Genomic DNA, 56,177 nt, shown 5'->3' on the forward strand with positions numbered 1-56,177 from the left:
TCGTCGAAGCCGCGCCCGGCTATTCCCCTGTCGAAGGCAGCACGCTGGGCGAGGAATTCGCGCTGGGTGACCGGATCGGCGGCTTCATTGCTGCCGACAAGGTCGAGATGATTTACGCCGGAACGCAGTGCTTTTTCCGGTGAGGAAAGCGTGACCCTGCGCGCCGACCTGTATTTCAGCTTTCGGTCGCCCTATTCCTATCTGGCTATCGGCCGCTACAGAACGATGTCCGAGGAATATGATCTCGCCATTGCGCTGAAGCCGGTTTACCCGCTTGCGATCCGCCAGCCCGATTTTTTCGAGCGCAATCACCCCAACTGGCTCGGCTATACATTGCGCGACATGATGCGGGTTGCGCAGTTTCACGGCATCCCCTTCGCCGGGCCCCGCCCCGATCCGATCGTGCAGGATATGGCCACCCGCCGGATCGCTGCCGAGCAACCTTATATCTACCGGATAACGCGGTTGGGCCAAGCCGCCTCACGGCGAGGTGTGGGTCTCGCTTTTGCGCACGAAGCCGCGCAGTTGATCTGGGGCGGAGCGACGAACTGGCACGAGGACGATCACCTTGCCGGGGCGGCTGAACGCGCGGGGCTCGACTGGTGCGATGTCGCCGTAGAAGCCGCCGACGATGCCGACGCGCTCGATACCGAAATCGCCGCCAATCAGGCAGCGCTTGAGGCTGCGGGCCATTGGGGCGTGCCCACGCTGGTGTTCGATGGTGAGCCGTTTTTCGGGCAGGACCGCATCGAAATGGTGCAGTGGCGGATGGAGCAGAAAGGGCTTACGCGGCGGCATGACTGATCAATTCACCTCCTTCGACGGCACCAGCCTCGCGATCCATACCGAGGGCGAGGGACGCCCGGTAATTTTGCTGCACGGGCTGTTTTCCTCTGCCCATATGAACTGGATCAAATGGGGTCATGGCCAGCGGCTCGCGGCGGCGGGGTTCCGTGCGATCATGCTCGATTTTCGCGTTCACGGGGAGAGCGCGGCGCCGCATGACGCGTCGGCCTATCCGGAAGGCGTGCTGGTGCGCGACGCTGCAGCGCTGGCCGATCACCTGGGGCTCGTGCCCGGCATGTTCGATCTCGTCGGCTTTTCGCTCGGCGCACGCACCGCGATCCATGCGGTCGCCCACGGTATTCTCGAGCCGCGCAGATTGGCGATCTGCGGCATGGGCGTGTCGGGCCTTGCCGAATGGGAGCGCCGCGCCAGCTTTTTCAAGCGCGTCATCGTCGAATTCGACACGATCAAACCGGGCGACCCGGCCTATGTCGCTCGCACCTTCCTCAAATCCCAAGGGGTGGACCGGGTTGCAGCACGGCTGTTGCTTGACGCCATGGATGATTTCGATCTCGCCAATCTGGTGAACATTACCATGCCCGCCGCCGCGATCTGCGGAGCGGAGGATGACGATAACGGCTCGGCCGAGGAACTGGCTGCGATGCTGCCGGATGCGCGCTATATCGAAGTGCCCGGCAGCCATCTCAACAGCGTGACCAAGCCCGAGATGGGCGAGGCGATTGTCTCGTTCCTGTCCGAATGAGCGTGGCGGCTTGATTCGCGCCGCGCTGACGTTCACACCCTGACGCATTGCCGGTCGAGTAATGCGCGGGGAGGATGCCATGAGATTGATCGCCGTTCTGTCAGGCGCTTGCGCTGCCGTACTGGCCGCCTGTGCGCCGGTGGCAGCACCCGGCGAGGTCGGAGCGCAGGCCATGGCGCCGACGCTGTTCGTAGCGAACAAGCGCGGCAATACGCTCTCCAAGATCGATCTGACCACCGGCGAGGAAGTCCTGCGCCTGCCGAGCTGCACCAACCCGCACGAGTTGGCGACTTCGCCCGATGGGGAGCACGTGGCGCTCGCCTGCTACGGCGGGACGACGGTGGATGTGTTCCTCACCGACAATCTCGAACGGGTCTCCAGCATCGAACTCGGCGCAAATGCCCGTCCGCACGGGATCGTCTGGCACGCGAACGACAGTATCTTTGTGACCACCGAGGGCCGGGGGTCGCTCTTTCGCATCGACGGTCTGCTGCGCGACGCGGTTCTGCGCTTCGAATATGCTACCGGGCAGCAGGGCAGTCACATGCTCGCCGTCAGCCCCGACGCGACAACGGCATGGACCACGGATCTCGGCTCGCGCACAGTCACCCGGATCGATCTCACCAATCGCTACCCACTGCTGTCGGTCACGGTCGGGGAGGAGCCGGAAGGCATTTCCCTTTCCCCTGACGGCAAGACACTCTGGGTCTCGGCGCGCGGCTCCAATCAGGCGTTCGCACTCGATCCGTTGACGATGGAGGTGCGCGAAACTGTGACGACGGGCCGCTTCCCGCTGCGCATTGCGGTGCGTCCGCAGGGCGACGTGGCGGTCACTTCCGATCTGCAGGACGGCAGCCTGAGCGTGATCGACACCGCCAATGCCGAAGTGATCCGCACCATTGCCGTCTCTAGCCCCGCAGAGGCCGAGGCGCGGTTTCAGGTCACGATCCTGTGGTCGAACGATGGATCGAAGATCTACGTCGCCGAAACCGCCAGCGACACCGTTGCCGAAGTCGATTACGCCAGCGGCACGGTGCTGCGCCGCCTGACTGTGGGCGAGGGCGGGGACGGGATGGCGATCCTGCCTTGAAGGATGTGAAACCTCTTCCCGTGGTCGGTTGGCGCGAACTCGTCAGCCTGCCCGAACTGGGCCTTGCCGGCATCCCGGCGAAGATCGATACTGGCGCAAGGACCTCCTCGCTCCACGCCGAGGTGCTCGACGATTTCAGGCGCGAGGGCGAACGCTTCGTGCGCTTCGCAGTCGATTGGGATGGAACGCGCCATGTCTGTGAGGCGGTGCATGTCGATTTGCGCGGGATCACCAGCTCCAACGGCGAACAGCAGGAGCGCTTTGTCATCAAGACGCCGCTGACGATCGGTAATCACTCCTTCCGGGCGGAGATCAGCCTGGCGGACCGATCCCAGATGCAATTCCCGATGCTGATCGGGCGCACCGCGCTCAGGCGTCGTTTCGTCGTCGATAGCGGTCATTCGTGGCTGCAATCTGCGGCGATTGCGGATAGGGGCGCAGCCGCCGGTAGATCGCCGGTTTCGAAAGGATTTCCATGAAAATCGCGATGCTGGCGCGCAACGCCAATCTCTATTCGCACAAGCGCCTGAAGGAAGCCGCCGAGGCGCGCGGCCATACGCTCGATATTCTTAACACCCTGCGCTGCACGGTGCACATCGCCAGCCACCGTCCGCAGGTGTTCTATAACGGCGAGCCGGTGCCCGCCTATGACGCGGTGATCCCGCGCATCGGCGCATCGATCACCAATTATGGCCTTGCGATCCTGCGCCAGTTCGAAATGCGCGGGTGCTGGCCGCTGAATGAAAGCGTCGCCATCGGCCGCAGCCGCGACAAGCTGCGTAGTTTGCAGATCCTCGCGAAGCACGGGCTGGGCCTGCCGCTGACCGCCTATGCCAATGATCCCAAGGCTGCCGAGGAGATCATCAAGGCGGTCAAAGGACCGCCGGTCGTCATCAAGCTGATCGAAGGCACGCAGGGCATCGGCGTTGTGCTGGCCGAAACGATGAGCAGCGCCAAGTCCGTGATCGAGGCGTTTCGCGGGGCGAACGTGAACATTCTGGTGCAGGAATTCATCAAGGAAGCCGGCGGCACCGATATCCGCGCGCTGGTGGTCGGCGGAAAGGTGGTTGCCGCGATGAAACGGACCGGCGCGCCGGATGATTTCCGCTCCAACCTCCACCGTGGCGGCAGCGCGCAGGTCATCAAGATCACGCCCGAGGAACGCTCCACCGCCGTGCGCGCAGCCAAGCACATGGGGCTGAACGTGTGCGGGGTGGACATGCTCCGCAGCAATCACGGCCCGGTGATCATGGAGGTCAACTCCTCGCCCGGGCTGGAAGGCATCGAAAGCGCCACGGGCAAGGATATTGCCAGCATGATCGTGGATTTCATTGCCGCCAATGCGAAGGACGGGCAGACCAAGACCAAGGGAACCGGGTAAGGCAGCTATCAGCGCTTCTAAAGCCGGTCGTGTTATCCAGGCGGACTATTGCGGCCAGATGAGGCAACAAGATGACGATCCCCGCTGAATTGATAACGCTGTGCGATGCAAACAGATTCATGTGGCGCCGAAAAAATTCGGCGCGGGTCCGCGAAGCATTCAAGGACCTTGGGCTACGCGTAGATTCGCAATTTTGCGAATTCTTGCAGCACTATGCGATGCAGTTCGTCTCCCGCAGGATCGACTATGAGATGATCGACATCATCGAGGAAGACGGCGCGCTGTCCACTTTCGTCGGATATGTCCACGAGGAGCTCGAAATCGACAGGCGCTACCTGCCGATCTCCACCTATGAAGCGAGTTCGCTGTTTGCCGTCGACACGCTCAACGATGGGATCGTGTATGTGACATGGGACGAGGCGACCGATGCTTGGAACTATGACGTGCTCCATGCCGACTTTTACGGATACATGATCGAGGTATTATCCTAGTTCGAGCCACCATCCGGGAACATGAGCAGAGCCGGTCCATCATCTAAACGGCGGTTCATTAAACGCCCGCAGCTTACGCGAGTGCAGCCGGTCGCCTTCGTCGCGCAACCGCGCCACGGCGACGATGCCGATCTGCAAGTGCGCCGCGATGGCTTCCTCATAGAATTTGTTGGCCTGTCCCGGCAGCTTGATCTCGCCATGCAGCGGCTTGTCCGAGACGCATAGCAGCGTGCCGTAGGGCACCCGGAACCGGTAGCCCTGAGTGGCGATAGTGGCGCTTTCCATTTCGATGGCGATCGCGCGGCTCTGCGAGAACCGCATGGCCCAGGAAGAATAGCGCAGTTCCCAGTTGCGATCGTCGGTGGTGACGACAGTGCCGGTGCGCATCCGTTGCTTCAGGTTTGCGCCCTGTACGCCGGAAACTTCTTCGGCTGCCCCGGCGAGCGCCTGCTGCACTTCGGCAATCGGCGGGATCGGCACTTCGGGCGGCAACACCGCGTCGAGCACATGATCGTCGCGCAGATAGGCGTGAGCGAGCACGAAATCGCCGATCTTCTGAGTCGAACGCAAGCCGCCGCAGTGGCCGATCATCATCCATGCGTGGGGGCGCAGCACGGCAAGGTGATCGCAGATCGTCTTGGCGTTGGAAGGGCCGACGCCAATATTCACCAGCGTGATCCCGCGCCCGTCCTCCCGGATCAGGTGATAGGCGGGCATTTGGTGGCGGCGCCATGCGGTGTCGTTGAGCTGATCCTGCGCGTGCGGGGTGTTTGCGCGGATGTCGAGCCCGGCTGCCCCGGTCAGGGCGACATAGCCGTTATCGCCGATCTGCTTGGCGCCCCAGTTCACGAATTCATCGACATAGCGGTGATAGTTGGTGAACAGGATGAAGTCCTGAAAGTCGGCCACTTCGGTGCCTGTATAGTGCTTCAGCCGGGCCAGCGAGTAATCGGTGCGCAGCCCGTCGAACAGCGACAGCGGCATATCCTGATCTTCGTCGAATTCGATTCCATCGGACAATTCGTCACCAATCAGCGCAAGATCGGTCGAAGGAAAGTGTGCTGCGATTTCCTGCGGGGAGATTCCGACCATCGCCGCGCCAGCCTCGCCATCGAGGACGTAAGGAAACGGGATTTCCTGCCGCGAGCGTCCGACGCTGATTTCGATCTCATACGCGTCCCCGATCAGTTCGAGCTGTTCGGTGAGATAGGAGGCGAACAGATCGGGGCGGGTGATCGTGGTAGTGTAGGTGCCGGGCATCTCCAGCCGTCCGAACGCGCGGCTGCGATCGCGCGGAGCGCCGATCCCGGCATAGGTCAGAGTGAGTTGCGGATAGGCGTAGCTGCCGTCCTCGCGCTTTCTGAGCGGAGGCACCGTGCCGTTCTTCCCGAAGGCGATCACATCGTCACGCAGGGCGCTGACGGCGGCATCATAATGCTGCTGCAACTGGGCGAGGACGTTCGGGATGTCGATCATGGCGGCTGATGTGCTCCGTTGTTGTTATCTTTCAGCGACAGGACGTACGCGCGCGGCGCATGTTCCGGGCCTGCTTACAGAAAGGGCGCGGAGGTCATGCCGACCACCGCGCCCTTCCGTATTCTGTCGGCCTTGCGGGGCCGGGAAGGTCAGGCGTCGTCGCCGTCTTCGCTGCGCTCTTCGAGCAGTTCGGCGGGGATTTCACCGGGTTCGAGGTTGGTGTCGATGCGGGTGGCATCGGCCTGTTCCTCGATCTCGCGCTGTTCGTCTTCGAACATTTGCGCCAGAACGTCGACGCCTTCCCTCTGCAGCTTGGCTTCGTCGTCCGAACGCGCGACATTGGCCTTCACCGCGACGCGCACTTCGGGGTGCAGGGCGATGGTGACATCATGAATGCCGATGTTCTTGATCGGCGCGCCCAGGATGACCATGCGCTTGTCGATCTCGTGGCCCTGATCGGCAAGCCCGGCGACCATGTCGCGCACGCTGACCGAACCATAGAGCTGCCCGGCGTTCGAGGCGGCGCGGATCAGCACCACTTCTGCGCCGGCAATCTTTTCGCCCTGCTTCTGGGCTTCGGCGCGGCGTTCGGCATTGTCTGCCTCCAGCCGGTCACGATTGGCTTCGAACACCTTGCGGTTGGCATCGTTGGCACGCAGCGCCTTCTTCTGCGGAAGCAGGAAGTTGCGTGCGTAGCCGTCCTTCACGGTGACGACGTCACCGATCGAGCCGAGCTTTTCGATCCGTTCGAGGAGAATGATATCCATGTCGTCTCTCCTCCTACTTCACGATGTACGGAAGCAGGCCGATGTGGCGTGCACGCTTGATCGCCTTGGCGAGTTCGCGCTGCTTCTTGGCGGAAACGGCGGTGATGCGCGAAGGCACGATCTTGCCGCGTTCGGACATGAAGCCCTGCAGCAGGCGCACGTCCTTGTAATCGATCTTCGGGGCGTCCTTGGCCGCGAACGGGCAGGACTTGCGGCGGCGGAAAAACGGGCGGGCCATCAGTCGCGCTCCTCACGTTCGACGCGGCGCTTCCGCTCGCGTTCGTTCTTGCGCATCATCACCGAGGGGCCTTCCTCGTGCTCGTCGACGCGGATGGTCACGTAGCGGATGATGTCTTCGTTGATACGGGTCTGGCGCTCGAGCTCGGCAACAACGCTGCCGGGGGCTTCGATGTTGAGCATCACGAAATGCGCCTTGCGATTACGCTCGATCTTGTAGGCGAGCGATTTGAGGCCCCAGGTTTCGGTCTTGGTGACCTTGCCGCTGCCTGCCTCGACGATTTCGGTGGCTTGCGCCGCCAGCGCGTCGACCTGAGCCTGGCTCAGATCCTGACGCGCGAGAAAGATGTGCTCGTAGAGCGCCATCTCGCGTCCTTTCATGTTACTGCCGATCGCTGGCGTTATCCGCTCGTGTGAACGGCGCCCCTCCGGCTTTCTTCGATACCTCGCAAGGGCGGTTCCCTCGCGAAGAGGCCGGCCCTTACAGCTTTGTGAGGCGATTGCAAGACTTCGGTGAGGTCGTTGCCCGCCCAGGTTCAGCGGATACCCGCCTCGTAAGCCTTCTTCACTGCGCCAGCGAGGCTTTTCTTGACGATGAACGACTTCACAGCATTCTGGGTAACCTGTCCGGCCACGGCGCCGGCTGCCGCGCTGACGCCGCGCGAAAAATAGACCTTGTAAACGCCTTCGGCAACGAGCCCGGTGGCAAAGTTCACAACGGCCCGGCCCCGCATCGCTCCAAAGCTGGGGTCGCGCATCAATATGTCAGGATCGGCATACGCATGGGTCGCCACCGATGCTGCTGCGCGTCCCCGCATGGAGAACATCGAGAAGAACTTTTCCTTGAGGTCGACCGTACCGTCTTCGTTGAAATCCTTGTCTTCGTGAAACGATGCGAGGACCGCGACCTCGTCACCGATAAACCCGACAGCGCCGATCGGCTTTTTAGTCCACGAATTCTTGACGATTTTCCATTCCACTGTTGCTGTCCCCCGATAGCATTTTCACTTCTACTGTTACTACGGACGCGCCGAGTCCGCAAGAATTCAGGACTGGAAGAGCTTAGCGGGCGAAGGAATTCGAGGGTGCGCGGGAGCCTGCGGTTTGGTCTTGCTCGTGTCCGGCGAAGAGGGCAGGGGGACGCGAATATTGTGGCCCTTCTCTGCAAAGGAAATCTCCGCCATGCCGTCAGGACTGGTCGCACTGCTCGATGATATTTCGGTAATCGCCAAAGCCGCTTCGGCTTCGATCGACGATATCGGCTTGGCTGCCAGTAAGGCGGGCAGCAAGACCGCGGGTGTGGTGATCGACGATGCGGCGGTCACCCCGAGCTATGTCACCGGCCTTTCCCCGGCGCGCGAATTGCCAATCATCTGGAAGATCACCAAGGGCTCTCTAATCAACAAGCTGCTGATCCTGCTACCTGCTGCGCTGCTGTTGTCTGAATTCCTGCCGTGGGCGATCATCTGGCTGTTGATGCTGGGCGGAGCGTTCCTGTGCTACGAAGGCGCTGAAAAGGTATTGGAAAAGCTCGGCCTCGGAAAGCACGGCAAGACACTTGAGGACGAGATCGTCGATCCGGTCGCGTTCGAGAATAAGCGCGTAGCCGGCGCGATCCGCACTGATCTGATCCTGTCGGCGGAAATCATGGCGATTACATTAGCCGAGCTCGACCTTGCCGTGTGGTGGGAGCGCGGGTTGGCGCTGGCGCTGGTGGCCGTGGTGGTAACAGTGGCGGTTTATGGCACAGTGGCGGTGATCGTGAAGATCGATGACATCGGCCTGTACCTCACCAAACAGGCGAACGGTGCGAAACAGGCTTTCGGCCATTTCCTGCTGCGATTTGTACCGAAGTTGCTCGTTTTCCTCTCGATCGTCGGCACCATTGCAATGCTGTGGGTCGGGGGCGGGATCATCGTCCACGGCACCCATGAAGTCGGCTTCCATCCGATCTACGATATCGTCCACGGTGCGGAATATGCAGTGGCAGGTGCGACCGGCGGCGCGGGCGGGGTGCTGGGCTGGGTGACCTATGCGGCATTGTCGGCTGTGGTCGGTTTGGTGCTGGGCGCGGTGATCGCATTCGTCCTGCACAAGGTGCTGGGCGTCGGCGCCGAGGAAGCGCACTAGCTCGGGCCATGATGACACCCGTTCTCTACACCTGCGCCGGTTCGCGGGGACTGCGCGCGACCTGGGCGGCGGAAGAAGCCGGGACCGAAATCGACCTCAGGATTCTGCCGTTCCCGCCGCGCTATCTTGCGCCCGAATATCTGGAGCTGAACCCGCTCGGCACGGTCCCGCTGCTGATCGACGGCGACACGCAGCTGACAGAAAGCTGCGCCATTGCGCATTACCTCGCGACGCGCGGCGGCACCACCGATCTCGCCATTGCGCCGGGCGAGCGCGATTACGGCGAATACCTTGATTACACCTATCACGCCGATGCGACGATCACCTTTCCGCAGACAGTCTACATGCGCTTTGCCATCTTCGAAAAAGACAAGGGCTGGGCGGATGCGGGCCACGCCTATGCCAAATGGTTTCACAAGCGGTTGGTGAAAGTCGAACAGCGCCTCGATGTTCGTGAGTTCCTGTGCGCCGACCGCTTCACCGTGGCCGATATCTGCGTCGGCTATGCGCTGATTCTGGCGCAGAGTGTCGGGCTGGACGATGGCGTGCCGCAAAGACTCAAGGAATATCGCGCCCGCCTGACCGCGCGGCCCGCTTACCAACGGGCGGTTGCACGCGAAGAAGCGGGGCGAACCGCGCTGAACCGCGAGGGTTGAGCCTCGCAAGGCCGTTCGCTTGACGGGGGTCTACCAGCGAGCCGGATCAGGTGGCGCTGCGGTCCAGATCATGCCCGCAGCTGGTACACACGCGGTTCGGCCAAGGGACGACGAAAATCCCCCGAAAAAAGGCGTTCTTCCCGCAAGCCGGGCAGTTGAAGCGCAGCATCGGCGCATTGGCGATCACCAGCAGCACGATGGCGGCGGCAAAGGCGAGGCTGGAATGACCGTGGAACCGGTCGACTACCACCACCAGCAACACCGCCAGTGCCAGTACACCCATCATCCGCCACGCATGACGTAAGGCGCGGGCGTAAAGTGTCAGGGCAGGCGGGCGAACAGCGATTGCGCGAACTCCGTCAGTGTGTCGTCGCGCGCGCCCATCACCACGATCCTGTCGTCCGGACGGGCAAGGGCGGCGATCCGTGTGCCGCAATCCTCACGCGCTGGAATATGCTCGGCCTTGCCGCCCGCCGCGTTGATCAGCTGCACGATCCGCTCGGCGCCCTCGCTGCGGTCAACCGTGCCGCCGAAATAAACCGGATCGCACATGATGGTGATGTCGTCCGGCCCCAGTTCGCGGGCGAAAGTCTGCGCCAGTTCCGCACCCATCTGGCGCAAGGGGCCGTATCCGTGGGGCTGGAAGAAGGCGATCACCCGCCCATGACTGGCCTTCAGCGTCCTGAGGGTAGCGGCGCATTTTTCAGGGTTGTGTCCGAAATCGTCGATTACCGTGACGCCTTCGGCGCTGGTGCCGATCACGTCGAAGCGGCGCGCCAGGCCCCCGAAACTGCGCAGCGCGTAGACGGCGTGACGCACCGCGATGCCGGCCGCCCTGGCAGCAGCAATGGCAGCCAAAGCGTTCGACAGGTTGTGCAGCCCCGGCATCGGCAGGATCAGCGGGAACACCTCGCGCTCACGATTGTCGATCACCGCGGCGCGGATGCCGAATTCGTTCTGATCGATCGAATCCGGTTCGACCGTGATATCCGCGCGCGCATTTTTCAGTCCGAAGGTCACGCAATGGGCTGCCCTGGGAACCAGATAGCCGGCTTCGGGACTGTCGAGATTGATAACCGCCGTCCCCGCCCGGGCGACGAAATCGCCGAACAGAACGCGCAATTCCTCTATGCTCTTGTGATCGAGGCTGACGTTAAGCAGCACGCCGATGGTAGGCCGGTAGAGCGCAATCGACCCGTCGCTTTCATCGACTTCGCTGACGAAAAGTTCCGGACGGCCGATGCGGGCGCTGGCGAAGGGATTTTCGGCGCTGACGAAGTTCTTCATCACGGCGCCGTTCATCACGGTCGGGTCGTAATCGCCTTCATGCAGGATCCACGCGATCATGCCGGTGACGGTCGACTTGCCCGAAGTGCCGCCCACTGCAATCGAAAAACCGGCTTCGTTGAACAGCGCGGAGAGCAGTTCGGCACGACTCAGCCTTTCGCAGCCGAGTTCTTTCGCTCGCGCGACTTCGGGCACAGTGTCCTCGATCGCGGCCGAGGCGACCAGCACCTGGTCGGGCGAGGTCACGCCGCTGCCATCCTGCGGGAACAGCGTAAAGCCGCGGCTTTCCAGCCACGCGAACTTGGCGGGCGTGCGTCCGGAATCGCGGCTGCGGTCCGATCCCGCAACCGGATGGCCCAAGCCGTGCGCGATCTGTGCAAGCGGGAGCATGCCCGACCCGCCGATGCCGCAAAAGAATAGCGGGCGCCCCGTGAGCGTCCCGACTTCGACCCCGTTATCCATATCCCGCAGGGTTATTGACTTGCGCCGAGCCTGACAAGCAACATAGGCAGGGGGCATGACGAATATCGCAATCTGCGCACCGGCCACCCCGATCACCCGCGAGCAGAGCCTCGCGCTGGAGGAACTGGTCGCGGCGGAGTATCCCGCGCATCGGGTAACGTTTCACGATCAATGCTTCGAACGGCAGGGGCACTTCGCCGGGGATGACCTGCGGCGACTGACCGCGCTGCTCGAATGTGCCAATGATCCGGCATTCGATGTCGTGTGGTTCGCCAAGGGCGGATATGGCTCCAACCGGATTGCAGAAGCGGCGGTTGCGCAGATGAATGCGAGCGCGCGGGCCAAGACCTATGTCGGGTTTTCCGACTGCGGATATCTGCTCGCCGCGCTTTACCGGGCGGGAATCGGGCAGAGCGTGCACGGCTCGATGCCGGTCAGCGCCCGTTCCGAAGGCGGGCGCGAGGCGATCCGGCGGGTGCTGAACTGGTTTCAGGGGGATACCAGCGGAGTCGAACCCAGTCTCGATGGGAGCACGCCGGCAGCGGCGTTCAACCTCATCACGCTGGCGATGATCGCGGGCACGCCGATGATGCCCGACCTTAGCGGCCATGTAGTGATGGTGGAGGAAGTTTCCGAACATCTTTATGCGATCGACCGGATGTTCTTCCACCTCGCCGGAACGCTGCCGCGCATCGCCGGGCTGCGACTCGGCACGATTACGGACATTCCGGAAAACTATGTCGAATTCGGCCAGTCGGAGGAAGATATCGCCCGCTACTGGTGCGTGCGGGCGGGCATCCCTTACCTCGGCCGCGCGCTGATCGGGCATACATCTGCCAACAGGGTTGTGCCCTTCGGACTTGCCAGCCCGCCCGCGCAGACGTAACCGCGCCCGCCAAAATAGAGCGAAAATGGGGTCTATGATGCGCGCGTTTCTTTTTCCGGGGCAGGGTAGCCAGAAAGTCGGCATGGGAGCCGAACTGGCAGACGCGAGCGAGGCTGCGCGTGATGTGTTCGGCGAGGTCGACGAAGCGCTGTTGCAGAAGCTTTCCACCATGATGCGCGAAGGGCCGGAAGATCAGCTTACCCTGACCACCAATGCGCAGCCTGCGATCATGGCCAATGCGATTGCCACGCTGCGGGTGCTGGAGCGCGATTTCGGCATAAAACTCGAAGCACACGGGCACTGTGTCGCGGGGCATTCGCTGGGCGAGTATGCGGCGCTCTGTGCGGTCGGGGCGTTCAGCCTCACCGATACCGCGCGCCTGTTGAAGCTGCGCGGCCGGGCGATGCAATCCGCGGTGCCGGTGGGCGAAGGCACAATGGCGGTGCTGCTGGGCGCGGATATCGAACAGGCCAAGGCGCTGGCCGATGCCGCTGCGCAGGGCGAAATCTGTGAAATCGCCAACGACAATGATCCGACACAGGTCGTCATCTCCGGTCACACCGCCGCGATCGAACGCGCCGTTGTGCTGGTCAAGGAGTTCGGGATCAAGCGCGGCATGATCCTCAATGTTTCCGCACCATTCCACTGCTCGCTGATGCAGCCCGCTGCCGACCGCATGGCCGAGGCACTGACCATTACCTCGCCCGCCGCGTTCACTCTGCCGGTCTACGCCAATGTCTCTGCCGCCGCCGTCACCGATCCCGAACATGAGCGCGCATTGCTGGTGGAACAGGTCACAGGCCGCGTGCGCTGGCGCGAAAGCGTGCTTGCCATGCGCGCCGATGGGGTCGAAAGCTTTGTCGAACTGGGCGGCAAGGTGCTCGGCCCGATGGTCAGCCGCATCGACAAGGATGCGCAGGTGACCAACCTCGTGACGATGGCCGACCTCGAGGCTTTTGCGAAGGAGATGGCGTGATGTTCTCACTCAAAGGCATGAATGCGCTGGTGACCGGTGCGAGCGGGGGCATTGGTTCGAGCATTGCCCACGCGCTCGCCAGTCAGGGCGCGCGATTGGCGCTGTCAGGATCGAACGCTGCCAAGCTGCGCGCCTTCCGCGATGAACTCAACGAAACCTACGCCCATCACGATCACGATGGCCATGTCGAGATCACCTGTGACCTCGGCAACACCACGCAGGTTGAGGAACTGATCCCGGCCATGCTCGATACACTCGGCACCATTGACATCCTCGTCAACAATGCGGGGATCACGCGCGATAACCTCGGGATGCGGATGAAGGATGATGAATGGGATCAGGTGATCCGCATCAATCTCGAAGCCAGCTTTCGCCTGATGCGTGCGGCGGCCAAGCCGATGATGAAGGCGCGGTTCGGGCGGATCGTCAACATCACCAGCGTCGTGGGCGCGACCGGCAATCCCGGCCAGATGAACTATTGCGCGGCCAAGGCGGGCCTGACCGGCATGACCAAGGCATTTGCGCAGGAAGTTGCCAGTCGCGGCATCACAGCCAACTGCGTCGCCCCCGGCTTCATCCGCACCGCGATGACCAGCGCGCTCGACGAGAAGCAGCAGGGCGCGATCAACGGCCGGATCCCGATGGGCCGGATGGGCGAGGGCAGCGAGATCGGCGCTGCAGTGGCCTTTCTCGCCAGTCGAGAGGCAGCATATGTCACTGGCGAAACGCTGCACGTGAACGGCGGAATGGCGATGCTGGGCTGATTGGGGGGCAATGTTCGCCCCTTATCCCCAGCCGAGTAACCGCTCGCCAAGCCACCAACTTGCCCGTTTCGCCGCCTGCGCTAAGGTTTTATGCACTTTCCGGCGCTTGGGGGCGATTCCTCGCGGCTCCTGCGCCACAAACAGGAACGATAGGGACAAGCGATGAAGGCCACGATCGAACGCGCGACGCTGCTGCGCTGCCTCTCCCATGTTCAATCAGTGGTTGAACGGCGCAACACCATTCCCATCCTCTCGAACGTCCTGATCGATGCCAGCGACGGCGGCTCCGTCCGCGTGATGGCGACCGATCTCGATCTGCAGGTGGTCGAAACGATGTCGGCCTCCTCGGTCGATCAGCCCGGCGCTATCACGGTTTCGGCGCACCTGCTGTTCGATATCGCGCGCAAGCTACCCGAAGGCAGCCAGGTCAGCCTGACCACCAATGACAACCGTTTGGAGGTCAAGGCCGGCCGGTCGAACTTCAAGCTGCCCACGCTGCCGCGGGATGATTTCCCGGTGATCGTCGAAGGCGATCTGCCGACCAGTTTCGAAATGCCCGCGCGCCTGCTGGCCGAACTGATCGATCGCACCCGGTTTGCCATTTCGACCGAGGAAACGCGCTACTACCTCAACGGCATTTTCTTCCACGTCACCGACGAGGATGAACCCCTGCTGAAGGCCGCTGCGACCGACGGCCACCGCCTCGCACGCTTCACCGTGCCGCGCCCCGATGGCGCTGCCGGTATGCCCGACGTGATTGTCCCGCGCAAAGCTGTGGGCGAGCTGCGCAAGCTGCTGGACGAGGCGCTGGACGGCAATGTTCTGATCGACCTTTCGGCCAGTAAGATCCGCTTCACCTTCGGCGGCGAGGGCGGGGTGGTGCTGACCAGCAAACTGATCGACGGCACCTTCCCCGATTACAGCCGCGTGATCCCGACCGGCAATGACAAGCTGCTGAAGGTCGATCCCAAGCTGTTCTTCTCCGGCGTTGACCGCGTTGCCACCATCGCCACCGAAAAGACCCGCGCGGTGAAGATCGGGCTGGATAATGACCGCGTGACTCTGTCGGTCACCTCGCCCGACAATGGCACCGCGGCCGAGGAAATCGCGGCGGATTACAAGTCCGAAGGGATGGAGATCGGTTTCAACGCCAATTACCTCAAGGACATCCTCGGCCAGATCGACGCCGAAACGGTCGAACTCCACCTTGCGGACGCGGGCGCACCGACCCTGATCCGCGAAAACGAGGCAAGCCGCGCCCTGTACGTGCTGATGCCGATGCGGGTGTGATGAGCATCACCCAGGTCCATGTCCGCAAGAATGCGCTGACCGACGCGGTGCTGGCCGAGGTGCCGCTGGTCCCGCTGGCCGAAGGTGCGGTGCGGCTTGTGATCGAGAGTTTCTCCGTCACCGCCAACAACATCACTTACGCTGTGGTGGGCGACGGGTTCAAATATTGGGACTTCTTCCCTGCGCCGGATGGCTCCGGCATCGTGCCGATGTGGGGCCACGCGCAGGTGATCGAAAGCAATCACGCCGATATCGCCGTGGGCGAGCGGGTGTATGGCTACCTGCCGATGGCGAGCCATCTGGATGTTCGGCCCGGCAGGATCACCGCTTCGGGCTTCATGGACACCACCGATTACCGCCAGCCGATGAGCCCGGTTTACAACAGTTATACCCGGCTCGCCGCTGATCCGGAGCATGATCCGGCGCGTGAGGCCGAACGCATGATCTTCGGCCCGCTGTTCCGCACCGGCTTCCTGATCGAATACTTCCTGCGCGCCAACGACTGGTTCGGGGCCGAGCAACTGGTCGTCACCAGCGCCTCGTCCAAGACCGCGATGGGGCTGGCCAGCGTGGCGCGGCAGCATTCGCCGGGCATCCGCCGGATTGGCCTGACATCGAAGGGTAATGTCGCCTTTGTTGAAGCAAGCGGGCTGTATGACGAAGTCATCGCCTATGATGATCTGGAGCGTCTGCCCGTCCTGCGCAGTGTCAGCGTCGATTTCGCGGGCAATGCCGAACTGCTCGGCCAGCTGCACCGCCACTTCGATGCCGCGCTGGCGCATTCCGCGCTGGTCGGCGTGACCCATATCGAAGCACGCTCGACCTTCGGTGGGGGCGAAGCCATGCCGGGGCCGAAACCGGCACTGTTCTTCGCGCCGGATCACGCGGTCGCCTTTTTCAAGGCGCACGGTGCGGAAGAAGGCGGCAAGCTGGTTGCAGCAGCGTGGAGCGAATTTCTCAAGGCCGCAGAAGGCACGGTCGCGATCGAGCGGCATAAGGGGCTCGAGGCTGCACGCACTGTGTTCCTGGAAATGGTGTCGGGCAAAGTCGATCCGGCCAAGGGTATCGTGATCGAACCCTGACCCTAGGGTCTTTGGCCGCGTCCCGCCGTGTCGAGCACTCGGCGCACAGCATCAAGATCGATCGCCTCGACCGTCACGGCGGCATCGTCCCATGTGCTGTAGCCGGTCGTCGTGCGTGCCATGAAAAGCGAATTGAGGATCGCCTCTTCGGTTGCCTCGATCGTTGCGGCGAAAAGCGGGGAAAGACGTGAGCCTGGCACCTGTGTAATCGTGTGCTCGCCTGATTGCCGCTCAGGAGTGCGGCGCACGCCCTGGGCGGTTGAGAACGCGATGACATAGTCGCCCGATCCGTTGGTCATGGCAGCGCCTGTCCGTGCCAGCCCTGCCATAGCGCGCCGGGCAAGCCGTTCGAGCGCATCAGGTCCGAGGGGCGCATCAGTAGCGACCACGATCATGATCGAGCCGTCCGCAGCACGGCTTTCAAGCGCTCCCTTGAGGTAATACTTGCCCAGCGCCTCGCCGACATCGACCCCGTCGACCTTGAGCATCCCGCCGAAATTGGACTGCGCCAGCACGCCCACCATATGCCCGCCAAGGCTGTCAGGCAGCTTGCGCGAACTTGTGCCTATGCCGCCTTTCCACCCGAACGCGATGGTTCCCGCGCCTGCTCCGACCGCGCCTTCTGCAACCGGGCCGGACGCGGCGCCATCAAGCGCGGCGAAGACTTCCGCCTCGCCGACCGAACGGGCACGGATGTCTGAAAGGCCCCCATCGTTGGTTTCGCCCACGACAGGGTTGATCGAGGCAACCTGCTCCATTCCCGGTTGAGCGAGGCTCCAGCTGATCAGCGCATCCGCGACCCGCGGGACATTAAGCGTGCCGGTCAGCAGGATCGGGGTCTCGATTTCGCCGAGCTCCTGCACCTGTGTCGATCCCGCGAGCTTGCCATAGCCGTTGCCGACCACAATCGCTGCCGGGACCTTGTCGCGGTAGAGATTGCCCGGATGAGGGCGGATCGCGGTTACACCGGTGTTGAACCGCTCTCCATCGGCAATTGTGCTGTGGCCGACAAGCACGCCGGCGACATCTGTGATCGCGTTGAGCGGGCCGGGCTCCAGCACACCCGGTGCAACGCCAATGTCGCGCGCGCGCATCCTTTCGCCGTCTTGCGCCGAAACCGGAACCATCACGGCCAGTCCGATTGCAAGCGCAAGCGCCGAACGTCTCACTCCGCCGCTTCCGCCATTTCCACCCGCTGCGGCCCGCGGATCAATCCGCCGGGGGTTTCGCCGGTCCATGTCCCGTCGCGGAAGGTCACGGTGCCGTTCTTGATCGTGACGACATAGCCTTCGGCCTTCTGCAACAGCCGCTTGCCGCCAGCAGGCAGATCGAAGGCGAGCCACGGCTTGCCCAGCTTCAGCCGGTCCATGTCGATCACGTTGAGATCGGCGAGATAGCCCGGTGCGATCACCCCGCGATCCTCCAGCCCATAAAGCAGCGCGGTGTCGCGGCACTGGCGCTTGATCGCTTGCTCCAGGCTAATGCGTTCGCCGCGCTTACGCGACTTGACCCAGTGTTCGAGCATGAAGGTGGGTGAGGCCGCATCGCAGATCGTCCCGCAATGCGCGCCGCCATCGGACAGCGAATTGACCGTATCATCGGCATGCTGGAGCGGGTGGAGGAAGTCGAGGTTCCCTTCCGAATAGTTAAGGATCGGCAGGTAGATGAAGCCCTTTCCGTCATCGCGGCACAGCAGGTCGTAGGCATATTCCTGCGCGTCCTTCCCCGCCGCGTGGGCGCGAGCATTGACGCTGGCCTCCGGGCCCGGCTCGTAATCGAAATCAGGGTCCATTTCATATTGCAGCGCCCAGCCTTGGGTGATCACCATGACCACGCCAATGATGTCCATCGGCGTTTCGCTGTAGTCGTTGGGTTCTGACAGCAACTGCGCCTTGAACGCCGGATCGAGCAGTTTCGCCTTCTGCTGTTCCCACGGCAATTCCTTTATTGCCTGCCAGCTGGGGCGGAAGGCGAAGGGGTTCACCGTACCTTGCCACGCCATGATGATCCCGTTCCCGCGCAGCGCGATCTGGGCGACGATGTGCGCGCCGTTATCGTTCTCTGCGCGCATCTCGGCGATCTGTTCATCGAGCGAGATTTCCTTGGCGATCGATTGCAGCGCGGCGAAGGTCACGGGAATGCCCGCCTCGCGGCTGAGTTTGCCCATCCATTCGAACTCATTCCATTCGCGCTTCAGGTCGCTCGCCATTTCGAACACGGCATGGCCCCCTGCTGCCTTGGCGCGGCCCATTGCCTGGCCGATGGCGACCAGTTCTTCCGGCGTGGCGGTGGTGCCGGGCACCAGTTCGCCATCGACCGACTTGTGCAGCACCGTGCGCGAGGTCGAAAAGCCCAATGCGCCTGCACGCACGCCTTCCTCGACAATGGCGGACATGGCGGCGATATCTTCTGCTGTCGGCACCGCGCCGGGCTGTTCGCGGTCACCCAGCACAAAGGCGCGCACTGCGCCGTGCGGGACATGGGTGCCGACATCGACCGTGCGGGGCAGCTTTTCCAGTGCGTCGAGATATTCGGGGAAGGTCTCCCAATCCCACGTCATCCCTTCTGCCAATGCCGTGCCGGGAATGTCCTCCACCCCTTCCATCAGGCTGATCAGCCATTCGTGGCGGTCGGGCTTGGCAGGTGCGAAGCCCACGCCGCAATTGCCCATCACCACGGTGGTGACGCCGTGCCAGCTTGATGGGGCCATTTCCTGATCCCAGGTCGCCTGACCATCATAATGGGTGTGGATGTCGACGAAACCGGGAGCGACCACCTTGCCGGTCGCGTCGATCTCCTCGGCAGCGGTGCCGCTGATGTGGCCCACGGCGGCGATCAAACCGTCTTTCACGGCAACATCGCCGGCAAAGGCTGGTGCCCCGGTGCCATCGACAATTGTTCCGCCCCGGATGATCAGGTCGTATTGCGCCATTTTGTCTCTCCCTTACGGCATGGGAGAATGTCGCAAAGCGTGTCGCCCTACAAGGGGGTGCGGACCAAGTTGATGAAGTGCATCTGAAGCCAAGGGGCCGAACAATGGGTCGTTATCGCGTTTTTCACGCCGGATTTGTAGGATTTGTAGGATTCGCCGCGCTGGCGGCCCCGCTCGGCGCGCAGGAACAGCGGGCATGGGCGCTTGTGCCGACAAGCGATTTGTCCTCCATGCTCGACTGCTTCGAGGCGGCGGGGCAGACGCTGATCTCCGCGCATCGCGGCGGGCCGACGCCGGGCTTGCCGGAAAACGCAATCCCGACGATGGACGCGCTGCTGGCTGCGCATCCGGCGATCATGGAAGTCGATGTCGCGCAGAGCGCCGACGGCGTGCATTTTCTGCTCCACGACGACCGGCTCGACCGCACCACCACCGGCTCCGGCGAAGCTGCCGCGCAGGACTGGGCGGCGCTCAAGCAGCTTCGCCTGAGGGACAATTGGGGCTGGATCACGCCCTACGCGATCCCGACGCTGGCCGAAGCGCTGGTGTGGGCCAAGGGGCGTACCGTGCTGCAGCTCGATTTCAAACGCTCGGCCGATTACGCCGAGGTGGTCGCGGCGGTGCGCGAAGCGGGGATGGCGAACAGCGTGATCCTGATCGCCTATTCGACCGGCCAAGCGCGCGCCTTGCACGAACTCGCGCCCGAGATGCTGCTGTCAGTGTCGGTCGAGGCTCCGGGCGATGTTGCCGAACTCAAGGCGGCCGGTATTCCGGAAAACCGCATGGTCGCCTTCACCGGAACACGCCTGCCGCGCCCTGAACTCTACGCCGAACTCGACAAAGCCGATATCGAGGTGATTTTCGGCACATTGGGCCGCCCGCCCCGCTCACTCGATGCGGTGATCGACCGCTATGGCATGGACGAACGCTACGCGGAACTCGGGCGTGAAGGCGTCGATATCCTCGCTACAGATCGCCCACGGGAAGCCGCCGCCGCGCTTGCCGAGGCAGGGCGTTCGCCGCAGGCTGGGCAATGCGGGGTCGGGCGGGGCGGGTGACGGTTTGCTGATGCGCTTTGGTCGATACAGCCGAGCGGCGGGAGGTCAGCTTTCGGGGAGTTTCGGGAAAAAGCTGCTGTTCGGCTTCCGACCCCCAAGCGGTCATTCGCTCCCTTTTTGGAACATTCCGGAGAAGTCTCCAACCGGCAATCCTTCAGGAAAGGCCTCTCTGGGTAAACCCTTGAGCGATTTCCCCAACCATGAAAGTCGTTTTCGCATTCCGCTCGTTATCGGATCATCGGTCAGTTCCACGGTGATGCGCTTGAGACGCACGCCGTCGCCAAAACTGGCCGCCAGATCATCGGGATCGACCTTCGCAACGCTGGTCGGATCGGCGGGATCGCCAAAAGTCACCAGCATCGGATAGGCCGACCGTTCAGGTATCCACAAGTCTGCTGGCCACGTGCGCGGAAGAGTCCGCTCGCCCGTGATCTCGAGGACATCGTCCAGCGCGTCTTCGAATGCCTTGTTCTCCTGCGGAGCGAGAAGGACATAAACCATGCTTGCCCAATCCGGATCATTGTCCGACCGCAGCAGCGCAAACAGCGTCTTGTCGCCCGGCAGATCAACAGCCACCGCTTCTCCGCGCACGCGGCGTTCGACCGCCTGATTGGCGGGGACGGCCCCGGAGCGCACAAGAGTTTGCTGCACCGCGATGACACTCGACCCGGTCTTCACCCCCTCGGGCGTCTCGACCTCGACCGTGAGGCGGTAGCGATAATCGGGCGCTTTGTCCTCAGCGAAGGAGCAGCCGGGAAGCATGAGGGCGGCGAGTGCCAGCCATGCTGCCTGAAGTATGCGCGTCATCTCGTTTCTCCGTCCCATCACCTAATACGGCAGTAATCGCATGATTTGATGAAGAAATAATCAGTAGCGGGACCCCGGATTAAGTCCGCGGCGGCGGGATGGCGGGAATCCACCCATTTCCCGCCATTCAGGCCCAAATCGCCGCTCACCAAAAGCGGCCATTCGGCAGGCATTTCCAGTGAAAAGCCTTCCCCCCTGCTTGGCTGGAACAAAGGGTGAGGTTTTGGCAGGCTTGGTTCGAAGAGGTTGGGCCTACGCCGCCGCGCGTTTGGCTTCCTTCGCCGTCTCAGGCGCATCCAGAAATTCGCGGATTGCGGCCACGCTTTCGTCGGCGTGGGTCAGCAGGAACAGATGCCCCCCGCCTGCAAAAGTCATCAGCCGCGATTTCGGGATCATCGCCTTCAGGATCTTGCCATTGATGACCGGGACGATCTGATCGTCCTCGCCCATCATGATCAGCGTTTCCTTGGACATGAAGGGCAGGGCTGGCAGGCTGGACCAGCCCATCATGCACAGCAGCTGATACATGTAACCGCGCGGGGAGGGGGGCTTCAGGCGCCCGATATGGCTGTCCTTCTGGTGTCCTGCCCCGTCCTTGTCGATGCCGCCGTACAGCGTGGCGAAGTGTTCGTTCATGAATTCGGGGTCGATGTAGCGGCGCGGGTCGGCCATCTTGGTGAAGGCCGCCGGGTTGCCCGGCACCATGATCATGCCCGGCGTGGTCGCGATCAGGGTCAGCCGCCGGGTGCGCTTGGGATGCTGCAGGGCAAAGTGCTGCGCCATCGCGCCGCCCCACGAAACGCCCATCACGTCGACTTCATCCAGCCCGAAGCGTCCGAGCAACTGCGCGGCCGTCCAGCTCATGCTTGCCGGGTTGTAGGGTACCACCGGATCGGGCGATTCGCCCGTACCCGGCATGTCGAACATGATGAAGCCGCGTTCCGGCATGGAGGCCGCGAGCGGGGCGACCGCTTCGATGTTGGCGCCGATGCCGTTGAAGAACAGAACCGGCAGATGATCCGACGGCATATCGAGCCGCCAGGCCGCAACCCGTAGCGTCCGGCCGCCTACCTGTTCCATTGTGACGACTGCGCCGTCCATTGCATTGGCCACGAAAAACCCGTCCTTTCTGTGCGCCTTTCGAGGCGCGGATCGAGCGCGTGTCGTCGATCCCATGACGATCGCGCCCATGATAATCTTCGCGCAGGCACCGCCCCCGGCAATACCTACGCTGCACTGCAATATCAGACTTCTTCGATAACGTAGAGTCCCGGAGCAGGGTCGGTCGGCTGATAGGTGCCATTCCCGAGTTCGGCCGGTGCGGGCTTCTTCTTGCCCGAACGCGCCTGCACCCATTCCATCCAGAGCGGCCACCAGCTGCCTTTGACTTCCTCGACGCCTTTCAGCCAGTCGTCGCCGGTGGCAGGCAGTTTGCCCTTCTTCTTCTGGACGAAGTATTTCGCCTTGGGATTGGTCGGCGGGTTGAGGATCGCCTGCATGTGGCCCGATTGGCTGAGCACGTAGGTCACATCCTTCGAACCGAACAGCTGGGTCGAACGATAGGTCGCCTTCCACGGGGTGATGTGATCGGTCACCCCGCCCAGAATGAACAGGTCGGCCGTGACTTTCGACAGGTCGATCTTGTGATCGACCATTTCCACCTCGCCCTGCTTGGTGAAGGCGAGCGTTTCGTACACGGTGAGGAAATCGCCCATCAGGCTGGCCGAAAGGTTGGTGGCGTCGGCGTTCCAGAACAACACGTCGAAGGCCGGCGGATCGGCGCCGAGCAGATAATTGTTGATGACGTAGTTCCAGACGAGATCGTTCGGACGCAGCCAGGCGAAACCACGCGCCAGATCGTCCGCCTTGATCACGCCCGCCTTGCTGGCGCGCTGGCGGGCGATCTTCATGCCGTTCTCGGACACGAGCGATCCCGCCTCGATATCGGTCGCCTTGGGGTGCAGGACGCAGACCATCAGCGTGAGCGTACCGAGCAGGTCGGAACCATCGGCGGCAAGCTTGCTGGCGAGCATCGCGGCGGTCTGACCGCCCGAACATCCGGCCGAAACATTAACTTTTTTGGCGCCTGTGATCGCCGCGACCGCCTCCATCGCTTCGCGGCAGGAATGGACGTAGTCGGCCATGCCCCACTTGCCCTGTTCCTTGGTCGGGTTGCGCCACGATATGACGAAAGCCTGGATGCCGTTGTCGAGCTGCCATTTGACCACCGACTTATCCGGGCTGAGATCGTTGATGTACATCTTGTTGATCTGCGGCGGGATGGTGAGCTGGGGAATTTCGTAAACCTCGTCCGTCGTCGCGGCGTAGTGGATCAGTTCCATCATCTCGGTTCGCAGCACCACCGAACCCTTTGATGTCGCGACATTCTCGCCCAGCTTGAACGGGCGCTTGTCGACCTGGCTGACCATCCCCTTGTTATGGACGAGATCGTTATAGGCGTTCTGCAGGCCCTTGATGAGGCTGAGCCCGCCGGAATCGATTACCCGCTTCTGCGCAGTGGGATTGCCGACCAGCGTGTTGGTCGGGGAGAGCCCGTCCAGAATGATGTTCGCTATGAAATTCGCGCGGTTGCGTTCAAGTTCATCGAGCTCCAGTTCGTCCAGCCAGCTGCGCATACCCTTTTGCACAGCTAGGTAATATTGTGCCCCGGCGCGGAAGAACGGGTTGTATTGCCATGCCGGATCCATGAACCGCTTGTCCTTGGGATCGGGGGCCAGTTCGCTCTTGCCGGTCATGATCTTGACCATGTCCTGCGCCATCGCGGTAGAGTGGCGGATGAACCGGGTGGGATCCGACGCGGTCTCGCGCAGCAACAGCGCAACCGCGCTGACGAAATCCTCTCGCGCTACGCCGATCAGCGGCCCCAGCGCAGTGGTCGACTGTGCGGCCTCGTTCTCGAGCCGTACTTTGCTGTCTGCCATCGGATCCCCTTTTAACTTGCCGTTATTTTGTCCGGCACAAGATGCAGCGCGCGCGGCGAAGTTGCAAGCATTGGTGCGACGTCGCCGACGGCCGGCTTTGGGCCAGTTTTAAATACGCTGTTTACCTTTCCGATTCACGCTTTTCCAAGGGGTGCCGGGGCATTGACCGATCATGTCAGGCTCGCCCGCGAAATTACCTCCGAAACACGCATTCGCCGCATCGGACCTCGCGGCGATCGACGCGGCCGAGTGCCGCGATGCGCCGGATGCGCCGGGCGAAGAAGGTCAGCGTGCTCCGGGCGAACGGCGCGCGGCTGAGCGCCTGCAACCTGCACGGCTTGCAGACCTTGCGCAGGACGCCAGCGGGATAATCGAAGAACAGCGGTTCTACCTGCCGCGGCGCGCGCGCGGCATGGTGGTGTCGCTGCTGGTGGGCCTTGGGCTTGCTGCGGCGGTATCGCCTGCGTTACCGGAATGGCCTTCGCTGATTGCGGCGCTGATTTCGATCGGCCTGTTTGCAGCGTGTCCGTGGTTTGCCGCTATCGAGCGCCGCAACGAAGCCGCGCCTTCGATGCGATTGCTGCTGCTGACGGTGGCCAATATCCTGCCGATGGCCTGCGCCGGCTTCGTGCTCGGGACTGAGATTTCCAGCGGGCTTCCGTGGCAGTGGGCGGTTGCCACGCTGGTCTGCATCAATGCAGCGGCCTCTGTGCTGTTCGAAGGGCGGATTGCGTCGCTGTTCTGCGCCAAGATCGCCAGCTGGGCAGGGCTGGTGGCGATCGCAACGCCAAGCCCGCTGACGTTCGCCGCATTGACCGGCGCTGGCGTTACTCTGTCGTTGATTGCGCGGGTCGAATGGCGCGCGGCAGAGCGGCGCCGCGAACTGCGCAATGCGCGCGAGCGGGTGGCCGCGCGCGCCGAGGACATCCTCAGGAGCTTTGAGGAAAGCGGTCAGGGCTGGTTCTGGGAGACTGACCGGCGCGGGTTGATAACCTATATATCGCCCAAGGTGGCGTGTTTGCTGGGGCGCGGGGAGGAGAACCTGCGCGGGGCTCCGCTGCGCGACATCATAGGCACAGGCCCCGAAAACGCCGAGGCCGAGCGTTCGCTTACCTTCCACGTTTCGGCGCGCTCGGCTTTTCAGGATCTTGAACTGCGGGCAGCTGTGCCCGGGGAGGAACGCTGGTGGGCGCTGACCGGGCGGCCAGTTTACGATTCCTACAAGAATTTCTGCGGCTTTCGGGGTCATGGGACCGACCTGACCGAACAGCGTCGCAGCGAACAGCAGGTCTCGCGTCTCGCGCTTTACGATTCGCTGACCGGCCTCGCCAACCGGGTGCAGATGAGCCAGGCGCTCGAGCAGATACTTGCCGCCCCGGCCAAGCGCGAGCGTGCCTGCAATGTTCTGATGCTCGATCTCGACCGCTTCAAGCAGGTCAACGATACGCTAGGCCATCCTGCGGGCGATACCTTGCTCAAGCAGGTCGCGCAGCGGCTCGAACGCGTGATCGGGGCCGACGGACGCTGCGGTCGGCTGGGCGGGGACGAGTTCCAGATCATCCTGCCCGGTAACCGGAGCCGCGAACAGCTGGCGATATCGGCGAACGCCGTGATCGAGGCTCTATCGAAGCCTTACATCATCCTCGGGCAAAGCGTGGTTATCGGTGCCTCGGTCGGGATCGCGCGCGCGCCGGTTGACGGGATCACCAGCGAACTACTGATCCGCAATGTCGATCTAGCGCTGTATGCTGCGAAGGATGCCGGGCGCGGTGTGTTCCGGTTCTACGATCCGGGTCTGCATGCCGCGGTCGAGGAGCGTGCCGAGCTGGAGCAGGATTTGCGTGACGCGATCACGCGCGGCGAATTGCAGCTTTGCTATCAGCCGATTGTTTACGCCGCCAGCGAGACGATTGTCGGTTTCGAGGCGCTGATGCGCTGGAACCATCCGCGCCGCGGCCTGCTTTCGCCGTCGCGCTTCATCCCGATCGCCGAAGATTCGGGCCTGATCGAGCGGCTCGGCCAATGGGCGTTGCAGACGGCCTGCGCCGATCTGGCGCGGTGGCCGGAAAAAATCAGGGTTTCGGTCAATGTCTCGGCGATGCAATTCGCCAATCCCGAATTGCCCATCATCGTCGCCAGCGCGCTGGCACATAACGGCATTTCCCCTTCGCGGCTCGAACTCGAGATAACCGAAAGCGTGTTCGTCAGCGATGCGCCGGGCGTTGAGGCGACCTTCCGGGCGCTCAAGAAATTGGGCGTTCGGCTGGCCCTGGACGATTTCGGAACCGGCTATTCGTCGCTCGGCTATTTGCGCAAGGCGCCATTCGATCGGATCAAGATCGACCGCAGTTTCGTGCGCGGCGCGACCGAACAGGGCAGCCGCAATGGGGCGATCATCGCCGCCATTACCAGTCTTGCAGAAGTGCTGCATATGGACACCACTGCCGAAGGGGTCGAAACCCACGACGAACTGGAACTGGTTCGCCTGCTCGGCTGCAGTCACGTGCAGGGCCATATCTATTTCGAACCGATGAGCGTTTCCGATGTCGCCACGCTGGTTCTGGGCGATCTTGCCGCCGTCGCCAGCGGGCCGATTTCTTCGCGAGCTCCGCGCCATGTGCTGCTGCGGCGGGTGATCGTGGTGCATGGGGGCGGCCGCCAGAATGTGACCTTGCGCAATATTTCCGAAGGCGGCGCCATGATCGAGGGGCTGTGGAACATGCAGGTGGGAAGCGAGGTTCGGATCGAATTCAGCCCTGCGCAAACGGTCGACGGACAGATTCGCTGGTCACGCGAGAACCGCATGGGGATCGAATTCCACCTCCCCTTGCGCGCCCGCGGGGATGGTTCGTTCGCTCTGCCCAGAAGCAGCCAGTTGCAGTTGGCCGATCAGAGTTAGCGACGGATGAGCCAATTGCTGAACCGCCCCAGCTTAGTCAAAAAATAACCATCCAGCTTTACTCTCGGCACAGCAATCGGAGAAATCCGCGTGAATGCGGGTGCTGCGAATTTGGAGGTTGTACCGAAGGTGTCCCTCAAGGGTCTCTTGTCAGTGCGTGGTTCTGCCGCATCGCGCTCACGGCGCGGAACAGTCGCGTCGGCGCTGTCGGACGGCGAACGGCTGGCGATGCTCGACGAACTGGAGCAATCCGGCCTGGGCTGGTTCTGGGCGAGCGATGCAGCAGGCAGGCTGACCTATATCTCGGCGGCGATTGCCGAACGGCTGGATGTGCCGCTCGATGATCTGCTGGGCCAGCCTTTCACCACGATTTTTGCCGCCGCCGAGCGGGAGGAGCGGTCCAAGTCGCTGCCGCTGATGCTGGGCGCGCACAAGGCCTTTTCGGGCATGGCGGTGCGCGCCGTGCGGCGGCCCGATGGCCCGGTGCTCCGGCTGTCCGGGCAGCCGATCTTCAGGGACGGTGAGCGGTTTCTCGGGTTTCGCGGAACCGGCTCGGACATCACCGATGAATTCTTCCGCGAGGAGGAAACGGCCCGCCTCGTGCGGTTCGATTCGCTCACTGGCCTGTCCAACCGTCACCGCATGGCGCACCACATCGAAACCACATTGACCGCGTTCAAGGCGGCGCGGCGCAATTGCGCGGTGATGATGCTGGATCTCGACCGGTTCAAACATGTCAATGACACCCTGGGCCATGCGGCGGGCGATGAACTGCTCAAGCAGGTGGCCGCACGTCTGACGCGCGCAATCGATCGCGAATGCGAGATCGGGCGGCTGGGCGGCGATGAATTCCAGGTGATGCTGCCCGACATCGACGATCGCGGCGTGCTGGGCGAACTGGCAGCAAAGATCATCGCGATGTTGCGCCAACCCTACAGCCTTGATGAAGGGCGCTGCGTGATCGGCGCGTCGGTGGGGATCGCTATCGCTCCGCATGACGGAGTGACCTGCGACGAGATCGTGCGGGCCGCCGACCTTGCGCTTTATGCCGCCAAGAACGGCGGGCGCGGGCAATACCGATTTTTCTCAGGCGAGCTCGAGAACGAAACGATCTTTCGTCGCCGGCTCGAACAGCATCTCGGCGATGCGCTGCGCGAGGAGCAATTGTTCCTGCGCTTCGAGCCGATCGTCGATGCCGCATCGCAGGCGGTGCAGGCGCTCGAGGCGCATGTTTGCTGGAATCACGCCGAGCGTGGGGTCATCGACAATGAGGAATTCGCCCAGATCGTCGAAGGATCGAGCCTGCTGGGCGATGTGGGGACCTGGGCTATCAGCGAGGCCTGCCGCCACGCGGCGCAGTGGCCCGATACTGTGCGGATCGCGGTCAATGTGCCGGTCCCGCTGTTCCTCTCGGAAACTTTCGTCGACGATGTGAGCAAGGCGCTGGATTCTACCGGATTGGCAGCCGGACGGCTCGAACTCGAGATCAGCGAGGCGGTGTTCTTCGGCGACACCACGGTCGTCGACCGCACACTGGCGGCGTTGTTCAAGCTCGGCGTACGCATGACCCTGGACGAATTCGGCTCCGGTTATTCCTCGCTTGCCTATCTCCGGCGTGCCCCGTTTGACGCCATCAAGATCGATCGAAAACTGGTGTCGGAGTCCGAACGTCATGACAGCCGCGAACTCGGACTGGTGCGCGCTATCGTGGCACTCGCCGGAGCGCTGGGCATGGACACCATCGCCAATGGCATCGAAAGCCCCTCGCTGCTGACCATGCTGAACGAATGCGGCGTTCGGTTCTTGCAGGGGCCGATCTTCAGTGAGCCGGTCGATCACGATGCAGTCGCCCATGAAATCGCTGGAAAAACCTGGAAAATCACGCCCGGTTCGAGCCGCACGCACCGGGCCAAGCGCCGCACGGTGTTCCGCAAGATCCAGGTGTTTCATGATGACTACGCCTACGAAGTCACACTCCGCAATCTATCGAGAACCGGCGCGTTCATTCAGGGACTTGCAGACGTGCCCAAGGCAACGCAGTTCGTGGTCGATCTGGGCGGCGGGCAGCTGGCGGTGGCGACCGTCATCCGCTCGAACGGCGATACACAAGGCCTCGAATTCGAACAGTCGCTGATCGATGATGGTTCGGGTGGGCTATGCACCCGCAACCGCGTATCCCCCTACGCCTTGGCCTCAGCGGGAGCGCCGCTCGCTGCGTTGGCTCCGGGCAGCTATCAGGGAATGATTGGCGGACTGATCGGCCAGGGCGGCGCGCCCAAGTTCGGCTATGCCCCCGGCTCCCGGCTCGAAGCGAGTTGATGCAGCGCTTTCCGGGGCGTGCGATGTTGCGTTTTTCTCGAATGACATCGCTGCGGGCCGGCGCTAAGTCGCGGGGGCAATGACAGACCTTTCCAAGATCCGTAATTTTTCGATCATCGCCCATATCGATCATGGCAAATCCACGCTTGCCGACCGGCTGATCCAGTTCACCGGCGGCCTCACCGCGCGCGAGATGTCTGCTCAAGTCCTTGATAACATGGACATCGAGAAAGAGCGCGGGATCACCATCAAGGCCCAGACCGTCCGCCTCAACTACACCGCGAAGGACGGTGAGACCTATCAGCTCAACCTGATGGACACCCCCGGCCATGTCGACTTCGCCTATGAAGTCAGCCGCAGCCTCGCCGCGTGCGAGGGCGCGTTGCTGGTGGTGGACGCGGCGCAGGGTGTGGAGGCGCAGACCCTCGCCAACGTCTACCAGTCGATCGAACACGACCACGAGATCGTCCCCGTCATCAACAAGATCGATCTGCCCGCCGCCGAACCCGAAAAGGTCCGCAACGAGATCGAGGAGATCATCGGCCTCGACGCATCGAACGCCGTCATGACCTCCGCCAAATCCGGCATCGGGATCGAGGACGTGCTCGAAGCCGTCGTCACCCGCATCCCGGCCCCGCAGGGCAAGATCGACGCCCCGCTCACCGCCAGCCTCGTGGATTCGTGGTACGACCCGTATCTCGGCGTCGTCATCCTCGTGCGCGTGATCGACGGCAAGCTGACCAAGGGCCTGAACATCCGCTTCATGCAGGGCGGCACCCAGCACCTCGTCGACCGCGTCGGCTGCTTCACCCCCAAGCGCACTGACCTTGCAGAACTCGGCCCCGGCGAAATCGGCTTCATCACCGCCCAGATCAAGGAGGTGGAGCAGGCCCGCGTCGGCGACACCATCACCACCGTCAAAGGCGGATCGGACACCGCGCTGCCGGGCTACAAGGAAGTCCAGCCGGTCGTCTTCTGCGGCCTGTTCCCGGTCGACGCCGCAGACTTCGAAAAGCTGCGCGAATCCATCGGCAAGCTGCGCCTCAACGATGCCAGCTTCAGCTTCGAGATGGAGAGCAGCGCGGCATTGGGCTTCGGCTTCCGCTGCGGGTTCCTCGGGCTGCTCCACCTTGAAATCATTCAGGAACGCCTGACCCGCGAATACGACCTCGACCTCATCACCACCGCGCCGTCGGTGGTCTACCGCATCCATCTTGGCCACACCAAGAACGAGGATGCCAAGGTCATCGACATTCACAACCCCTCCGATTGGCCGGACGTGAACCGCATCGAGGTGATCGAGGAGCCGTGGATCAAGGCGGTGATCTACACCCCCGACGAATATCTCGGCAGCATCCTCAAACTGTGTCAGGACCGCCGCGGCGTGCAGACCGAACTCACATACGTGGGCGGCCGCGCGCAGGTGACGTATGAATTGCCGCTCAACGAAGTGGTGTTCGATTTCTACGACCGGCTGAAGTCGATCAGCCGCGGCTACGCCAGCTTCGACTATGAACAGATCGGCAACCGCGAAGGCGACCTGGTGAAGATGAACATCCTCGTCAACGCCGAGCCGGTCGACGCGCTCAGCCTGATCGTCCACCGCCACGTCGCCGAGGAACGCGGCCGCGGCATGTGCGAGCGCCTGAAAGACCTGATCCCGCGCCACCTGTTCAAGATCCCGGTGCAGGCCGCGATCGGCGGCAAGGTCATCGCCCGCGAAACCATCGCCGCGATGCGCAAGGACGTGACCGCCAAGTGCTATGGCGGCGACATCAGCCGCAAGAAGAAGCTGCTGGACAAGCAGAAGAAGGGCAAGGCCCGGATGCGCGAATACGGCAACGTGAGCATCCCGCAGGAGGCGTTTATTGCTGCGCTGCGGATGGGGGAGGAGTGAAGGGGGCTGGGCTAAATTATCGGCACTTCCCTCTTTCAATCGAGGTAGGGGCTCTTCCCTGACGCGAGCGAGAATGCTTTGAACTTTGCGCAAGCTCCCATCATTTCACCCTTGCCCTTAAAACTTTGCTCCATTTGACATTCGAGCTAAGTTCATATGGCGATTCGCACAGATGCAGGGGGTTCCGGTTTGCTGAACATCGGTTCGGATACTTACGCGAAGCTAGAGAGTGCCGACCTTGAGCGATTTTTGAGCTCGCTTACGCATTTTCTCCGTGAAAATGTTCCCGATATGGAACATGAGCCGGAGCGTAACCTTCGGCAGCAAATTCTCTTTCTGCGCGAAGACGCTCGTCAACACGACATCGTGGGAAGGCGGCCGTTGGCTCTTTATGTGATCACAGCAGCCTTGCTTGGGACCGATTTCGTGGATCGATATTCAGGCGTCAGGCAAATCCTATTTACTCAAGAGGACGAAGAAATAAAGGCCGCCCTCTTGGCCGGATTTACAGCAACATTGTTCGACGCCTTAAAGGGTGGGGATGCGTGAGCTGGGGTAGTGCGCTAGCTTCCGCGGTTAACGCGGCAACCTCGGCTGCACGGGCAGCTGCCGGTAAAATTGCAAGCACTGCGAGAGCGGCTTACGACTACCTCACAGATGAAGCGCACCAGGAAAAGGCGAAACGGGCCTGGGACGCAACCCAGGACACGGCTCAGGCTGGGGGTCAGAAGGCCGCGGCGGCGGTCGGGGAAATCTACGATAGAGCAAGTGTATTTTTCGGTGGAGGCTCAAAACCCGGCGAGCCAATCCAAGTTTGTCCAATGCAGGACTTGCAGGCGCCAGGTAACTCCCAGTGGGGTGGGCACCCAAGCCAAACTCCTGTTTTACCGGTCGAGGACTTCCATATCGTAGCCGTAGAATGGTTGGACGGGACCGATACCAAAGTCATCGGTGATTGCGACCAGTATGTGAATCTGCCGCAGGATGCCAAGTGGCTGGGCGACAGCGATATATCGAATATTGATCGGCTGGGGATTAGCCCGCGTTTCAGGGTACGGTTTGATCGCCCCGTCTCTGGCAGCTTCAAATGGCGTGTCGTCCCCGTGGGTGGAGATGCTTCCGAATACAGCGGCGCTGAGAAGAAGCGGAACGCAAAGTTTGTACCGGGCAAGCTTGATTGGACATCGGCAAGTACGTGCGGCGATGGGACGGTAATTATGGTCAACGCTGCCCAGCTCGTCGCCGGAGGCGGCTACAAATTTAAGGTGGAGGCAAAGGACCATCATGGCGCCGTAGTTAGTACTGGGGTAATTACAACAAAGAGGCTGTTCTGGTATAGCGAGTTGCCAATGCTAAATCTCTCGTCGGTGTTGAGCAGCACAGGAACAGTCGAAGCCGAATTCGCCAAGCACCACCTCGTAATGAAGCAACTTGCAGACCTTGCTATCCCACACCAGCAAAACATCGGCAGCGAGGCAGAAGTTACGACGCTCAAATCCAACATCTCGGCGGCGGTTGCGGGAAATCCGACCGCAGTCAGTAAAGCGCCTTATCTACTGCGGGTCGCCTACACCGATCACCTCGCAGTCAAAAATCCAAGCCGTCCGCAGCGCGTCGATGGCGTGAAGGTCGGCCCGGGTGCGGCTGCTGTAAAGATCCCGGTCTCGTCGACTGGTTTGCGCGATGGCGATGGCGAGGCGCCGCGGTGGCTCTGGTCAAATTTGGTGAACGGCGAAGGCTGGTTCGTCTCGGCAAAGTACATGCCGTCGGGCAGGGGCGCGGCAGTCATCCTGCCGGCAAACAAGGTCTCGATGGCAGGTGATCTGGTCAGAAGTCGATCGATAGAGGTGGATGTTTCCGATCTTCCCGCAGGAGTGGGCACCCTCATTGTTAACGTCAATGTTGTTGATCGGATGCGTGGCGGATTAGCGTTTGGCGGGACACCGAACATCTGCATCTGCACGCGGGCGTGGTGGAACACTGTGGGCCATCATGATCAGGCGTGCACTGTCGTGCATGAGATGGGTCACCAAGTCCACATGGTTGTCGACGGGAGCGGAAACCAACCAGATCGAGTTACAACCCAGTATGACAAACGAGGCCATGTCGGAAGTCACTGTCACAACGGATGCGCATCCGGACAGGAAGACTATAGCACGTCCGACAATGTTAAAGCATCTACGTGTGTGATGTTCGGAACTGTTAACGGCAAGGTTGCGTTTTGCGGTAATTGCGCCCCGGCGATGAAGAAGGTCGACTTGAGTGCTGGCTTCTAATCCTAATGACAAGGATTCGTATGATCGATTATATTCCTCCTGAATTCGAGTATGTTCCATTCGGTAGCATCGAAGCCTCGTCCTGTGCACCCTATGTCGATGACCTCTCCTGGCGGGGAATTATGATCAGAATGCCTGAAGAGATTAGACTTGAACCTGATGACGCGCCGATCTTGCCAATCTGTGGATTTTACCAACTTTCTTCCTTACCCTTGGTGCAGGGAGCGGCAATGGTGGTTCATCTGCGTGGCGTGAACAGTACCATGGTGGAAGAGCAATCTGGCCGCGTCGTGATTACCGACGGTCAGAATGAGCCCGATATTCCTGATCCTGCGGCAAACGAACCGATTGACCCTGAACTCTGGCGCTACAAGGTGTCAACCGCATTTTTTCATTTAAATGGTCAATCTTACTTCCGAGAGGCACTTTCACCTGGTAGTTATGAACTATATGTGAGTTATGGTGATACCAAGTCCAATATTGTTGGGTTCACTGTTAATCATCGGTAAAATCTACGCCATGGAAAATTGTTGAAGGCAGTCGCTTATTTTTATTATTTGCGGCCTGTAAGCCGACTAAGGAACGACTAGTAAACGCAGGGGGAGAGGACCAAGGGTTTACATCTCGCTCCTTACGAGAAGCCCACATTTTCCCATCCCCCGCAATATACCCGATCCATCTTAGCCTCGACGCGACGCGAAGCCTAAACACTCACCCTCACCGAAACCCCTCATCCTTCAGCGTCCACGCTGTCTTCGGCGGCTCGAGTTCGAGCGGCGCTTGTTTCGGCGACGGTTGCAGCGCGGGCACATCCTCCCGCGGTCCCTCGTGCAGCGGGCGGCGCAGGTCTTCGTCGGCGCGCATCGCGTCGAGGTCGCGATTGCGTAGCCGCTCGAAGGCATCCCAAGCATCGCGGGTTTCGAGGGAAAGGCGCTCCCAATCGCGCTGTCGGTCTGCGTCGGAACGGCGGCGGATGTCCGCGACCTTGCGGTCGATGCTGGCGCTCACCTCGGCGGCGGAGACATTGTGCTGCTGCACCTCCCATTCGGCCTGCCATTGCTTCCTGAGCCGATCGACCTGCATGGCGCCGACCGCGTTCAGCCCCTTCGGACGACCGTCCGCGAACCGCTCGGGCGAGCGGTTGCGCTGCATGAACATCAGCAGCCGGTCATTAAGGAGGTTTGGATCACAAAACCGCCGAGCAGGAAAATGTGGGCCGAGCAGGGCAGGCGGTGCGCCTTCACTTGGCGTTCAGCGCGGCTCTCGTTATAGAACGCGCCATGGCCACCATGTTCCACACCCGTATCGCGCGCGCAGCCCTGCTCGGCGCGACCCTTGCCACCGTGTCGGCCTGCGCCGGCAGCACCGAGGGCGCGGATGTCGCTTACGTCGCGCGCGATGTCGAATCGCTCTATGGCGAGGCGCAGCGGCGGCTCGATAACGGCAACACGCTGGTCGCCGCCGCGCTGTTCGACGAGGTGGAGCGCCAGCACCCCTATTCGCCCTGGGCCCGCCGCGCGCAGTTGATGAGCGCGTTCAGCTACTACGTCGCGCGCGATTACAACAAGGCGATCCAGAATGCGCAGCGGTTCCTGTCGATCCATCCCGGCAACAAGGATGCGCCTTACGCGTATTATCTGATCGCGCTCAGCTATTACGAGCAGATCAGCGATGTGAACCGCGACCAGAAGATCACCGAGCAGGCGCAGACCGCGCTGCGCGAGGTCAACCGGCGCTTCCCCCAGACCGAATATGCCGCCGATGCGCGGCTGAAGCTCGATCTGGTGGCGGATCACCTTGCGGGCAAGGAGATGGAGATCGGCCGCCATTACCAGCGCATGGGCCTGTGGCTCGCGGCGGATATGCGGTTTCGCAACGTGGTCGAGAAGTTCGACACCACCAGCCACACCGCCGAAGCTTTGTATCGCCTGACCGAAAGCAGCCTCGCGCTCGGCATTCCGGAAGAGGCGGTGAAATATGCCGCAGTGCTGGGCGCGAATTACCCCGGCAACGAGTGGTACGAAAAGGCGTTCAAGCTGGTGAACAGGCACGCAGGCGGCATCACGGCGTCCTAGCCTTCGCGCGTTCGAGCAGAGAACGCCGCGTCCGATTCAGGAACGCCAGGCTCGCACGTTCGGCACCATCGGGTCTTCCCGCGCCGAGCCATAGTAGCGTAAGCAAGGCTGGATAGAGGATCGCGCCCAGGCCGACGGTGATGCCTACGTTCAGGAACGGCTCGTCCAGCATCGGCGAGACGGCGGCGCGGTTCATGATCGCCACAACTGCCGCACTCATCGCGCCCGCAGCGACCACCGGACGCCATACAACGGACATTTGGGTGGCTACCGAAATCCCGGTGATGATGGCGACCAGACGGACGTTGAGGCCGATGTTGATCAGGCTGGAAAGAGCCCGCCCGGCAACCATCCCCATCAGCGCACCGAAATCCGTGGCCATGCCCGCGATCAGGCCCGCAAAGACGATCGGGATGCGGATCATGAATACCCGCATATCGCGCTTGAACACCTCTTTCGTTCGGTCGAGCGCCATCGCCAGCGGTTGCGAGCTTTCACTCACCTGCAGCGCGCTCAGGATGACAAGCACCTGAATGACCGGGACAGCCGGCAGCCACGCGCTGCCCATGGCCAGTTCAACCAGCGGGCGTGCCACCACCGCAAAGCCGAAACCGATCGGCATCGCCAGCAGGCATACGAGACCTTGCGCGTTCAGGTAGGCGGTTCGCAGGCGATGCAAGTCGTCCTGCATTCTTGAAAATGCGGGGAAGAACAGGGTTCGGATCGGCCCCAGCCCTTCCTTGACCGGCAGATAGGCAATGCGATTGCCGACAGTATATTGCCCCACCGCGCTGGTGGGAACGAACAGCCCGAGCAAGACCGGATCGAGCCGCCAGTTCGCTGTCTGGATGCCATTGCTCAAGGTCAGCCAAACCGAAAACGACAGCAGGTCGCGGTATCCGCTGAATGAGAACCGCGGGCGATAGGGCCGTATCGTGTAGGACACGATCACCCGCGCCAGCTGCGCGGCAAGGCTGCCCAACACCAGCGCCCAGAACGAACGGAAGACATAGGCAATCGTGATCGCAACGGCAAAGCCGACGAACTTTGATGCCACGTTCAGCGCGAATTCCTGCCAGAATATCAGCTTGCGCGTGAAGGTCACCAGCATCGGATTTTCCAGCCCGCCGATGACCGTTGCCCCGGCCAGCACGAAGAACAGGTCGATCAGCCGGGCATCACCGTAGATCCTTGCGAACACGAACCCCAGCGCAGCCATCACCGCTGCCAGCAGCACCGCTCTTATCAGGTTCAAGGTCCAGGCCGTGTGATAGTGATGGGCTTGCGGTTTGCGGTGCTGGATCAGCGCATGCGCCAGCGACAGTTCGGTGATGGCGGCAACCATCGCGAAGATGGATTCCGCCAACGCCACCAGACCGAAATCTTCCGGCACCAGCAGTCGCGCAAGCACGAGGGTGCTTATCAGCCCCAGACCGTTGACCAGCAGGCGCGACGATCCGATCCAGGCTGCGCCTTTCGATAGCGAGCCTCGTGCGCTTCCGGTCATGACAGCGTCCCGATCATGGGCGGGAAGTGCACCAAACAAGGCGGCTGCCCCCGCTGCTGTCCGAGATTAGGGACTTGGCGCGCCGCAGCCCTGATGTGCGGCGCATGAAACCGGACTTCATTATCGGCGGCGCGCCGAAATGCGCCACGACCGCCCTGTTCGATTATCTGGCGCAGCATCCGCAGGTTTTCGCCAGCAATCCCAAGGAACCGCATTACTTCGCGTCGGCCGCGCTGGGCCATCCTGTCATGCAGGGGGATTACTCGCTGGAAGAATATCAGAACCTGTTTGCTGGCCGGGCGCCGGGGGAGCTCGCCGGGGAAGGTTCCACGCACTACCTTCACCACGCGGCGGCGGTTGCACCGCTGATGGCTGCACAGGTTCCGAACGTGAAACTGATCTTCTGTCTGCGTGAGCCGGTTGCGCGGGCCTATTCCCATTTCCTGTTCCGCTACAGCGTGGCTGGGCCATACACGCTTGGCGGAATGGGGCAGGTGCGCAACTTCACGGATTTCGTGCAAGATACGGAGGTGTTCCGGATGGGCGATTACGCGGCCCAGCTCGAAATTTTCTACCGGCATTTCGATCCGTCGCAGATCCACATCGTCTTTTTCGACGACATGGCTCGCGATTTGAAGGGCTGCCTGCAGGGAACTTGCCGCTTTCTCGGGATCGATCCGGAACACGCATTCGATCTGACGAAGCGGTCCAACGAAACGGTCTATCCCCGAATGCCGGATGTGATGCCGGTGGTGGATCGGTTCGCTACTCGGGCCTATCGGCGGCTGACGGTCCCCCAGCGGCGCAAGCTGCTTGGCTTGCGAAGATCGCTGATGTTTGGGCGCGGCGCACCGAAGCCCAGAATGACGCAAGCGGAAGGGAATTTCGTGCAATCCTTGTATCGCGATTCCGTTAAGCAGCTGGAGGCTCTTACCAACCGTGATCTGGCCTCTTGGCGAAGAGCACGGCAAAAGCCTTAACCTGCGTTTTCCTGACTGGCGGATGGTAGGGCGAGGGGGTACGGAAGTCTTTGGCTCTGCAAGGCGAGGATGACCGTGAATTCGGGGATTGCCCGATGCTTCCCACGTGACGCGCCCCCATGGCTGCGCTATCCACAGTGGTACTCATGCTGACCCGGCTTTCGATCCGCAATATCGTCCTTATCGAAGCGCTCGATCTCACTTTCGCGCGCGGGCTGGGCGTGCTTACGGGGGAGACGGGGGCGGGCAAGTCGATCCTGCTCGATGCGCTCGGGCTGATCCTTGGCGACCGCGCGGAGACGTCGCTGGTACGCGCGGGCGAGGACAAGGCCAGCGTTACCGCCAGCTTCGAATTCGCCGCGCTGCCGCCTGCGATTGCTGCCGCGCTGGAGGATGCCGACATCGCGATCGAACCGGGCGAGCCGCTGCTGATCCGGCGGCAGGTCAAGGCTGATGGCGGATCGAAAGCCTTCATCAATGATCAACCCGCCAGCGTTGCCCTGCTGCGCGAACTCGCGCCCGCGCTGGTCGAATTGCATGGCCAGCATGATGATCGCGGGCTGGTGAACCCCCGCGGGCACCGGCTGCTGCTCGATCGCTATGCCGCGACCGATACCGCCGGGCTGGAGCGTGCCTATGCCGCATGGGCGCGGGCAGAGGCGCAACTGGCCGAAGCGCGGGGCGAGGTGGAACAGGCGAAGGCGGATCAGGACTTGCTGATTGCGCACCTTGCTGAACTTGCTGCGCTGGAGCCGGTCGCGGGCGAAGAAGCGCGCCTCGCCGCGACCCGCGCCGATATGCAGAAGGGCGAGAAGCTGGCGGGCGATCTGGAAACCCTGCGCCATGTCTGGGAAGGATCGGATTCGCCGCTCGCCGCGCTGCGCGTGGCGGCGCGCAAGCTTGACCGGATCGCGCCCGAACATCCCTTGCTGGCCGAGGCGCTGGCGGCGCTGGATCGCGCCGTGATCGAAGCGGGCGAGGCCGAGGACAAGCTGCAAAAGGCCGCCGAGGCGCTGCTGCACGATCCTGCGGCGCTCGACGCTGCCGAAACCCGCCTGTTCGAACTGCGCGCCGCCGCCCGCAAGCATCGCTGCGATGTCGACGATCTGCCCGAACTGATGCGCACCATGCGGTCGCGGCTTGAGGCGATTGAGGGCGGGGAGGCGCAACTGGATGCGCTGGAAGTCGCCACCAAGGAAACCCGCAGCGCCTATGTCGCGGCGGCGGAGATAGCGCACGCGGCGCGGGTGGCGGGCGCGGGCAAGCTCGATACGGCGGTGGCGGCGGAACTTGCGCCGCTGAAACTGGATGCCGCGCGGTTCCTGACGCAGGTTTCGGCGCTGCCCGAAAACCGGTGGAATGCATCGGGCATGGACGCGGTCGAGTTTCTGATCTCCACCAACCCTGGTGCGGATTTTGCGCCGCTGGGCAAGATCGCATCGGGCGGGGAACTCTCGCGCTTCATCCTCGCGCTGAAGGTGGCGCTGGCGGAGAAGGGCGGGGCGGCCACCATTATCTTCGACGAGATCGACCGCGGCGTGGGAGGGGCGGTGGCGAGCGCCATCGGCGAACGTCTGGCGCGGCTGGCGGCGCAGGAAGGGCAATTGCTGGCGGTCACGCACTCGCCGCAGGTCGCAGCGCGGGGCGGGCAGCATTACCTGATCGCCAAGGCCTCCAGCGGGATCGTGACCCGGACCAGCGTGGTGCTGCTCGATCCTGCCGGACGGCAGGAGGAGATCGCCCGGATGCTGTCGGGGGCGGAGGTCACGCCGGAGGCGCGCGCGCAGGCGGATCGGCTGCTGGAGGGGGTTTGATGTTTGTCGGCGGCATTGGCGACTTTCTCCTGCTGATTGTCATACTGGCCGGACTGGGCGTGGTCTTTATTTTTGGCACGGTGATCGCGCTGTTTTTCTTCAAAATTGTTGGCATGGGAAGCGGGCGAGCCGTGGTGTGGGGATATGGCCTGCCGCTTTGTGGCTCACTGGCACTCGTCGGCATAGGATGGCTGGTGAAGGGAGATGAGCCTGCGCGGGAATTGCCGGTCGAGATACCCCTAAGAATGGAGTCGGATTTGCGGGAGCCTGCGCGATGACCGCCCCAGCTACCCTCTCAGACGCCGATGCCGCCAATGAACTGATGCGGCTGGCGCGTGCCATTGCGAAGCACGACCGCCTGTATCACGCTGAGGATTCGCCCGAGATTTCCGATGCCGAATATGACGCGCTGGTGCGCCGCAATGCGGAACTGGAAGACGCCTTCCCGCACCTGATCCGCGAAGATTCGCCTTCGCGCAAGGTGGGTCATGCGGTCGCGTCTTCGCCGCTCGGCAAGGTCGCGCACGAGGTTCGGATGATGAGCCTCGACAATGCCTTTTCGCCCGAGGAAGTGGCCGAATGGCTCGCCCGGATGCGGCGGTTCCTCAACCTGCCCGAAGGCGCGCCGCTGGCCATCACCGCCGAAGACAAGATCGACGGATTGTCCTGCTCGCTGCGCTATGAACACGGCGTGCTGGTGCGCGCCGCCACGCGCGGCGACGGGCAGGTTGGCGAGGACGTGACGGCCAATGTCGCGCACATCCGCGACATCCCGCAAAAGCTTCCGGAAGGCGTCCCCGAGGTCTTCGAGGTGCGCGGGGAGGTCTATATGGAAAAACAAGCCTTTACCGCGCTCAATGCTGCGCAGCATGAAGCGGGCGGAAAGCTGTTCGCCAACCCGCGCAATGCCGCCGCCGGGAGCTTGCGACAGAAGGACGCAAGCGTCACGGCGAAGCGTCCCTTACGGTTCTGGGCGCATGGCTGGGGCGCGGTATCGGAGCTTCCCGGCAGCACGCAGGCCGAGGTTGTCGCAACCCTTAAACGCTGGGGCTTTCCCGTCTCGCCGCTGTTCACCCGGATCGAAGGCGATGCCGCCGATCTGGTCGCGCACTTCGACACCATCGGCACAGCGCGGCCCGATCTGCCCTATGATATCGACGGGGTGGTCTACAAACTCGACCGGCTCGATTGGCAGGAGCGGCTCGGCTTTGTCGCCAAGGCCCCGCGCTGGGCACTGGCGCACAAGTTCCCGGCGGAGCGCGCCGAAACCGTGGTGCAGGGCATCGACATTCAGGTCGGGCGCACCGGCAAACTGACCCCTGTGGGACGGCTCGCCCCGGTGCTGGTCGGCGGGGTGACGGTCACCAACGTGACGCTCCACAACCGCGACGAGATCGAGCGGCTGGCCTTGCGCGTAGGCGACCGGGTGGTGATCCAGCGGGCGGGCGACGTGATTCCGCAGGTGGTCGAAAACCTGACGCGCGATGATGATCGTCCGCCGTTCCCTTTCCCCGATTACTGCCCCGAATGCGGCAGCGAGGCGGTGGCCGAGGAAGGCGAGGTCGATGTGCGTTGCACCGGCGGGCTGATCTGCCCGGCGCAGCGTACCCAGCGGCTCGAACATTTCGTCTCCCGCAAGGCGCTCGATATCGAGGGGTTGGGCGAGAAGACTATTGCCCAGTTCTTTGCGCTGGGCTGGCTCGAAAGCCCCGCCGATATCTTCCGCCTGCGCGCCCGCCGCAGCGATATCCTCGCCCTAGAAGGGTGGCAGGACAAGTCTGTGGACAACCTGTTGGCAGCGGTGGAAAGCAAGCGCACCCCCGATGCCGGACGGCTGCTGTTCGGCCTCGGCATCCGGCATGTCGGCGAAGTGACCGCACGCGATCTGATGAAGGCGCTGGGCGATCTGCCGTCCTTGCGCGCCGCAGCCGAGGCGTTCCACGCCTATCGCACTGCCAATCCACCCACGCCGGACGAGAAAGTATCACCGTTCAAGGCGCGGATGGATCAGGCCGCCAAGGACATGTTCGGCGTGTCCGATCAATTCGGGGCAACGGTGGCGCACTCGCTCGCCGATTTCTTCCACGAACCGCACAATGTCGCGGTGTGGGAAGACCTGCTCGGACAGGTGACTCCGCCGCGTTACGAGGTGAAAACGCTCGCCAGCCGGGTCGCAGGCAAAACCGTGGTGTTCACCGGCAAGCTTGAAACCATGAGCCGCGACGAGGCCAAGGCGCAGGCCGAGCGGTTGGGCGCCAAGGCGGCGGGCAGCGTCAGCGCGAAAACCGATCTGCTGGTTGCCGGGCCGGGGGCGGGATCGAAGATGAAGAAGGCCGCCGAACTCGGGATCGAGGTGATGGACGAAGCCGGATGGGCGGCGATCGTTTCAGACGCGCTGGGAAGTTCGGGCGGCAGCTGATGGACCTGCTTCATGAACTCCATCCCCAAGCCCTGCGCATTGCCTGCTTGTTGCGCGCGCGGGGCGAGAAGGTCGCGGTTGCTGACGGCGCCACAAGCGGGCTGATCGCAGCGAGCCTGCTGACCGTGCCCGGCGCGCTCGATTTCTTTGTAGGCGGCGGTGTGGTCTATTCGCTGCGCGCCCGCGACGTGCTGTTTGCTCTCCCGCGCGAGGCTTACAAGGGCATGCGCGGGGCGAGCGCGGATTACGCGTTGCTGCAGGCCGAGGCGATCCGGGCCAATTTCGGCGCGGAGTGGGGACTGGCCGAAAGCGGCTCGGTCGGCGGGTCGTCGCATCCGAGCGGCGCGCCCGCCGGGCGTAGCGTTGCCGCAGTGGTCGGCCCGCCCGGCGAACAGATCCGATTGCTCGAAACCGGCAGCGAGGCCCGCATCAACAACATGGCCGCGTTCACCCGCAACGCGCTGCAAGCTTTCGAGGATGCGCTGCTCGCCGCGTCTTAGAGAAAGCGTCCTAGTCGTTCGGCATCAGATAGATCTCGCGCACGGCTGACGTTGCGGGCTGTTCCAGCGCGAACAGCACGGCGTTGGCGACATCCTCGGGCTGGATCTTGCTTGGCTTGGGCGTGTCGAAAAACGCGGTATCGACCATGCCCGGCGCGATCACGGTGGCGCGTCCGCCCCATTCGCGCATTTCTTCGGCAAGGTTTTCGCCAAGGCCGTGGACGAACCACTTGGTCGCCGAATAGACCGACCCCTTCATGTGATCGCGCCCGGCCTTGGATCCGGTAACAACGAAATGCCCCTTGGTCTTGCGTAGATGCGGCATCGCGGCGTGCGCGGTGTAGAGCACGGCGAGGATATTGAGGTGGATCATCGCGTGCCATTCCTCTGGGTCGCCCTGTTCGATCCCCGCCCTGGACACGCCCTTGCCGGCATTGGCGAACACCGCATCGAGGCCGCCGAAATGGTCTGCGGCCTTGTTGATCGCGGCGGCGGCCTGCTCGCGGTCGGTCACATCGCAGGGGAGCGCCAGTGTGGCGTTGCCGATGTCACGCGCCAAGGCTTCCAGCTTGTCGGCCGAGCGGGCGAGCAGCGCCACGTTCCAGCCCTTTGTGGCGGCTGCACGGGCGGTGGCAGCGCCAATCCCGGAGGATGCGCCGGTGATAAGAAGAGTGCGGGCCATGAATGTCTCCTGCGTTGATGTGTGCCCCCACCTGAAGCGAGCGGGACGCGCCAGTGTTCCGGCGAATATTCTCGACTGCTTCTGCCGGGCTCCGTTTGCCCGAGGCGGGTCCGTGTCAAAGCCTCGCCTGAGCGTGACATGGGTGACACGTACAGCTTCGTTTTGGAGCCCGGACGCGCTAACGTCCGGTCAGCAGACGGCTTGAAAAATCGGCTATCGGACATGGGAGCGTTGAACGTTGTTTGAAAACAAGCCCCAATCCGCAGGAAAGCAGCCGAGTCTTTGCTCGTGCTCGCTGCCCTCCGACCCGAAAGACGCCACGGACTACAGAAAAATGTACGAGCGGGTATCCAAAATGGCTTCTATAGGAGTCTGGGAATTTGACCTTTTGCGGCACGAATTGAGTTGGTCCGACGCTGTCTACGATTTGTTCGAAGTTCCCCGCGGCAAGGCTATCACCCGCTGTGCTGCCGTCCAATTTTACAGTGGCGAATCCCGTATCGAGATGGAGGCGTTGCGGGCGCAGGCAATCGAAAGCGGTGGTAGCTTTAGCATCGATATCAAGGTCACGACCGCGTTGGGGAACTTGCGCTGGATCAATTTAACGGCAGACGTTGAGCAGGAAAACGGGATCTCGGTCCGGATTTTTGGCACCAAGCAAGACATTACGGAACGAAAAAGGGCGCAGGAGCAGGTCAAGCATCTGCAGTCTGAGCGGACCCACACGGCCAGCCGTGCCGCAATGGGCAGCATAGCTGCGACACTGGCTCATGAACTTAGTCAGCCGCTCGCTTGTATCGTCAGTTATGCGACGGGGACGGCTGAGTATCTGAAATCGGTGCAGATTCCCGCCCCGGCGGCGATCGGATTGCGAGAAATCGAGGTGAACGCTCTGCGCGCCGGCGATGTCATGCGCCGGATGCGGAGAATGATTGAGAAAGGTCGCGGCAATTCTGAGCCGTTCGATCTGACGACTGTCCTGAAAGACGCGGTCATCGTGGCTTGCCCGCCTTCTGCCAAGGTTTCGTTCAAGCTGCAGTTCGGACATTCGGGAACCGTGGCAGCGGACCGCGTCCAGGTGATGCAGGTCGCGGTCAATATCATCCGCAATGCGAGTGAAGCCATGGAAGGCTCCCGCGATCAGGAGATTTTCATTGCAACTCATGAGGAGGGCGATTTTATCATTGTGACGATCGCGGACACCGGACCGGGGCTGCCAGCGGATCTCAACCTGTTCGAACCGGTGGACTCGTCCAAGGCCGGTGGCATGGGGATCGGGCTTTCGATCTGCAGGACAATCGTCGAAGGCAACGGCGGGAAGATTTGGGCTTTGAGCGCAGCTTCCGGTGCACAATTTTGCTTCAAGCTGCCAAAGCTCGACGGCTCACCGGGCTAATGGAAGTTTTGCAGGCACCTTCGGAAATGGTTCGCCCTCAGCTTCATCCTGAAGCCAGCAGCCGCGCTGGCGATGGCTCCCCCGCGTGCCGAGCGGCTGTTGCTGGAAGCGCGGCGGGCGGGTTTGAGACTTGTGCGCACATCTCCCTCTCCCGCAGACGGGAGTGGAGCGTGTCAGCGCAGCCGTGCCCAATTCTGGCGCCGCCGCAGCCACAGGATTGCCCAGTCGCCACGTTGAAGCCGCGCTGCCAAGCGGAAGCCCGCGCGCAGCATCGCGCGTCTGACCGCCGCCTCCTGGTCGCCCGCCAGCAATCCGGCCAGCAGCATGCTGCCGCCGGGTGTCACCGCCTTGGCAAAGGCTGGGGCGAATTGGACCAGCGGACCAGCGAGGATGTTGGCGATCAGGAGGTCGTAAGGCCCGCGCACCTGTATGAGTGGGTCGTCCATCCCTTCGGCCACCACCATCACCGCCTCGCCCGGCTTCGGCCCCATCGAGACCCCGTTCATTGCGGCGTTTTCCTCGACCACCGGCACGCAGACCGGGTCTATATCGGTGAGCGTACAGTGCGCCCGCGGCCACAGCGCCAGCGCCGCGAACCCGAGCAGCCCGGTGCCGGTGCCGATATCGGCGATGTTGCGGGCGATCACGCCGCGCGCCTTCATGGCGTCCAGCATTTCAAGGCACCCCGCCGTGGTGCGGTGCTGGCCGGTGCCGAAAGCTTGGGAGGCGGGGATGATGAAATCGATTGCTTCGCGATCGGCGGGGTGCTCGGGCGTGTGGATATGGAAGCGTCCGGCGCGGATCGGTTCGACATTGTGCTGGCTCAGCGTCACCCAGTTCTGCGGGGGCAGTTCCTCGACCGTGATTTCCGGCGCCCCAGCTTCTGAAACGCCTTCGAACAATCCTGCGAGCGCGGCCTTTTCTGTTTTGCCCGGCTTGCGCGGGAACCAGCCCTCCAGCACCCAGTCGTCGGGCTTGTCCTCGGCGACTTCGCGGCCTGCGATGACGAGCTCGTAGTCCCAATCGTCGATCCGGTCATGCGCCAGCAGCGCCGCCTGCACGATGGGCTTGGCGGCGGGGGCGGTGAGCTTCCAGGTGGTGTCGGCGGAGGCCATCTTAACGGACAAAGCTCGCGCCATTGGCGTCGATCACCGCGCCGGTCATGCTCGGCGGCGCGTCCAGCGCGCAGAAGGCGATAATCGCGGCGATCTCCTCGGGAGTCGCCACCCGGCCTAGCGGAATGTCGGCCAAAAGCCCCGGCCCGCCGCGGCTGGCGAGGTAATCACCGGCCATGCTGGTGTCGGTGAAGCCAGGGGTGATCGCGAAGCTGAGGATGCCGTCTTTCGCATAGGCGCGCGCAATCGTCTTGTGCATCGCGATCATCCCGCTCTTGGCGGCGGCATAGTGCCAATGCGCCGGCGAATCCCCGCGATAGGCGGCGCGGCTGGCGACATGCACCAGCCGTCCGGCGGATCCGCGCTCCTGCCAGTGCAGCACCGCGAAGCGCGACAATTGCGCGGCCGATGTGAGGTTGACCCGCATCGTATCCTCCCACGCATCGAGCCATTCGATATCGGAACGGTCGAGCCGGTTTGCCTCGAACCGTCCGGCATTGTTCACCACTGCGTCGATCTGACCATCCGCCAGATCGAGCGCCTGTTCCCACAGCGATTGGGCGGCCAGCGGGTCGGCGAAATCGGCAGCGATGATGGGCGGCCCGCTGTCGCCTGCTGCCTGCGGGCGAGAGGACCCACCTGAAGAATGGCCGATCACCTTCGCCCGGCGCTCTGCCAGCGCTGCCAGTGCTTCCCTGCCGATTCCCCGGCTCGATCCCGTGACAAGAATGTGTCCCATGCAAGCGCCTATCCGAAACTTTGCAAGCTGTGTCCACCGCTCGCCGCTTGCCTCATGCAGCCAGAACGCTAAGTGGGAGGCTCAATTTGCAGGACTGTTCGGGATCACCATGAACCAAAGACCGCTTTCTCCCCATTTGCAGGTGTGGCGCTGGGGGCCGCACATGCTGGTATCGATCCTCCACCGCGCCACCGGTGACGGGCTGGCGCTGGTCGGCCTTGGCGTGCTGGTGTGGTGGCTGGGGGCGCTGGCCAGCGGGCCGGACGCCTATGCCACGTTCCAGGCCGTCATGGGCTCGATCCCGGGCATGGTGGTGCTGGTGGGCCTGTCGTGGGCGTTCTTCACCCACATGATGAGCGGGCTTCGCCACTTCGTGCTGGATATCGGCGCAGGCTACGAACTCGATACCAATCGCATGTGGTCGATTGCCTCGCCGGTGATCGCCATCCTTCTCACCGCGGCCTTCTGGGCCCTGATCGTGCTACTCTGAAGGGGGCGGAACAATGGGCAACGGAACTTCTATCGGGCGCGTACGCGGGCTTGGCTCGGCGCATCACGGCCCGCATCACTGGCTGGTGCAGCGCTTCACCGCGATCGGCAATCTGGTGCTGATGAGCTGGCTGCTGGTCAGCTTCATCGTCATCGGCGATTTCGGCCATGCCAGCGTGGTCAAGTGGCTCACTCAGCCGCTTACCGCCACAGCGATGATCCTGCTGGTGGTCAGCCTGTTCTGGCACGCACGGCTAGGGCTGCAGGTGCTGACAGAGGACTACATTCATGACGCCGGCAGCAAGTTCGCTGCAATCTCGGCGCTCAATCTTGCAACCATCGGCGGCGGCGCTTTTGCGATCTTCAGCGTGGCCGCGCTCGCATTCGGAGGACAGGCCTGATGGCTACGTCAGCAGCACGCGGAACCGCCAATGATGTCGGAGGCGCGCATCTGAAGGGCGCCTACACGATCACCGATCATACTTATGACGTGGTGGTGGTGGGAGCGGGCGGTTCCGGCCTGCGCGCAACCATGGGCGCTGCCGAATCCGGTCTGCGCACCGCGAATATTTCCAAGGTTTTCCCCACGCGCTCGCACACGGTTGCAGCGCAAGGCGGCATCGCGGCCAGCCTCGGCAACAACAGCCCGGATCACTGGACCTGGCATATGTACGACACCGTCAAGGGGTCCGACTGGCTGGGCGATCAGGACGCAATCGAATATCTCGCACGTGAAGCCCCGGCGGCGGTTTATGAGTTGGAGCACGCGGGCGTGCCCTTCAGCCGCAACGCCGATGGCACCATTTACCAGCGCCCGTTTGGCGGGCATATGCAGAACATGGGCGCCGGCCCGCCGGTGCAGCGCACCTGCGCTGCCGCGGACCGGACCGGCCACGCCATGCTTCATGCGCTGTATCAGCAGAGCCTGAAGTATGATGCGGACTTCTTCATCGAATATTTCGCGCTCGATCTGATCATGTCGGAACGCGACGGCGAGAAGGTCTGCGTCGGCGTGATGGCGATGTGTCTGGATGACGGCACGATCCACCGTTTCCGCGCGCAATCGGTCGTGCTGGCGACCGGCGGTTATGGCCGCTGCTATTACACCGCCACATCGGCCCACACCTGTACCGGCGACGGCGGCGGGATGGTGCTGCGTGCCGGCCTGCCGATGCAGGACATGGAGTTCGTGCAGTTCCACCCGACCGGCATCTACGGCGCGGGCGTTCTCATCACCGAAGGCGCGCGCGGGGAGGGCGGATACCTCACCAACTCCGAAGGCGAACGCTTCATGGAGCGGTACGCGCCGTCCGCCAAGGATCTGGCGAGCCGCGACGTCGTGAGCCGCTCGATGGCGCTGGAAATGCGCGAAGGGCGCGGGGTGGGGCCGGATGGCGACCACATCTTCCTGCACCTCGACCACATCGACCCGACCGTGCTGGCGCAGCGCCTGCCGGGCATCACCGAAAGCGGCAAGATCTTCGCAGGCGTCGATCTGACCCGTCAGCCGCTGCCCGTCACCCCGACGGTGCATTACAACATGGGCGGCATTCCGTGTAACTACCACGGACAGGTCGTGACGCTGGGGCCGGATGGCAACCCCGATCACGTGATCCCCGGCCTCTATGCCGTGGGCGAGGCGGCCTGCGTTTCGGTGCATGGGGCAAACCGCCTCGGCTCGAACTCGCTGATCGATCTCGTGGTGTTTGGCCGTGCGACCGGGCATCACCTGCGCGACAGTATCAAGCCCAATGCGAGCCAGCCCGAACTGCCCGCCGACAGTGCGGATTTTGCGCTGACCCGGCTCGATCACTTCCGCTACGCCGAGGGCGGATCGCCCACCGCGCAAATCCGCGCCGAAATGCAGAAGGCGATGCAGAAGCATTGCGCCGTGTTCCGCGATCAGAAGCTGATGGACGAAGGCGTGGCCAAGCTGGCCGAGCAGAACACCCGGATGCAGGACATCCACGTCACTGACAAGTCGCTAATCTGGAACAGCGACCTGATCGAGACGCTCGAACTCGACAACCTGATGGCGCAGGCCAATGTCACCATGGCGAGCGCTGCCAACCGCAAGGAAAGCCGCGGCGCCCACGCGCACGAGGATTTCCCCGATCGCAACGATGCCGAATGGATGAAGCACACCATCGCGTGGTTCGATGGCTGGGGCGGCCGCGGATCGAACAGCCGCATCGCTTACCGCCCTGTGCACGAGTACACGCTGTCGGACGATATTGCGTATATCGAGCCTAAAGCGCGGGTTTATTGAGGGATGTGAATCCTGGAAATCCTCATATTCATTGGATTTCTCTGGATCTGCTGGCTGGTATGGGAATGGCTTTCGACCCGAGCGTGGGGGAGAGTCATTCAAATAGCTTTTGTCAGCGTCATCTATATTCTTTGGCTGTCAGGTTATCCGTTAGCAGTCTTGAGTGCGGTGAGGGCGGGACTTGAGGCGTATGGTCGCGGCAGTTATGCGGGTGTTACGATCACCAGCATCGCCGTTCCGCTTATGGCTCCGATTGGGCTCCTGTTGCTCATTCCTTGGAACGGCTTTTGCCACTGGGCTTGGATCAAGGGTGGGTGCGTTTACCACAAACCGAGCGCATTGGGACGGTCCGTCGCTACTTTGAAGATGCTTCAGGTCGGCGTTTCTGGTATCTGCGTTTCGTGGGCGGTCCCAGACGCCGTTAGAGTATAGCGTCCACATCCATGCGGTTGTGCAGCACCCTGACAACTTCGACTGCCTCGTCACCCACCCTGTAGAAAATAAGATGCTCGCCGCTAGCTGCCTTTCGGAAGTTTCCGACCTTGCTACGGTATTCGGGGAAGCTTGAGGGGAACTCTCCTATTCCCTCGAACCTTCGCTGAATCGCTTGCAGGTAGGCATCGGCCTGTGCGGCGCTCCAGCGCTCCGATGTATCAGACCAGATGCGCGCTAGATCGCGCCTCGCCGCAGGGCGAATGATCAAACGCATCAAGCGGTTCTTGTGCCAGCGTGCATCTCACGCAGGAATTCATCGAAGTCGAATTGATCTGCAGGCCCGCTATCCAGCCCCTCCTGCAAGGCAGCATCAAGCGTCGCGATCCTCTTCTCCCGCTCCTCCGCGCGTCTCAGCGCATCGCGCACCACTTCGCTGATGGTCGCGTATTCGCCCGATTCGACCTTGCGGCGGGCGTAGGCTTCGAAGTGGTCGCCAAGCGATATAGAGGTGTTTTTTCCCATCACGGCGGATTACCAGATGTTGGTAACGCAGGCAACGGGGCGGAACCCGTAATCGTGCTTGACCGACCCGCGGCGCAAAGGCACCTTGCTCGCCGATGAACAGGGGCAGGATCATCGCAGGGGCGCTGGCGGCATTGCTTGCGCCCTTGGCTTTGGCCCCAGCGCTTTCTCAATCTTCCGCCCCCAATCCCAACCAGCCGCCGCCGCACACCGCGCCATTTCCGGATCTGGGTAGCGGCAAGAACCGGGCCGAGCGACGGGTCAGTTTCGAACTCGGCCCCGAATTGCAGCGCGGGGTCTCCGCCGCGCAAATCCGCGAACAGCAGCGCAGGCTCGATGCCGCGCTGGGCGCGCTCGCTCGGCAAACGCCCGGCACGCCGGATGCCTATGTCGTCACTGTCGCGCTCGATAGTGACCCCGTCTTCGCCCGCGAGGCGCGCGGGGCGGCGCGGGTGCTTTCGGCGCGCTACGGGGCGCAAGGCCGCACCTTGATCCTCGCCGGGCCGGACGGGGTGCGCGACGATGCACCGCACGGCTCGATCAGCGCGCTGGTTCTGGCGCTGTCGCATGTCGGCAGCGTGATGGACGGGAGCGAGGATGTGCTGGTGCTGTACACCACCAGCCACGGGATGGATCTGGGGCTGGCCTACCACTTCGGCGATAGCGGCTACGGCATCCTTTCGCCCGAAAGGCTGCAATCCGCGCTGGTCGAAGCGGGGATCCGGAGGCGGGTGCTGATCCTTTCGGCCTGCTATTCGGGCGTGTTCGTACCGGTGCTCGCCAGCCCGGATACTGCGATCCTCACCGCCGCGGCCAGCACCCGCACATCGTTCGGCTGTGCGGCGGAGAACGACTGGACGTTTTACGGAGACGCGCTGATCAACCGTGCGCTGCGCCAGCCGGTCGGGCTGGAGGATGCCGCGCGGGCAGCGGGACGTTCGGTCGCCGAATGGGAGACCAAGGCGCGCGTCCTCGCTTCGCTGCCGCAGGTCAGCATCGGGGCCGGGGCCAAGGCATGGCTGCCCCAGATCGAGGCACAGATGCCGCGCATCGCCAGCGCGCCGGTGGGCAGGCCCGCCTTCGATCCGTCGCAGTTCAATCCGTCGGTGCGCGCCGGGCGGAAATGATCCTGACCGGTTCGGCCAGTATCTCGCCCTTCATCCAGCCTTTGCCCTTGGCAGGGTCGATCGGGCTGGCGTGGATCGCGGCGACCACATCCATGCCTTCGGTCACGTAACCGAACACCGCATAGCCATTGCGCCACACCGGATCGCTTGCCGATGGATCGGCGTCCAGTCCGGTCTGGTCCTCGATCATGATCGAGAAATCGCCATTGGCGCTGCCCGGTTCGCCCATCGCCATCGACAGCGCGCCGTGAGTGTGGGTGAGGCCGGTCCGGCTCGTCGGCTCATGCGGGATGCCCGGCAGGATACGCTCGGGATCGAACTGGGTGCCGCCTTGCAGCAACCCGTTGGGCTTGGGCTCGCGGTCGAGCCGCATGGCGCGGTAGAATACCGTGCCGTCGAAGCGTTTCTCGTCGACATAGCGCAGAAAGTTTTTCGCGGTCACCGGCGCGCGTTCGGTTTCGAGCGCGATCATAATGTCGCCCATTTCGGTCGTCAGTACGACATCGACGCTTTCTGCTTGCGGGAAGGGACGGGTGCCGGGGCGAGCGGTGGATTTGGTGGCGGGCACGGCAGCAGCCACGATTGGGGCATCTGGGTCGGGTGCTGTCCCCTTGATTTCGAACTTCATCAGCAGCGTGCGCTGGCATCCGGCGCGCTCGCCGCCGTCGCAATTGCGGAAATTGTCGTCGGAAACGATGTAGAGGTAGGTGCGCCCGGCATCCTCACGCACCGCCAGCCCTTCGAAATTGTCGAGCATCAGCGGCGGGGCGAGCACGGCGAGGGGCGTGGCGGTATTGTCGGTGCCCAGTTCGACGATGGTGGCGCGATTGCCCTCGTTCGCGTTGTAACTGCGAAACAGCACGAAGCAGGTGCCGTCCGCCTTGCACGCCGCGTCGGTCGGCACGCCGCCTGCTTCAGCAATGCCTTCGGGCGCGGCGAGGAGGAAGGCTTGCGTGCCAGCAGGCGTGATCCGCAGGCAATTGGGCCGCGTGGGATCGACCCACTCCCCGCAGGCCAGCAAGTTATCGCCATAGGCCGCCAGCGCCTCGATCCCGCCATTGGCTTCGGCCCCGGCAATCAACGCCGCCGCGTCATCCTCGCTGCCGCTGGATGCGGCATCGGGGGAGGGATAGCGCGCGATCCGGTGCTCGCGCTCGAACGCGATCAGCCATTCCCCCGTCGGCAGGCGCGTGATCGCCTCGGCATCGCTGCGGTCCTTGCCGCCCAGCTTGCGCCCGCGCTCGTCGAGCAGCGGGCCGATCCTGACAGACGAGACATCGACCAGCCGGCCCTGAACATCGCCAGGCGTCAGCACCAGCCAGCGCCCATCGTCAGCCACCGCGTAGAGCCGCCCGTCATGCCATTCGAGCCCGGAAATCCCGCCGATCCCGGCCTTGTCGGGCGCGATTTCCACGCCGCCGCGAAAGACCAGCTCGCCCACTTCGCGGTCAGGCTCACCGGTCGCCAGTTCCACCGGGGTGGTGAGCGGCAAGAATTCATCGGTCTGGGCCAGCGCCGGCGCGGCAAGCAGCAGGACGAGGGCGGAAAGAAGGGCGCGGATTGTCATCCGTCCGAACATATCGGCGCTTTGTCGAGGCGCAAGCGAGGAAGCGCGCCATTCATCGGGCAGCAATGTTTACAACCGTAGTCGTATTGACTACAGGTGTAATCAACCTTGAGGGAGGCCCCATGAACACCCCTGAAGAACCGATTGGCGAACGCATTACCGAAGCCGAACTGGCGGTGATGGACGTGTTGTGGGAACGCCCGCGCCAGACCGCCGCCGAAGTGTGCGAAGCGGTCTGCACGCGGCGCGGGTGGAGCCTTGCCACGGTCAAGACCCTGCTGGCGCGGCTCGTCCAGAAGGGCGCGATTTCCGCTGCGCCCGATGGTCGGCGCTTTCTCTACACGCCGCTGATCGCGCGCTCTGCCTATGTCGGCGGGGAATCGCGCCGCCTGGTCGACCGGCTGTTCGGCGGACGCGCGGCCTCGCTGGTCGCCCATTTGGCCGAGAGCGAGGCGCTGAGCGATGATGATCTCGCCGAGATCGAGGCGCTGCTGAAGGAGTTGCGGCCATGAGCGCGGTGATGGCGGAAACGCTGGCGTGGACCGGCGCGCTGATCGCGGTGGTGCTCGTGCTGCGCCGTCCGGTGGCGCAGCTGTGCGGGCCGCAATATGCCTATGCGCTGTGGGCGCTGCCGCTGCTGCGTTTGCTGCTGCCGCCGCTCACACTGCCCGCCTGGATGGCTCCTGCATGGATGGCGCCGGCACAGACTGACGCCGCGCCGATTGCGGCAAGCGAGCCGCTGGTCTGGCAGGGCGGGGCCATGCCCGCACCGGCTGCACCTGTGGACACCGGCTTCGATTTCTTTGCCTTTCTCGCCGCTCTGCCGCTGGCAGAGGCGCTGCTGCTGGTCTGGCTCGGCGGGGCGGGGGTGTTCGTGTGGCGCCGCTTCGCCGCCTATTTTGCTTTGCGCGATGAATTGTTGGCTGAAGGGCGCGAGGTCGGGCGTGTGCCTGCACGTTTCGGCGCGATCCGTCTGGTTGAAACTCCCGGCACGCTCGCCCCGCTTGCCTTCGGGGTGGGCGATCCCGTCATCGCCATGCCCCCCGGCTTCATGGCGCTGCCCGACCGGCGTGCGCGCGATCTCGCGCTGGCGCATGAATTGGCGCATCATCGCGGGCTCGATCTCGTGGTCAATGTGCTGGTCCAGCCGCTGTTCGCATTGCACTGGTGGAACCCGCTCGGCCATTATGGTTGGCTGGCGCTGCGCCGCGATCAGGAAGCGGCCTGTGACGCCCGCGTGATCGCCCGCGCTTCCGCCGAAGAACGCGCCGCCTACGCCCGTCTGATCGCCGGTTTCGCGGCCGTCCCCAACCTTGCCCCCAATGCCGCAATTGCCGCGCCGATGGCGTGTCCGGTGCTGGGCGAGAAATCCATTATCCACCGTCTGAGGAGCTTGTCGATGTCCGACCTTTCCCCCCGCCGCCGGATTGCAGGCCGTGCGTTGCTGGCTGCCAGCATGCTGGCCCTGCCGCTGACTGCGACCATCAGCTATGCCGCTTCCGAAACGGAGCAAACCGCGCCCGAGTCGCCGCCCGCACCCCCGGCTCCCCCAGCGCCGCCGCAAGCACCCGATGCGCCGCTCGCGCCGCCCGCACCTGGCGCTCCTGACGTGCCGCAGCCCCCCGCGCCGCCGCAGCCCGGTGAGGCGATAATCGCGGTCGATCCTGATGGTCAGGACCATTCCATTTGGGCCGACAGCTCGACCCATGTCACCGAAACAGTGACGCGCGACAAGGATGGCAATGAACGCCGCACACGCGTTGTCACCCGCAAAGCGCCCGACGGCGCCAAGCCGACCGACGTAAACGGCGTTTATCAGCGCATGACCCGCGAACAACGCCGCGAGATCTCCGCCGAACTCAGCCGCGCTCTCGACGAGGCCGACCGGGCAATGGCCGATATCCCCGCTATCGTCAGCAAGGCGCTGGCCGAGGCCGAGGTGGCGCGCGCCGCTGCGCCCAAGGTCATGATGCTGAACAATTGCGATGCGAGTTTTGACGAGCCGAGCCAGACATTTACCGGCAAGGACGGCCGCAAGACCATCATGATTTGCCAGTCGCGCATGTTCGCCCTGGCGCGGCAAGGGCTGGAGGAAGCCCGCGCCGAGATCATGACCGATAGGGACATTCCCGAAGACGCCCGCAAGACCGTCATCAAGGAACTCGACCGCCAGATCGAACGCTGGAAGGAAAAGGAAGGCTGACGCGGGCTTACTGCTCCGTTTCGGTCACCGGCTTGGGCCGCGCGGGGTATGCGCACCCGCGGCCCATGCCTAACCCTTTCAGGAACGCCCGCCGCACCATTCCCGCGGTATAGGCGGCGCGAAGCAGCCGATCATTGCTGGCTGCGCCGGTCACCTCGCGCACGATCCCGCGAAACGGCATGAACGATCCCACCACGCCGCGCGCAATGCGGCCTTCGCTGAAACGGTCATTGCCGTCATCTTCGGCGATATCGTAATCCGCACCGAGAACGCGATCGAGCGCAGCAATATCGGCCACGATTGCGTTGCAATCGGTCATCCGTGCGGATTCGTAAGGGTCGCGCACGGCAATCTGCAGCGGTTCGGGAATGTCGCGTGCATCGATGTTGAGATCGCGCAGCGGGGTCTTGGCAACTTCGGTGGCATCGGGTTCGGGCATGACCTGTGCTGCTAGCGGTGCCGCCAGCAACGCTGTTGCGCCCACGCCCAGCACAAGCCCGAGCTTACTCGAAAAAGACATTGCACGCGGTATCATCATTGCTCTCCAGTCCCAGCCTGAGTGCGGCCATCCGCTGGCGGCTGGTGCCATGGGTGAAATTTTCGGGATTGATGCGCTGCCCCGCGCCGCGCATCAGCGTATCGTCACCGATCGCGCTGGCGGCGGCGAGGCCTTCTTCCAGATCG

At 62.9% G+C, this 56,177-nt stretch carries 56 protein-coding genes (2 of these 56 running past the window's edge); 34 read left to right on the forward strand and 22 right to left on the reverse strand.

The genetic code is table 11. The features are described 5' to 3' along the window. The 7 genes from J3454_RS00875 to J3454_RS00905 form a co-directional block, all read left to right on the forward strand. A protein-coding gene (locus tag J3454_RS00875) for an aspartate-semialdehyde dehydrogenase (protein ID WP_349511873.1) crosses the window boundary here: on the forward strand, nt 1-143 show its 3' end. 424 nt of this gene lie to the left of the window's left edge; the window shows 143 of its 567 coding nt (coding positions 425-567); its start codon lies off the left edge, out of view; the stop codon is at nt 141-143. Nucleotides 144-150: 7 nt separating this feature from the next. Further along, a complete protein-coding gene (locus J3454_RS00880; RefSeq protein WP_349511874.1) occupies nt 151-804 on the forward strand; it encodes a 2-hydroxychromene-2-carboxylate isomerase in 654 nt (217 codons plus the stop codon). Then, a complete protein-coding gene (locus J3454_RS00885) occupies nt 797-1,549 on the forward strand; it encodes an alpha/beta fold hydrolase (RefSeq protein ID WP_349511875.1) in 753 nt (250 codons plus the stop codon). The genes J3454_RS00880 and J3454_RS00885 overlap by 8 nt, the downstream gene beginning before the upstream one ends. Nucleotides 1,550-1,628: 79 nt before the next feature. Further along, the gene (locus tag J3454_RS00890) at nt 1,629-2,639 is read left to right on the forward strand and encodes a YVTN family beta-propeller repeat protein (protein ID WP_349511876.1); all 1,011 of its coding nucleotides are present in this window, start codon (nt 1,629-1,631) and stop codon (nt 2,637-2,639) included. 5 nt (nt 2,640-2,644) lie between these two features. Next, nucleotides 2,645-3,118 (forward strand): ATP-dependent zinc protease family protein, encoded by a 474-nt coding sequence (locus J3454_RS00895; protein WP_502878553.1) that lies wholly within the window; start codon nt 2,645-2,647, stop codon nt 3,116-3,118. Next, nucleotides 3,115-4,020 carry a 30S ribosomal protein S6--L-glutamate ligase gene (gene rimK / locus J3454_RS00900; RefSeq protein ID WP_349511878.1) on the forward strand — a complete coding sequence of 302 codons (906 nt, stop codon included), beginning with the start codon at nt 3,115-3,117 and terminating at the stop codon, nt 4,018-4,020. The genes J3454_RS00895 and rimK overlap by 4 nt, the downstream gene beginning before the upstream one ends. A gap of 218 nt (nt 4,021-4,238) precedes the next feature. Further along, complete coding sequence (locus J3454_RS00905; protein ID WP_349511879.1) at nt 4,239-4,511, forward strand: hypothetical protein; 273 nt, start codon at nt 4,239-4,241, stop codon at nt 4,509-4,511. A 39-nt stretch (nt 4,512-4,550) separates the two neighbouring features. On the opposite strand, the gene J3454_RS00910 is transcribed toward J3454_RS00905, so the two are convergent. From J3454_RS00910 to J3454_RS00930, 5 genes are all read right to left on the reverse strand, one after another. Continuing rightward, nucleotides 4,551-5,987, reverse strand: coding sequence for an AMP nucleosidase (locus J3454_RS00910; protein ID WP_349511880.1), 1,437 nt, complete (start codon nt 5,985-5,987; stop codon nt 4,551-4,553). A 149-nt stretch (nt 5,988-6,136) separates the two neighbouring features. Continuing rightward, a complete protein-coding gene (gene rplI / locus J3454_RS00915) occupies nt 6,137-6,754 on the reverse strand; it encodes a 50S ribosomal protein L9 (RefSeq protein ID WP_349511881.1) in 618 nt (205 codons plus the stop codon). 13 nt (nt 6,755-6,767) lie between these two features. Further along, a complete protein-coding gene (gene rpsR / locus J3454_RS00920) occupies nt 6,768-6,992 on the reverse strand; it encodes a 30S ribosomal protein S18 (RefSeq protein WP_034954295.1) in 225 nt (74 codons plus the stop codon). Beyond that, the gene (gene rpsF / locus J3454_RS00925; RefSeq protein ID WP_296717071.1) at nt 6,992-7,357 is read right to left on the reverse strand and encodes a 30S ribosomal protein S6; all 366 of its coding nucleotides are present in this window, start codon (nt 7,355-7,357) and stop codon (nt 6,992-6,994) included. The genes rpsR and rpsF overlap by 1 nt, the downstream gene beginning before the upstream one ends. A 170-nt stretch (nt 7,358-7,527) precedes the next feature. Then, entirely contained in the window at nt 7,528-7,971 is a 444-nt protein-coding gene (locus J3454_RS00930; protein ID WP_349511882.1) for a hypothetical protein, read from the reverse strand. Nucleotides 7,972-8,173: 202 nt separating this feature from the next. On the opposite strand from J3454_RS00930, the gene J3454_RS00935 reads away from it, so the two are divergent. Further along, the gene (locus J3454_RS00935) at nt 8,174-9,121 is read left to right on the forward strand and encodes a DUF808 domain-containing protein (protein ID WP_349511883.1); all 948 of its coding nucleotides are present in this window, start codon (nt 8,174-8,176) and stop codon (nt 9,119-9,121) included. An 8-nt stretch (nt 9,122-9,129) separates the two neighbouring features. Then, the gene (locus tag J3454_RS00940) at nt 9,130-9,777 is read left to right on the forward strand and encodes a glutathione S-transferase family protein (protein WP_349511884.1); all 648 of its coding nucleotides are present in this window, start codon (nt 9,130-9,132) and stop codon (nt 9,775-9,777) included. Between the two features lie 46 nt (nt 9,778-9,823). Here the strand turns inward: J3454_RS00940 and J3454_RS00945 are convergent, their stop codons facing one another. Beyond that, nucleotides 9,824-10,063 carry a hypothetical protein gene (locus J3454_RS00945; RefSeq protein WP_349511885.1) on the reverse strand — a complete coding sequence of 80 codons (240 nt, stop codon included), beginning with the start codon at nt 10,061-10,063 and terminating at the stop codon, nt 9,824-9,826. A 35-nt stretch (nt 10,064-10,098) separates the two neighbouring features. Next, entirely contained in the window at nt 10,099-11,526 is a 1,428-nt protein-coding gene (locus J3454_RS00950) for a glutamate ligase domain-containing protein (protein WP_349511886.1), read from the reverse strand. 55 nt (nt 11,527-11,581) lie between these two features. Here J3454_RS00950 and J3454_RS00955 point away from each other — a divergent pair, with 55 nt between their 5' ends. From J3454_RS00955 to J3454_RS00975, 5 genes are all read left to right on the forward strand, one after another. Further along, complete coding sequence (locus tag J3454_RS00955) at nt 11,582-12,412, forward strand: LD-carboxypeptidase (RefSeq protein WP_349511887.1); 831 nt, start codon at nt 11,582-11,584, stop codon at nt 12,410-12,412. 37 nt (nt 12,413-12,449) lie between these two features. After that, complete coding sequence (gene fabD / locus J3454_RS00960; RefSeq protein WP_349511888.1) at nt 12,450-13,388, forward strand: ACP S-malonyltransferase; 939 nt, start codon at nt 12,450-12,452, stop codon at nt 13,386-13,388. Then, complete coding sequence (fabG, locus tag J3454_RS00965; protein WP_349511889.1) at nt 13,388-14,152, forward strand: 3-oxoacyl-[acyl-carrier-protein] reductase; 765 nt, start codon at nt 13,388-13,390, stop codon at nt 14,150-14,152. Before fabD ends, fabG begins: the two co-directional genes overlap by 1 nt. Before the next feature lie 162 nt (nt 14,153-14,314). After that, nucleotides 14,315-15,442, forward strand: coding sequence for a DNA polymerase III subunit beta (gene dnaN, locus J3454_RS00970; protein ID WP_349511890.1), 1,128 nt, complete (start codon nt 14,315-14,317; stop codon nt 15,440-15,442). After that, nucleotides 15,442-16,524: a DUF2855 family protein gene (locus J3454_RS00975; protein ID WP_349511891.1), complete on the forward strand. Its 1,083-nt coding sequence runs from the start codon at nt 15,442-15,444 to the stop codon at nt 16,522-16,524. The genes dnaN and J3454_RS00975 overlap by 1 nt, the downstream gene beginning before the upstream one ends. Before the next feature lie 2 nt (nt 16,525-16,526). Here J3454_RS00975 and J3454_RS00980 read toward each other — a convergent pair whose 3' ends face one another. Beyond that, complete coding sequence (locus J3454_RS00980; RefSeq protein ID WP_349511892.1) at nt 16,527-17,693, reverse strand: P1 family peptidase; 1,167 nt, start codon at nt 17,691-17,693, stop codon at nt 16,527-16,529. Then, nucleotides 17,690-19,456 carry an N-acyl-D-amino-acid deacylase family protein gene (locus J3454_RS00985; RefSeq protein ID WP_349511893.1) on the reverse strand — a complete coding sequence of 589 codons (1,767 nt, stop codon included), beginning with the start codon at nt 19,454-19,456 and terminating at the stop codon, nt 17,690-17,692. The genes J3454_RS00980 and J3454_RS00985 overlap by 4 nt, the downstream gene beginning before the upstream one ends. Before the next feature lie 104 nt (nt 19,457-19,560). Here J3454_RS00985 and J3454_RS00990 point away from each other — a divergent pair, with 104 nt between their 5' ends. Beyond that, nucleotides 19,561-20,514, forward strand: coding sequence for a glycerophosphodiester phosphodiesterase family protein (locus tag J3454_RS00990; RefSeq protein ID WP_349511894.1), 954 nt, complete (start codon nt 19,561-19,563; stop codon nt 20,512-20,514). Between the two features lie 102 nt (nt 20,515-20,616). Here the strand turns inward: J3454_RS00990 and J3454_RS00995 are convergent, their stop codons facing one another. The 3 genes from J3454_RS00995 to J3454_RS01005 all read right to left on the reverse strand — a co-directional run bounded on the left by J3454_RS00995 (nt 20,617) and on the right by J3454_RS01005 (nt 24,263). Beyond that, on the reverse strand, nt 20,617-21,321 hold the full coding sequence (locus tag J3454_RS00995; RefSeq protein ID WP_349511895.1) for an Hsp20/alpha crystallin family protein: 705 nt from the start codon (nt 21,319-21,321) through the stop codon (nt 20,617-20,619). Nucleotides 21,322-21,573: 252 nt separating this feature from the next. After that, nucleotides 21,574-22,434, reverse strand: coding sequence for an alpha/beta fold hydrolase (locus J3454_RS01000; protein WP_349511896.1), 861 nt, complete (start codon nt 22,432-22,434; stop codon nt 21,574-21,576). A 131-nt stretch (nt 22,435-22,565) separates the two neighbouring features. Further along, a complete protein-coding gene (locus J3454_RS01005) occupies nt 22,566-24,263 on the reverse strand; it encodes a PHA/PHB synthase family protein (RefSeq protein WP_349511897.1) in 1,698 nt (565 codons plus the stop codon). A gap of 172 nt (nt 24,264-24,435) precedes the next feature. Here J3454_RS01005 and J3454_RS01010 point away from each other — a divergent pair, with 172 nt between their 5' ends. From J3454_RS01010 to J3454_RS01035, 6 genes are all read left to right on the forward strand, one after another. After that, entirely contained in the window at nt 24,436-27,162 is a 2,727-nt protein-coding gene (locus J3454_RS01010; RefSeq protein WP_349511898.1) for an EAL domain-containing protein, read from the forward strand. A 153-nt stretch (nt 27,163-27,315) separates the two neighbouring features. After that, nucleotides 27,316-29,481, forward strand: coding sequence for a putative bifunctional diguanylate cyclase/phosphodiesterase (locus J3454_RS01015; RefSeq protein ID WP_349511899.1), 2,166 nt, complete (start codon nt 27,316-27,318; stop codon nt 29,479-29,481). Between the two features lie 79 nt (nt 29,482-29,560). Then, nucleotides 29,561-31,378, forward strand: coding sequence for a translation elongation factor 4 (lepA, locus tag J3454_RS01020; RefSeq protein WP_349511900.1), 1,818 nt, complete (start codon nt 29,561-29,563; stop codon nt 31,376-31,378). Between the two features lie 189 nt (nt 31,379-31,567). Continuing rightward, nucleotides 31,568-31,927: a hypothetical protein gene (locus tag J3454_RS01025; protein ID WP_349511901.1), complete on the forward strand. Its 360-nt coding sequence runs from the start codon at nt 31,568-31,570 to the stop codon at nt 31,925-31,927. Continuing rightward, nucleotides 31,924-33,654: a hypothetical protein gene (locus tag J3454_RS01030; protein WP_349511902.1), complete on the forward strand. Its 1,731-nt coding sequence runs from the start codon at nt 31,924-31,926 to the stop codon at nt 33,652-33,654. The genes J3454_RS01025 and J3454_RS01030 overlap by 4 nt, the downstream gene beginning before the upstream one ends. Nucleotides 33,655-33,674: 20 nt before the next feature. After that, on the forward strand, nt 33,675-34,163 hold the full coding sequence (locus tag J3454_RS01035; RefSeq protein ID WP_349511903.1) for a hypothetical protein: 489 nt from the start codon (nt 33,675-33,677) through the stop codon (nt 34,161-34,163). A gap of 208 nt (nt 34,164-34,371) precedes the next feature. Here the strand turns inward: J3454_RS01035 and J3454_RS01040 are convergent, their stop codons facing one another. Beyond that, nucleotides 34,372-34,812, reverse strand: coding sequence for a hypothetical protein (locus tag J3454_RS01040; RefSeq protein ID WP_349511904.1), 441 nt, complete (start codon nt 34,810-34,812; stop codon nt 34,372-34,374). A gap of 122 nt (nt 34,813-34,934) precedes the next feature. Here J3454_RS01040 and J3454_RS01045 point away from each other — a divergent pair, with 122 nt between their 5' ends. Continuing rightward, nucleotides 34,935-35,729 (forward strand): outer membrane protein assembly factor BamD, encoded by a 795-nt coding sequence (locus J3454_RS01045; protein WP_502878554.1) that lies wholly within the window; start codon nt 34,935-34,937, stop codon nt 35,727-35,729. Here J3454_RS01045 and J3454_RS01050 read toward each other — a convergent pair. Then, on the reverse strand, nt 35,716-37,236 hold the full coding sequence (locus J3454_RS01050; protein WP_349511905.1) for a lipopolysaccharide biosynthesis protein: 1,521 nt from the start codon (nt 37,234-37,236) through the stop codon (nt 35,716-35,718). The genes J3454_RS01045 and J3454_RS01050 overlap by 14 nt on opposite strands. Nucleotides 37,237-37,340: 104 nt before the next feature. Here J3454_RS01050 and J3454_RS01055 point away from each other — a divergent pair, with 104 nt between their 5' ends. The 5 genes from J3454_RS01055 to J3454_RS01075 all read left to right on the forward strand — a co-directional run bounded on the left by J3454_RS01055 (nt 37,341) and on the right by J3454_RS01075 (nt 42,949). Next, nucleotides 37,341-38,216, forward strand: a complete 876-nt coding sequence (locus J3454_RS01055; RefSeq protein WP_349511906.1) for a sulfotransferase domain-containing protein — start codon at nt 37,341-37,343, stop codon at nt 38,214-38,216. A 146-nt stretch (nt 38,217-38,362) separates the two neighbouring features. Next, the gene (gene recN / locus J3454_RS01060) at nt 38,363-40,030 is read left to right on the forward strand and encodes a DNA repair protein RecN (protein WP_349513117.1); all 1,668 of its coding nucleotides are present in this window, start codon (nt 38,363-38,365) and stop codon (nt 40,028-40,030) included. Beyond that, the gene (locus tag J3454_RS01065) at nt 40,030-40,308 is read left to right on the forward strand and encodes a hypothetical protein (RefSeq protein ID WP_349511907.1); all 279 of its coding nucleotides are present in this window, start codon (nt 40,030-40,032) and stop codon (nt 40,306-40,308) included. The genes recN and J3454_RS01065 overlap by 1 nt, the downstream gene beginning before the upstream one ends. After that, nucleotides 40,305-42,449, forward strand: a complete 2,145-nt coding sequence (gene ligA / locus J3454_RS01070) for an NAD-dependent DNA ligase LigA (RefSeq protein ID WP_349511908.1) — start codon at nt 40,305-40,307, stop codon at nt 42,447-42,449. The genes J3454_RS01065 and ligA overlap by 4 nt, the downstream gene beginning before the upstream one ends. Further along, a complete protein-coding gene (locus J3454_RS01075; protein ID WP_349511909.1) occupies nt 42,449-42,949 on the forward strand; it encodes a CinA family protein in 501 nt (166 codons plus the stop codon). The genes ligA and J3454_RS01075 overlap by 1 nt, the downstream gene beginning before the upstream one ends. A 10-nt stretch (nt 42,950-42,959) precedes the next feature. Here the strand turns inward: J3454_RS01075 and J3454_RS01080 are convergent, their stop codons facing one another. Further along, complete coding sequence (locus J3454_RS01080; protein ID WP_349511910.1) at nt 42,960-43,631, reverse strand: SDR family oxidoreductase; 672 nt, start codon at nt 43,629-43,631, stop codon at nt 42,960-42,962. Between the two features lie 238 nt (nt 43,632-43,869). On the opposite strand from J3454_RS01080, the gene J3454_RS01085 reads away from it, so the two are divergent. Continuing rightward, nucleotides 43,870-45,027, forward strand: coding sequence for a sensor histidine kinase (locus J3454_RS01085; protein WP_349511911.1), 1,158 nt, complete (start codon nt 43,870-43,872; stop codon nt 45,025-45,027). A 173-nt stretch (nt 45,028-45,200) separates the two neighbouring features. Here J3454_RS01085 and J3454_RS01090 read toward each other — a convergent pair whose 3' ends face one another. Further along, on the reverse strand, nt 45,201-46,142 hold the full coding sequence (locus J3454_RS01090; RefSeq protein ID WP_349513118.1) for a 50S ribosomal protein L11 methyltransferase: 942 nt from the start codon (nt 46,140-46,142) through the stop codon (nt 45,201-45,203). Nucleotide 46,143: 1 nt separating this feature from the next. Then, the gene (locus tag J3454_RS01095) at nt 46,144-46,881 is read right to left on the reverse strand and encodes an SDR family NAD(P)-dependent oxidoreductase (protein ID WP_349511912.1); all 738 of its coding nucleotides are present in this window, start codon (nt 46,879-46,881) and stop codon (nt 46,144-46,146) included. A gap of 109 nt (nt 46,882-46,990) precedes the next feature. Between J3454_RS01095 and sdhC the strand changes: the two genes are divergently transcribed. The 3 genes from sdhC to sdhA are packed head-to-tail and all read left to right on the forward strand — an operon-like array spanning nt 46,991 to nt 49,639. Beyond that, nucleotides 46,991-47,371, forward strand: a complete 381-nt coding sequence (sdhC, locus tag J3454_RS01100) for a succinate dehydrogenase, cytochrome b556 subunit (RefSeq protein ID WP_349511913.1) — start codon at nt 46,991-46,993, stop codon at nt 47,369-47,371. Between the two features lie 13 nt (nt 47,372-47,384). Next, nucleotides 47,385-47,771: a succinate dehydrogenase, hydrophobic membrane anchor protein gene (gene sdhD, locus J3454_RS01105; RefSeq protein WP_349511914.1), complete on the forward strand. Its 387-nt coding sequence runs from the start codon at nt 47,385-47,387 to the stop codon at nt 47,769-47,771. Continuing rightward, nucleotides 47,771-49,639 carry a succinate dehydrogenase flavoprotein subunit gene (gene sdhA, locus J3454_RS01110; RefSeq protein WP_349511915.1) on the forward strand — a complete coding sequence of 623 codons (1,869 nt, stop codon included), beginning with the start codon at nt 47,771-47,773 and terminating at the stop codon, nt 49,637-49,639. The genes sdhD and sdhA overlap by 1 nt, the downstream gene beginning before the upstream one ends. 421 nt (nt 49,640-50,060) lie before the next feature. Here the strand turns inward: sdhA and J3454_RS01115 are convergent, their stop codons facing one another. Then, nucleotides 50,061-50,348, reverse strand: coding sequence for a type II toxin-antitoxin system RelE/ParE family toxin (locus tag J3454_RS01115; protein ID WP_349511916.1), 288 nt, complete (start codon nt 50,346-50,348; stop codon nt 50,061-50,063). Continuing rightward, nucleotides 50,348-50,596 carry a type II toxin-antitoxin system ParD family antitoxin gene (locus J3454_RS01120; RefSeq protein ID WP_349511917.1) on the reverse strand — a complete coding sequence of 83 codons (249 nt, stop codon included), beginning with the start codon at nt 50,594-50,596 and terminating at the stop codon, nt 50,348-50,350. Before J3454_RS01120 ends, J3454_RS01115 begins: the two co-directional genes overlap by 1 nt. Nucleotides 50,597-50,691: 95 nt before the next feature. On the opposite strand from J3454_RS01120, the gene J3454_RS01125 reads away from it, so the two are divergent. Further along, entirely contained in the window at nt 50,692-51,723 is a 1,032-nt protein-coding gene (locus J3454_RS01125) for a C13 family peptidase (RefSeq protein ID WP_349511918.1), read from the forward strand. Here the strand turns inward: J3454_RS01125 and J3454_RS01130 are convergent. Beyond that, nucleotides 51,692-53,290, reverse strand: coding sequence for an esterase-like activity of phytase family protein (locus J3454_RS01130; protein WP_349511919.1), 1,599 nt, complete (start codon nt 53,288-53,290; stop codon nt 51,692-51,694). The two genes, J3454_RS01125 and J3454_RS01130, sit on opposite strands and share 32 nt — an antisense overlap. Before the next feature lie 122 nt (nt 53,291-53,412). On the opposite strand from J3454_RS01130, the gene J3454_RS01135 reads away from it, so the two are divergent. Both J3454_RS01135 and J3454_RS01140 read left to right on the forward strand, forming a co-directional pair. Then, the gene (locus tag J3454_RS01135) at nt 53,413-53,802 is read left to right on the forward strand and encodes a BlaI/MecI/CopY family transcriptional regulator (RefSeq protein WP_349511920.1); all 390 of its coding nucleotides are present in this window, start codon (nt 53,413-53,415) and stop codon (nt 53,800-53,802) included. Beyond that, entirely contained in the window at nt 53,799-55,493 is a 1,695-nt protein-coding gene (locus J3454_RS01140; protein ID WP_349511921.1) for a M56 family metallopeptidase, read from the forward strand. The genes J3454_RS01135 and J3454_RS01140 overlap by 4 nt, the downstream gene beginning before the upstream one ends. A 7-nt stretch (nt 55,494-55,500) precedes the next feature. Here J3454_RS01140 and J3454_RS01145 read toward each other — a convergent pair whose 3' ends face one another. Next, nucleotides 55,501-56,013, reverse strand: a complete 513-nt coding sequence (locus J3454_RS01145) for a hypothetical protein (RefSeq protein ID WP_349511922.1) — start codon at nt 56,011-56,013, stop codon at nt 55,501-55,503. After that, nucleotides 55,997-56,177: the final stretch of a KPN_02809 family neutral zinc metallopeptidase gene (ypfJ, locus tag J3454_RS01150; protein ID WP_349511923.1), read on the reverse strand. The gene runs 683 nt beyond the window's last position; 181 of the gene's 864 nt are visible here — the last part of the coding sequence; its start codon lies beyond the right edge, outside the window; its stop codon occupies nt 55,997-55,999. The genes J3454_RS01145 and ypfJ overlap by 17 nt, the downstream gene beginning before the upstream one ends.

The organism is Erythrobacter sp. NFXS35 (assembly GCF_040148725.1).
Classification (GTDB): Bacteria; Pseudomonadota; Alphaproteobacteria; order Sphingomonadales; family Sphingomonadaceae; genus Erythrobacter.

Bases quoted from the DNA above. Each gene is read 5' to 3' on its own strand.
- J3454_RS00995 (WP_349511895.1), bottom strand. From the start codon at position 21,321: ATGACGCGCATACTTCAGGCAGCATGGCTGGCACTCGCCGCCCTCATG.
- J3454_RS00990 (WP_349511894.1), top strand. From the start codon at position 19,561: ATGGGTCGTTATCGCGTTTTTCACGCCGGATTTGTAGGATTTGTAGGA.
- J3454_RS01040 (WP_349511904.1), bottom strand. From the start codon at position 34,812: ATGTTCATGCAGCGCAACCGCTCGCCCGAGCGGTTCGCGGACGGTCGT.
- J3454_RS00940 (WP_349511884.1), top strand. From the start codon at position 9,130: ATGATGACACCCGTTCTCTACACCTGCGCCGGTTCGCGGGGACTGCGC.
- dnaN (WP_349511890.1), top strand. From the start codon at position 14,315: ATGAAGGCCACGATCGAACGCGCGACGCTGCTGCGCTGCCTCTCCCAT.
- J3454_RS00955 (WP_349511887.1), top strand. From the start codon at position 11,582: ATGACGAATATCGCAATCTGCGCACCGGCCACCCCGATCACCCGCGAG.
- J3454_RS01065 (WP_349511907.1), top strand. From the start codon at position 40,030: ATGTTTGTCGGCGGCATTGGCGACTTTCTCCTGCTGATTGTCATACTG.
- J3454_RS01080 (WP_349511910.1), bottom strand. From the start codon at position 43,631: ATGGCCCGCACTCTTCTTATCACCGGCGCATCCTCCGGGATTGGCGCT.
- fabG (WP_349511889.1), top strand. From the start codon at position 13,388: ATGTTCTCACTCAAAGGCATGAATGCGCTGGTGACCGGTGCGAGCGGG.
- J3454_RS01125 (WP_349511918.1), top strand. From the start codon at position 50,692: ATGAACAGGGGCAGGATCATCGCAGGGGCGCTGGCGGCATTGCTTGCG.
- rimK (WP_349511878.1), top strand. From the start codon at position 3,115: ATGAAAATCGCGATGCTGGCGCGCAACGCCAATCTCTATTCGCACAAG.
- J3454_RS01120 (WP_349511917.1), bottom strand. From the start codon at position 50,596: ATGGGAAAAAACACCTCTATATCGCTTGGCGACCACTTCGAAGCCTAC.
- J3454_RS01045 (WP_502878554.1), top strand. From the start codon at position 34,935: ATGGCCACCATGTTCCACACCCGTATCGCGCGCGCAGCCCTGCTCGGC.
- J3454_RS01035 (WP_349511903.1), top strand. From the start codon at position 33,675: ATGATCGATTATATTCCTCCTGAATTCGAGTATGTTCCATTCGGTAGC.
- sdhC (WP_349511913.1), top strand. From the start codon at position 46,991: ATGAACCAAAGACCGCTTTCTCCCCATTTGCAGGTGTGGCGCTGGGGG.
- J3454_RS01075 (WP_349511909.1), top strand. From the start codon at position 42,449: ATGGACCTGCTTCATGAACTCCATCCCCAAGCCCTGCGCATTGCCTGC.
- rpsR (WP_034954295.1), bottom strand. From the start codon at position 6,992: ATGGCCCGCCCGTTTTTCCGCCGCCGCAAGTCCTGCCCGTTCGCGGCC.
- J3454_RS00885 (WP_349511875.1), top strand. From the start codon at position 797: ATGACTGATCAATTCACCTCCTTCGACGGCACCAGCCTCGCGATCCAT.
- sdhD (WP_349511914.1), top strand. From the start codon at position 47,385: ATGGGCAACGGAACTTCTATCGGGCGCGTACGCGGGCTTGGCTCGGCG.
- lepA (WP_349511900.1), top strand. From the start codon at position 29,561: ATGACAGACCTTTCCAAGATCCGTAATTTTTCGATCATCGCCCATATC.
- J3454_RS01095 (WP_349511912.1), bottom strand. From the start codon at position 46,881: ATGGGACACATTCTTGTCACGGGATCGAGCCGGGGAATCGGCAGGGAA.
- J3454_RS01145 (WP_349511922.1), bottom strand. From the start codon at position 56,013: ATGTCTTTTTCGAGTAAGCTCGGGCTTGTGCTGGGCGTGGGCGCAACA.
- J3454_RS01090 (WP_349513118.1), bottom strand. From the start codon at position 46,142: ATGGCCTCCGCCGACACCACCTGGAAGCTCACCGCCCCCGCCGCCAAG.
- J3454_RS01130 (WP_349511919.1), bottom strand. From the start codon at position 53,290: ATGACAATCCGCGCCCTTCTTTCCGCCCTCGTCCTGCTGCTTGCCGCG.
- J3454_RS01140 (WP_349511921.1), top strand. From the start codon at position 53,799: ATGAGCGCGGTGATGGCGGAAACGCTGGCGTGGACCGGCGCGCTGATC.
- fabD (WP_349511888.1), top strand. From the start codon at position 12,450: ATGCGCGCGTTTCTTTTTCCGGGGCAGGGTAGCCAGAAAGTCGGCATG.
- J3454_RS00950 (WP_349511886.1), bottom strand. From the start codon at position 11,526: ATGGATAACGGGGTCGAAGTCGGGACGCTCACGGGGCGCCCGCTATTC.
- J3454_RS00985 (WP_349511893.1), bottom strand. From the start codon at position 19,456: ATGGCGCAATACGACCTGATCATCCGGGGCGGAACAATTGTCGATGGC.
- ligA (WP_349511908.1), top strand. From the start codon at position 40,305: ATGACCGCCCCAGCTACCCTCTCAGACGCCGATGCCGCCAATGAACTG.
- J3454_RS00890 (WP_349511876.1), top strand. From the start codon at position 1,629: ATGAGATTGATCGCCGTTCTGTCAGGCGCTTGCGCTGCCGTACTGGCC.
- J3454_RS00905 (WP_349511879.1), top strand. From the start codon at position 4,239: ATGCAGTTCGTCTCCCGCAGGATCGACTATGAGATGATCGACATCATC.
- rpsF (WP_296717071.1), bottom strand. From the start codon at position 7,357: ATGGCGCTCTACGAGCACATCTTTCTCGCGCGTCAGGATCTGAGCCAG.
- J3454_RS01115 (WP_349511916.1), bottom strand. From the start codon at position 50,348: ATGCGTTTGATCATTCGCCCTGCGGCGAGGCGCGATCTAGCGCGCATC.
- recN (WP_349513117.1), top strand. From the start codon at position 38,363: ATGCTGACCCGGCTTTCGATCCGCAATATCGTCCTTATCGAAGCGCTC.
- J3454_RS01010 (WP_349511898.1), top strand. From the start codon at position 24,436: ATGTCAGGCTCGCCCGCGAAATTACCTCCGAAACACGCATTCGCCGCA.
- J3454_RS00975 (WP_349511891.1), top strand. From the start codon at position 15,442: ATGAGCATCACCCAGGTCCATGTCCGCAAGAATGCGCTGACCGACGCG.
- J3454_RS01005 (WP_349511897.1), bottom strand. From the start codon at position 24,263: ATGGCAGACAGCAAAGTACGGCTCGAGAACGAGGCCGCACAGTCGACC.
- J3454_RS00935 (WP_349511883.1), top strand. From the start codon at position 8,174: ATGCCGTCAGGACTGGTCGCACTGCTCGATGATATTTCGGTAATCGCC.
- J3454_RS00910 (WP_349511880.1), bottom strand. From the start codon at position 5,987: ATGATCGACATCCCGAACGTCCTCGCCCAGTTGCAGCAGCATTATGAT.
- J3454_RS00945 (WP_349511885.1), bottom strand. From the start codon at position 10,063: ATGATGGGTGTACTGGCACTGGCGGTGTTGCTGGTGGTGGTAGTCGAC.
- rplI (WP_349511881.1), bottom strand. From the start codon at position 6,754: ATGGATATCATTCTCCTCGAACGGATCGAAAAGCTCGGCTCGATCGGT.
- sdhA (WP_349511915.1), top strand. From the start codon at position 47,771: ATGGCTACGTCAGCAGCACGCGGAACCGCCAATGATGTCGGAGGCGCG.
- J3454_RS01055 (WP_349511906.1), top strand. From the start codon at position 37,341: ATGAAACCGGACTTCATTATCGGCGGCGCGCCGAAATGCGCCACGACC.
- J3454_RS01050 (WP_349511905.1), bottom strand. From the start codon at position 37,236: ATGACCGGAAGCGCACGAGGCTCGCTATCGAAAGGCGCAGCCTGGATC.
- J3454_RS01135 (WP_349511920.1), top strand. From the start codon at position 53,413: ATGAACACCCCTGAAGAACCGATTGGCGAACGCATTACCGAAGCCGAA.